53 protein-coding genes and 1 pseudogene are annotated in these 57208 nt (G+C 57.2%); 23 read left to right on the top strand and 31 right to left on the bottom strand.

Annotated features, from left to right (window positions below; translation table 11 throughout):
* Positions 1-104 precede the first annotated feature (104 nt).
* Positions 105-2066 (bottom strand): annotated as a pseudogene (locus tag BIS10_RS00910) (ligand-gated channel protein).
* A 190-nt stretch (positions 2067-2256) separates the two neighbouring features.
* Between BIS10_RS00910 and BIS10_RS00905 the strand changes: the two are divergent.
* The 5 genes from BIS10_RS00905 (at position 2257) to BIS10_RS00885 (ending at position 8275) form a co-directional block, all read left to right on the top strand.
* Entirely contained in the window at positions 2257-3180 is a 924-nt protein-coding gene (locus BIS10_RS00905; protein WP_253501449.1) for a LysR family transcriptional regulator, read from the top strand.
* Positions 3181-3248: 68 nt separating this feature from the next.
* Complete coding sequence (locus BIS10_RS00900) at positions 3249-4124, top strand: AEC family transporter (RefSeq protein ID WP_062362932.1); 876 nt, start codon at positions 3249-3251, stop codon at positions 4122-4124.
* A 104-nt stretch (positions 4125-4228) separates the two neighbouring features.
* A complete protein-coding gene (locus BIS10_RS00895) occupies positions 4229-5389 on the top strand; it encodes a PQQ-dependent sugar dehydrogenase (RefSeq protein ID WP_253501452.1) in 1161 nt (386 codons plus the stop codon).
* Positions 5390-5414: 25 nt separating this feature from the next.
* Entirely contained in the window at positions 5415-6860 is a 1446-nt protein-coding gene (locus BIS10_RS00890) for an ATP-binding protein (RefSeq protein ID WP_058577514.1), read from the top strand.
* Positions 6861-6871: 11 nt separating this feature from the next.
* Positions 6872-8275: a sigma-54 dependent transcriptional regulator gene (locus BIS10_RS00885; RefSeq protein ID WP_253501447.1), complete on the top strand. Its 1404-nt coding sequence runs from the start codon at positions 6872-6874 to the stop codon at positions 8273-8275.
* 44 nt (positions 8276-8319) lie between these two features.
* Here BIS10_RS00885 and BIS10_RS00880 read toward each other — a convergent pair whose 3' ends face one another.
* Both BIS10_RS00880 and BIS10_RS00875 read right to left on the bottom strand, forming a co-directional pair.
* Positions 8320-8535, bottom strand: coding sequence for a hypothetical protein (locus tag BIS10_RS00880; protein ID WP_253501442.1), 216 nt, complete (start codon positions 8533-8535; stop codon positions 8320-8322).
* A 235-nt stretch (positions 8536-8770) separates the two neighbouring features.
* Complete coding sequence (locus BIS10_RS00875) at positions 8771-9190, bottom strand: hypothetical protein (RefSeq protein WP_253501439.1); 420 nt, start codon at positions 9188-9190, stop codon at positions 8771-8773.
* Positions 9191-9563: 373 nt separating this feature from the next.
* Here BIS10_RS00875 and BIS10_RS00870 point away from each other — a divergent pair, with 373 nt between their 5' ends.
* The 4 genes from BIS10_RS00870 to BIS10_RS00855 all read left to right on the top strand — a co-directional run bounded on the left by BIS10_RS00870 (position 9564) and on the right by BIS10_RS00855 (position 14492).
* Positions 9564-10766, top strand: a complete 1203-nt coding sequence (locus BIS10_RS00870; RefSeq protein ID WP_253501436.1) for a glycine betaine/L-proline ABC transporter ATP-binding protein — start codon at positions 9564-9566, stop codon at positions 10764-10766.
* The gene (locus BIS10_RS00865; RefSeq protein WP_253501433.1) at positions 10766-11599 is read left to right on the top strand and encodes a proline/glycine betaine ABC transporter permease; all 834 of its coding nucleotides are present in this window, start codon (positions 10766-10768) and stop codon (positions 11597-11599) included. Before BIS10_RS00870 ends, BIS10_RS00865 begins: the two co-directional genes overlap by 1 nt.
* A 151-nt stretch (positions 11600-11750) precedes the next feature.
* Positions 11751-12623, top strand: coding sequence for a glycine betaine ABC transporter substrate-binding protein (locus BIS10_RS00860; protein ID WP_253501430.1), 873 nt, complete (start codon positions 11751-11753; stop codon positions 12621-12623).
* Positions 12624-12851: 228 nt separating this feature from the next.
* A complete protein-coding gene (locus BIS10_RS00855) occupies positions 12852-14492 on the top strand; it encodes a BCCT family transporter (protein WP_253501427.1) in 1641 nt (546 codons plus the stop codon).
* 85 nt (positions 14493-14577) lie between these two features.
* Here the strand turns inward: BIS10_RS00855 and BIS10_RS00850 are convergent, their stop codons facing one another.
* From BIS10_RS00850 to BIS10_RS00840, 3 genes are all read right to left on the bottom strand, one after another.
* Positions 14578-15303 (bottom strand): 3'-5' exonuclease, encoded by a 726-nt coding sequence (locus BIS10_RS00850; RefSeq protein WP_253501424.1) that lies wholly within the window; start codon positions 15301-15303, stop codon positions 14578-14580.
* Position 15304: 1 nt separating this feature from the next.
* Positions 15305-17215 carry a DUF294 nucleotidyltransferase-like domain-containing protein gene (locus tag BIS10_RS00845; protein ID WP_253501421.1) on the bottom strand — a complete coding sequence of 637 codons (1911 nt, stop codon included), beginning with the start codon at positions 17213-17215 and terminating at the stop codon, positions 15305-15307.
* A 255-nt stretch (positions 17216-17470) separates the two neighbouring features.
* Entirely contained in the window at positions 17471-17860 is a 390-nt protein-coding gene (locus BIS10_RS00840) for a DUF4168 domain-containing protein (protein ID WP_253501418.1), read from the bottom strand.
* A gap of 146 nt (positions 17861-18006) precedes the next feature.
* Between BIS10_RS00840 and BIS10_RS00835 the strand changes: the two genes are divergently transcribed.
* Positions 18007-18930 (top strand): DMT family transporter, encoded by a 924-nt coding sequence (locus tag BIS10_RS00835; RefSeq protein WP_253501415.1) that lies wholly within the window; start codon positions 18007-18009, stop codon positions 18928-18930.
* Positions 18931-19048: 118 nt separating this feature from the next.
* Positions 19049-19738, top strand: a complete 690-nt coding sequence (locus tag BIS10_RS00830; protein ID WP_253501412.1) for an EAL domain-containing protein — start codon at positions 19049-19051, stop codon at positions 19736-19738.
* A gap of 30 nt (positions 19739-19768) precedes the next feature.
* Here the strand turns inward: BIS10_RS00830 and mtgA are convergent, their stop codons facing one another.
* The 4 genes from mtgA to BIS10_RS00810 all read right to left on the bottom strand — a co-directional run bounded on the left by mtgA (position 19769) and on the right by BIS10_RS00810 (position 23595).
* Positions 19769-20485, bottom strand: a complete 717-nt coding sequence (gene mtgA / locus BIS10_RS00825) for a monofunctional biosynthetic peptidoglycan transglycosylase (RefSeq protein ID WP_253501409.1) — start codon at positions 20483-20485, stop codon at positions 19769-19771.
* 10 nt (positions 20486-20495) lie between these two features.
* Entirely contained in the window at positions 20496-21350 is an 855-nt protein-coding gene (fghA, locus tag BIS10_RS00820) for an S-formylglutathione hydrolase (RefSeq protein ID WP_188639165.1), read from the bottom strand.
* Between the two features lie 83 nt (positions 21351-21433).
* The gene (locus tag BIS10_RS00815; protein ID WP_253501406.1) at positions 21434-22543 is read right to left on the bottom strand and encodes an S-(hydroxymethyl)glutathione dehydrogenase/class III alcohol dehydrogenase; all 1110 of its coding nucleotides are present in this window, start codon (positions 22541-22543) and stop codon (positions 21434-21436) included.
* 65 nt (positions 22544-22608) lie between these two features.
* Complete coding sequence (locus tag BIS10_RS00810; protein ID WP_253501403.1) at positions 22609-23595, bottom strand: MBL fold metallo-hydrolase; 987 nt, start codon at positions 23593-23595, stop codon at positions 22609-22611.
* 129 nt (positions 23596-23724) lie between these two features.
* Between BIS10_RS00810 and BIS10_RS00805 the strand changes: the two genes are divergently transcribed.
* Positions 23725-24612, top strand: coding sequence for a LysR family transcriptional regulator (locus BIS10_RS00805; RefSeq protein ID WP_253501400.1), 888 nt, complete (start codon positions 23725-23727; stop codon positions 24610-24612).
* Here the strand turns inward: BIS10_RS00805 and BIS10_RS00800 are convergent.
* Positions 24609-25976 carry an L-serine ammonia-lyase gene (locus tag BIS10_RS00800; RefSeq protein ID WP_253501397.1) on the bottom strand — a complete coding sequence of 456 codons (1368 nt, stop codon included), beginning with the start codon at positions 25974-25976 and terminating at the stop codon, positions 24609-24611. The two genes, BIS10_RS00805 and BIS10_RS00800, sit on opposite strands and share 4 nt — an antisense overlap.
* Before the next feature lie 186 nt (positions 25977-26162).
* On the opposite strand from BIS10_RS00800, the gene BIS10_RS00795 reads away from it, so the two are divergent.
* Positions 26163-26807, top strand: coding sequence for a hypothetical protein (locus BIS10_RS00795; RefSeq protein WP_253501394.1), 645 nt, complete (start codon positions 26163-26165; stop codon positions 26805-26807).
* A gap of 180 nt (positions 26808-26987) precedes the next feature.
* A complete protein-coding gene (locus BIS10_RS00790) occupies positions 26988-28559 on the top strand; it encodes an AbgT family transporter (RefSeq protein ID WP_253501392.1) in 1572 nt (523 codons plus the stop codon).
* 88 nt (positions 28560-28647) lie between these two features.
* On the opposite strand, the gene rpoD is transcribed toward BIS10_RS00790, so the two are convergent.
* From rpoD to rpsU, 3 genes are all read right to left on the bottom strand, one after another.
* A complete protein-coding gene (rpoD, locus tag BIS10_RS00785) occupies positions 28648-30504 on the bottom strand; it encodes an RNA polymerase sigma factor RpoD (RefSeq protein WP_253501389.1) in 1857 nt (618 codons plus the stop codon).
* A 224-nt stretch (positions 30505-30728) separates the two neighbouring features.
* Entirely contained in the window at positions 30729-32606 is a 1878-nt protein-coding gene (dnaG, locus tag BIS10_RS00780) for a DNA primase (RefSeq protein WP_253501386.1), read from the bottom strand.
* A gap of 187 nt (positions 32607-32793) precedes the next feature.
* On the bottom strand, positions 32794-33009 hold the full coding sequence (rpsU, locus tag BIS10_RS00775) for a 30S ribosomal protein S21 (protein WP_016416934.1): 216 nt from the start codon (positions 33007-33009) through the stop codon (positions 32794-32796).
* 200 nt (positions 33010-33209) lie between these two features.
* Between rpsU and tsaD the strand changes: the two genes are divergently transcribed.
* Positions 33210-34253, top strand: coding sequence for a tRNA (adenosine(37)-N6)-threonylcarbamoyltransferase complex transferase subunit TsaD (tsaD, locus tag BIS10_RS00770; RefSeq protein ID WP_253501383.1), 1044 nt, complete (start codon positions 33210-33212; stop codon positions 34251-34253).
* Positions 34254-34286: 33 nt separating this feature from the next.
* On the opposite strand, the gene plsY is transcribed toward tsaD, so the two are convergent.
* A complete protein-coding gene (plsY, locus tag BIS10_RS00765; protein WP_253501380.1) occupies positions 34287-34856 on the bottom strand; it encodes a glycerol-3-phosphate 1-O-acyltransferase PlsY in 570 nt (189 codons plus the stop codon).
* Positions 34857-34958: 102 nt separating this feature from the next.
* Here plsY and folB point away from each other — a divergent pair, with 102 nt between their 5' ends.
* A complete protein-coding gene (gene folB, locus BIS10_RS00760) occupies positions 34959-35339 on the top strand; it encodes a dihydroneopterin aldolase (RefSeq protein WP_253501377.1) in 381 nt (126 codons plus the stop codon).
* A complete protein-coding gene (gene folK / locus BIS10_RS00755) occupies positions 35336-35881 on the top strand; it encodes a 2-amino-4-hydroxy-6-hydroxymethyldihydropteridine diphosphokinase (protein ID WP_253501374.1) in 546 nt (181 codons plus the stop codon). Before folB ends, folK begins: the two co-directional genes overlap by 4 nt.
* 5 nt (positions 35882-35886) lie before the next feature.
* On the opposite strand, the gene BIS10_RS00750 is transcribed toward folK, so the two are convergent.
* Both BIS10_RS00750 and BIS10_RS00745 read right to left on the bottom strand, forming a co-directional pair.
* Positions 35887-37014 (bottom strand): polynucleotide adenylyltransferase, encoded by a 1128-nt coding sequence (locus BIS10_RS00750; protein ID WP_253501371.1) that lies wholly within the window; start codon positions 37012-37014, stop codon positions 35887-35889.
* Positions 37015-37830, bottom strand: coding sequence for a symmetrical bis(5'-nucleosyl)-tetraphosphatase (locus BIS10_RS00745; RefSeq protein ID WP_253501368.1), 816 nt, complete (start codon positions 37828-37830; stop codon positions 37015-37017).
* A gap of 127 nt (positions 37831-37957) precedes the next feature.
* Here BIS10_RS00745 and BIS10_RS00740 point away from each other — a divergent pair, with 127 nt between their 5' ends.
* Positions 37958-38143, top strand: a complete 186-nt coding sequence (locus tag BIS10_RS00740; RefSeq protein WP_253501365.1) for a hypothetical protein — start codon at positions 37958-37960, stop codon at positions 38141-38143.
* Positions 38143-39597: an FAD-dependent oxidoreductase gene (locus BIS10_RS00735; RefSeq protein ID WP_253501362.1), complete on the top strand. Its 1455-nt coding sequence runs from the start codon at positions 38143-38145 to the stop codon at positions 39595-39597. The genes BIS10_RS00740 and BIS10_RS00735 overlap by 1 nt, the downstream gene beginning before the upstream one ends.
* Positions 39598-39603: 6 nt before the next feature.
* On the opposite strand, the gene apaG is transcribed toward BIS10_RS00735, so the two are convergent.
* Genes apaG through BIS10_RS00710 form a run of 5 tightly spaced genes read right to left on the bottom strand, consistent with a single transcriptional unit; the run spans position 39604 to position 45415 of the window.
* Entirely contained in the window at positions 39604-39981 is a 378-nt protein-coding gene (gene apaG, locus BIS10_RS00730; protein ID WP_253501359.1) for a Co2+/Mg2+ efflux protein ApaG, read from the bottom strand.
* The gene (gene rsmA / locus BIS10_RS00725; RefSeq protein ID WP_253501357.1) at positions 39978-40820 is read right to left on the bottom strand and encodes a 16S rRNA (adenine(1518)-N(6)/adenine(1519)-N(6))-dimethyltransferase RsmA; all 843 of its coding nucleotides are present in this window, start codon (positions 40818-40820) and stop codon (positions 39978-39980) included. The genes apaG and rsmA overlap by 4 nt, the downstream gene beginning before the upstream one ends.
* A 26-nt stretch (positions 40821-40846) precedes the next feature.
* Positions 40847-41890, bottom strand: a complete 1044-nt coding sequence (pdxA, locus tag BIS10_RS00720) for a 4-hydroxythreonine-4-phosphate dehydrogenase PdxA (RefSeq protein ID WP_253501354.1) — start codon at positions 41888-41890, stop codon at positions 40847-40849.
* Positions 41890-42930 (bottom strand): peptidylprolyl isomerase, encoded by a 1041-nt coding sequence (locus tag BIS10_RS00715; protein ID WP_054641172.1) that lies wholly within the window; start codon positions 42928-42930, stop codon positions 41890-41892. Before BIS10_RS00715 ends, pdxA begins: the two co-directional genes overlap by 1 nt.
* A 37-nt stretch (positions 42931-42967) precedes the next feature.
* Entirely contained in the window at positions 42968-45415 is a 2448-nt protein-coding gene (locus BIS10_RS00710; protein WP_253501351.1) for an LPS-assembly protein LptD, read from the bottom strand.
* 70 nt (positions 45416-45485) lie between these two features.
* Between BIS10_RS00710 and BIS10_RS00705 the strand changes: the two genes are divergently transcribed.
* The 4 genes from BIS10_RS00705 (at position 45486) to speD (ending at position 48683) form a co-directional block, all read left to right on the top strand.
* Positions 45486-46496 carry an aminoglycoside phosphotransferase family protein gene (locus tag BIS10_RS00705; protein ID WP_253501348.1) on the top strand — a complete coding sequence of 337 codons (1011 nt, stop codon included), beginning with the start codon at positions 45486-45488 and terminating at the stop codon, positions 46494-46496.
* Positions 46493-47155, top strand: a complete 663-nt coding sequence (murU, locus tag BIS10_RS00700; protein WP_253501345.1) for an N-acetylmuramate alpha-1-phosphate uridylyltransferase MurU — start codon at positions 46493-46495, stop codon at positions 47153-47155. Before BIS10_RS00705 ends, murU begins: the two co-directional genes overlap by 4 nt.
* A 94-nt stretch (positions 47156-47249) precedes the next feature.
* Entirely contained in the window at positions 47250-47669 is a 420-nt protein-coding gene (locus BIS10_RS00695) for an OsmC family protein (protein ID WP_253501342.1), read from the top strand.
* 219 nt (positions 47670-47888) lie between these two features.
* The gene (speD, locus tag BIS10_RS00690) at positions 47889-48683 is read left to right on the top strand and encodes an adenosylmethionine decarboxylase (protein WP_044629679.1); all 795 of its coding nucleotides are present in this window, start codon (positions 47889-47891) and stop codon (positions 48681-48683) included.
* Positions 48684-48761: 78 nt separating this feature from the next.
* Here speD and lpxL read toward each other — a convergent pair whose 3' ends face one another.
* From lpxL to ispF, 9 genes are all read right to left on the bottom strand, one after another.
* On the bottom strand, positions 48762-49676 hold the full coding sequence (lpxL, locus tag BIS10_RS00685) for an LpxL/LpxP family Kdo(2)-lipid IV(A) lauroyl/palmitoleoyl acyltransferase (RefSeq protein WP_253501339.1): 915 nt from the start codon (positions 49674-49676) through the stop codon (positions 48762-48764).
* Between the two features lie 12 nt (positions 49677-49688).
* Positions 49689-50789: an alanine racemase gene (gene alr / locus BIS10_RS00680; RefSeq protein ID WP_253501336.1), complete on the bottom strand. Its 1101-nt coding sequence runs from the start codon at positions 50787-50789 to the stop codon at positions 49689-49691.
* A 179-nt stretch (positions 50790-50968) separates the two neighbouring features.
* Entirely contained in the window at positions 50969-51943 is a 975-nt protein-coding gene (gene rpoS, locus BIS10_RS00675; protein WP_253501333.1) for an RNA polymerase sigma factor RpoS, read from the bottom strand.
* A 153-nt stretch (positions 51944-52096) separates the two neighbouring features.
* Positions 52097-53137 carry a peptidoglycan DD-metalloendopeptidase family protein gene (locus tag BIS10_RS00670; RefSeq protein WP_253501330.1) on the bottom strand — a complete coding sequence of 347 codons (1041 nt, stop codon included), beginning with the start codon at positions 53135-53137 and terminating at the stop codon, positions 52097-52099.
* 109 nt (positions 53138-53246) lie between these two features.
* Positions 53247-54176, bottom strand: coding sequence for a DUF368 domain-containing protein (locus tag BIS10_RS00665; protein ID WP_253501327.1), 930 nt, complete (start codon positions 54174-54176; stop codon positions 53247-53249).
* Positions 54173-54850 (bottom strand): protein-L-isoaspartate(D-aspartate) O-methyltransferase, encoded by a 678-nt coding sequence (locus BIS10_RS00660; RefSeq protein ID WP_253501324.1) that lies wholly within the window; start codon positions 54848-54850, stop codon positions 54173-54175. Before BIS10_RS00660 ends, BIS10_RS00665 begins: the two co-directional genes overlap by 4 nt.
* A complete protein-coding gene (gene surE, locus BIS10_RS00655; RefSeq protein ID WP_253501321.1) occupies positions 54837-55583 on the bottom strand; it encodes a 5'/3'-nucleotidase SurE in 747 nt (248 codons plus the stop codon). Before surE ends, BIS10_RS00660 begins: the two co-directional genes overlap by 14 nt.
* A 21-nt stretch (positions 55584-55604) precedes the next feature.
* Positions 55605-56645 carry a tRNA pseudouridine(13) synthase TruD gene (gene truD / locus BIS10_RS00650; RefSeq protein WP_253501318.1) on the bottom strand — a complete coding sequence of 347 codons (1041 nt, stop codon included), beginning with the start codon at positions 56643-56645 and terminating at the stop codon, positions 55605-55607.
* Positions 56638-57126: a 2-C-methyl-D-erythritol 2,4-cyclodiphosphate synthase gene (gene ispF, locus BIS10_RS00645; RefSeq protein WP_062360982.1), complete on the bottom strand. Its 489-nt coding sequence runs from the start codon at positions 57124-57126 to the stop codon at positions 56638-56640. Before ispF ends, truD begins: the two co-directional genes overlap by 8 nt.
* Positions 57127-57208: the final 82 nt, after the last annotated feature.

Below are 57208 nucleotides of genomic sequence, written 5' to 3'. Positions count from 1 at the left end.
GGCATGGCACTGTCTGGGTGAATGGCGATAATGGCTATATTGCCATGCAGGTCAGTGGGTTAGAAGTGCTTCCGGGGGCCGGTCTCACGGATTCAGGAGTATGTTTAGAAAGCGACGTTCAGGCCAAGCCACACCCGGCGGCCGTCATCCACATAGCCGTATTCGTCGTAGGTGATGCGCTCATCAAACAGGTTGTAGATTCCGGCGTTCACCGTGGTGCTATCGTTGAGCTGATAGCCAATACCCGCATCCACAAAGGTGTAAGACGGTGCGACAATCGAGCTTTGCGACGGCCCGGTGGTGGGCTGGCTCTCCTCGCCCCGGTAGCTCACTTTGGTCCACTGGCTGAGCCGTGCGTTCACGTCCCAATCCAACGTGGCCGACACTTGGTGGCGGGGCAGCTGGGTCAGCGGCTCGCCGGCGTACTCACCGCTTTTCTGTTCGGAATCGGTGAAGGTGTAGCTGGCGGTTAGCGCCAGCGTATCGCTCAACGGTGCGCTCAGGCTGGCCTCGACCCCTTGGGTCACCGCGTCATCGATGTTGACCCGGTACGTGGGGTCGCTGCCGAACTGGTTCGGGCCTGCATTGCAAATATCGATGGGGCAGGCGATACGGGTGATTTTGTCTTCGAAATCGTTGTGGAACAGCGTCAGGCTGCCGTTCAGGCCTGCGTCGTTGCCGTACAGCAGGGCAATCTCTTTATTGAGCGAGGTTTCCGGCTCAAGGTCAGGGTTGCCATAAACATTACCGCCACGGCTGATCTGCCCCCAGTCCGGGGTAATTTCCCGCAGGTTGGGGGAACGGTAGCCGGTGGATACGCCGCCTTTCAGCGTCCATTCCGGCGTCATGTTCCATACGCTGTAAAGGCGCGGGCTCAGATGGCTGCCGTAGTTGTCGTCATCGTCCAAGCGCAACCCGCCTGTCAGTGCCCAGGCGTCTGTCTAAAGCATCCACTCATCTTCCATAAACAGCGCCCACTGGCTGTTTTCAACCGCCGTACGGTCGGAGATTTGGTTGGTGGTGCCATCCTCCAGCGACTCCTCTTCCCAGCTCGCGCCGACGGTGAGCATGTGCATACTCAAGGGAATCACTGCGCTGGTTTTCGCGGTGGTGTTGGTAATCTCGATATCCCGCGATTGGTTTTCGCTGCGCTCACGCTGTACGAAGGTTTCGCTGGTGCCCCAGTCGAAGCGGCCGCTATGGGTCAGCGCTACATGGCTATTGGTGTATTCACCGATACTGTCGGTGCAGCCGCCACGGCACCCTTCCGCAGGCGCCGAGCGCCCAACCAGCGAGCGGCGATCCTGCTCGGTAATGCCCGCTTCTGCAGTAAAGTCGTGGTTATCGCTGGCGGCCAGGCTTAGTCGTGCGGTCAGGCTTTGCAAGCTCTTCTCTTCGTAGCCGTTTTCAATATCGTCTTCGTCGCGTTCTGATGTGCGGCCATACAGCTGCAGGCCTAAACGATCCGCCACCAGCGGCCCGCTTAGGTAGAAGTTGGCTTGGCGGCTGTCGCCGGAGGCGCTGTCTTCCTGCAGCACGGTATCGAGCTGGATATTGCCGTGCCAGGTATCCGCTACCTTGCGGGTAATCACGTTGATCACCCCGCCGATGGCATCGGAGCCGTATAGCGTTGACATCGGCCCGCGCACCACCTCGATACGCTCGATGGCTTGCAGCGGCGGCAGCCAATCCTGTTCGAAGCCTGCGCTGCCGTTGGGGCGTGATTCGCGGGAGTTTTGTGGGCGGCCATCCACCAGAATCAGCGTGTATTGGGAAGGCATACCGCGAATGGAGATGTCATTGCCGTTATCGCCTGCCCCGCCTCCAGTCACTACCACGCCGGGGACATCCCGCAGCGCATCGGTGACGTTTTGATAGTGACCACGCTCCAGCTCTTCACGGGAGATGACGCTGATTGAGGCGGGCGCACTGCTAATTTGCTGCTCAAAGCCAGAAGCGGTGACCACGATATCGTTGAGCTGAGGCGTTTCTTGAGCCGCAACTGCCCCGCAGGCGAGAGATGAGATAGCGCTGGCCAGCAGCGTACGGCGCAAACGTAAAGACATAGCGGGTTCCTTTGAATTGAAAGAGCACTTATACTTAAATACGAATTATTAGCATTTGTATTTTTGCATACTCTTTGCACAAAGAGGCGGGACGGTGCGTTCAACCAACCGGAACATAAATGGCAATTATTTTCATTCAAACAATTAAGTGGCACAATGGCGTGACCTCGTTCCCCCAGTGGCCCCGACTATGTACGATTTTGATGAACTCGCCGCTTTTGCCGATGTGATGACCACCGGCAGCCTGACGCGCAGCGCACAGAAGCTCGGGCTTGCTAAATCCACGTTAAGCCGGCGCATTAGTCAGCTAGAGGCGCGCCTGAACCAGCCGCTGCTGCGTCGCCAGGCGAACCGTTTGATTCCCACCGAAGCGGGCCTGCTGTTTCACCAGTACTGCACCGAGCTGCTGGCCATGGTCGCCCATAGCCAAGAGGCGCTAGCAGAACTTCGCGAGGAGATCAGCGGTAAAGTGACGCTGGAGGTACACGGTGCGCTGGCCCGAGGCTGGATGGCGGGCGTCGTGGATGCGTTTCTGACCCGCTACCCCAAGGTCGAGCTGACCCTGCATACTCGGGAAACGCCGCCCACCAAGATGCACAGCAACAGCGTGCATATTTGGCTAGGCGCCACCCATGAGTGTGGGCTGAATCAAGAGCGCTTGGGCCACCTCACCCGCGGCCTCTACGCCAACCCACACTATCTGGCCCACGCGGGAACACCGCAACACCCCCAAGAGCTGGATGCGCATGCCTGGATCGACTTGTTGGATACTGCCTCCAGCGGCCTGCTGCTGCATCACCCCGAACACGCCGACTACCTGTTCAACGCGCCCCGCTCGCGACTCCGGGTAGATCTCACGGCGTTGCACATCGATGCCATTGCCTATGGCCAAGGGATCGGCCTGCTGCCCCACTGGGTGGTCGAGAAACGCGAACGCCACCACCCTGGGGATCTGGTCAACTGCCTGCCTGGCTGGGAGCCCGCCCCCTTACCCGTGACGCTGCTGTATGCCTATGGGCATCACTCACGCCGGGTCAACGCGCTGCTGGACTTTCTGCGTGACCAGGTGCCTAACGAGTGGCAAACCCACGCAAACGCCGTTTACGCCCATTAGCAATTCGCCTTGCCAGTTAGCCGCCTAATTACCCACAATAGGCGGCCGATGATCGTCAAGGAACGTTAATGCTCGCTGAACTCTTCGCCGTCATGGCGCCAGTGCTGGCCGGTGCCGGGCTGGGTTTTTTATGGGTACGCTTAGGGCAACCCTACCCCGTCGATTTTATTACGCGTTTGGTCTTCAACATTGGTACCCCTGCGCTGGTACTGGCGTCGCTCTCTGGTGCCAACATTGATGCCGGCACCTTTGGGCAGATGATGCTGGCCACCGCGCTGGTCATTATCAGCATGGGGGCAGCCAGCTTTGCCGTGGCCAAACTGCTGCGTCGAGATTGGCGGGTACTGATCGCGCCGATGATGTATCCCAACACGGGCAATATGGGGCTGCCTGTCGTGCTTTACGCTTTCGGCAGCGCAGGTTTTGCTTACGGTATTACGGTGATGGTGACGGTATCGCTGTTTCAGTTCACCTTAGGAGCCGTGCTCAGCAGTAGCGGAAGCCCGATTAAAACGCTGATTAAAACCCCCACGGTTTATGCCATCTTAATTTCCATGGCCCTGCTGTTGACCGACACGCCGCTCCCGCTATGGATGGCCAACACCGTTGACTTAATGTCTGGATTCACAGTACCGCTGATGCTCATCACCCTCGGTGTGTCGCTCGCTAGTATTCAGGTGAAAAGCTTACGCTCAGGGGTTGGCTTTAGCTTGATCCGTATCCCTCTGGCCGCCGCTGCCGCTTGGTTTATTTCTGGTTGGCTTGGCTTACCGCCGCTGGCGCAGAGCATTTTGGTGGTGCAAATGTGCATGCCCGTGGCGGTATTCAACTATCTGTTTGCCCAGCGCGCCCGGCGCGAACCCGCTTATGTGGCCAGTTTAGTCTTCTGCTCAACGCTCATGGCGCTGATCTATTTACCGGTACTCTTGGCACTGTTGATGTAGCGCGGGGGAACCCCCGCCCGCTTACGGCAGTCACTGCTAGACTTAGACTCTGATCCAGCGCTAACAGAGGACACTCGATGCCAACTCGATACGCTACGCCGTTGATGACCCCACACCGCTCGCTACGTTTACAGGCTAAACGCTGGGTGGCTCCTTCCCTGGTGGGGCTGATGCTTGCCAGCACTGCCCAGGCAGAGGTGGTTCATGATGCCCTGGAAACCGACCACTTCGCTATTACCATTGAGCGCGTGGCCAATGGCTTTGCGAACCCGTGGGCGGTGGCATTTCTTCCCGATGGTCGCTACTTGGTGAGCGAGCGCAGCGGTGAGTTAAATCTCGTTGACTCTGACGGGCAAACGCAAGTGCTTGAAGGCATGCCCCAGGTGAGTCAGAACGGCCAAGGTGGCCTGCTGGATGTGGCGCTGCACCCTGAGTTTGGCGATGGCGAGCACGATTGGATCTACTTTACCTGGAGCAAGCCTGAGGGCGATAACAGCCGTTCAGCGCTCTCCCGCGTTAAGTGGAAAGGGGATTCGTTAGGCGACGTTGAGCACCTTTTCGTGCAGGATCGCGCCTCCTCTCCCGGCCGACACTACGGCTCCCGTTTGGCATGGCTTAAAGATGGCACGCTGCTGATGAGCATCGGAGACCGCGGCGTAGACCCTTCTCGCGCTCAGGCCAGCGATGACCACGCAGGCTCTACCCTTCGGCTCACCGAGACCGGAGAGGCCCCTGGCGATAATCCCTTTGTGGATGACGACGATACACTGGATGAAATTTACACCATGGGCAATCGCAATATTCAGGGCATAACCGTTCTCAGCAATGGTGAACCTTGGGCCACCGAGCACGGCCCGCGAACGGGTGATGAGCTGAATCAGATTGTGCCTGGCAATAACTACGGCTGGCCGGAGGTGAGTTTAGGCAATGACTATAGTACCAACGAGCCGATAGGCGTTGAATCTAAGCCTGGCATGGTTGACCCGGTGTATCGCTTTGATGGGCGCTTTGCCCCCTCAGGTCTTGCCGAGGTGACTAGCGATGCCTTTGAGCCCTGGCAAGGAAGCCTGCTGGCGGGTGGTCTGGGCAGCCAAAAGCTGCTGCGCCTTACCCTTGAAGAGGGCCAAGTGGCCGGTGAAGAGCTGATTTTAGAAGGTGAGATCGGCCGTATTCGCGATGTGCGCCAAGGGCCAGATGAAGCGATTTATTTGCTAACCGACGGCGGCCAAGGCAGCCTTTACCGCCTAACGCCCAGCGAGCGCTAACGTTAAGCCACCATCAGGAAGCACGATGCGATTACGTAACCTCATCATCTTAACGGTCATCGTGCCGCTTTTCGTTATCCTAGTGGTCTTTAGCCTGGTGGCGATTAAATCGCTGGAAGATAACGTTCGCTCCAAGCTGCAAACCGAAGTCGAGATCATTACTCGCGCGCTGAGCACCTCGCTGAGCTACGCGGTGGCTCGAGACAGCGCCACGCCGCTAGAAGAGGCGCTGCAGTCGGCGTTTTCGTTTCACCGCATCTACGGGGCCTACGTATTCGATACCCAAGGCCGTGAGGTATACGGCCTTGGGCTGGGTAAAGATCTGTTCACACCAGAAGAGATTCAGCAGGTCATCGAGCGCGACGACCTGCACAGCAGCTACCGACAACAGGAAGGTTGGACCTACTACTCTGCTCTCACGCCGCTACGTACCCAAGATGGCACTGTGCAAGGGGTGTTGCAGGTGAACCGACTCAATACCGGCATTGAGAATTACACCGGGTTTATCAGCATTGTGGCCGTGCTGGTCTTCGTGATTGGCGCGGCAGGCATTGTGTTTAGCATTTGGTGGGGGTTTCGCCACTATATCGAGCGGCCGCTAAACCGTCTGTTGCGCGTCATGTTGCTAGTGGAAGATGGCGACCGCAGCCAACGGGCCACAGTAGACGGCCCGACGGAGTATCGCCGTTTAGCGTCGGGCTTGAACGGCATGCTGGACGCTATGGCCGAAAAAGATCGTGATATCGATGCTCGCCAACGGAGAGAAATCGAGCTGGAAAAACGCCTGCGCAAATCCAAAAAGCTGGCAGAGCTTGGCGTGTTGGCCGCCGGGGTGGCCCACGAAATTGGCGCACCGCTGACAGTCATCAACGGCCAGGCCCAGCGGTTGGCCCGCAGGGATACGATTGGCGACGACGAGCGTGCTAGGCTTGGCCGGATTCGCGGCGAGGTAGAGCGAATCGTCGAAATTGTCCGCCAACTGATGGAATTAGGCCGACAACATAACGTGGAGAAAGGACACCAAGCCCTTAACCAGCTTATCATTAGTGCCAGCGAGCTAGTCGAGGAGGAGCTGGAACCACGAAATATCTATCTGGATATTGATCTTCCGTCCCCTCCCCCCCATTTATTAGTTAACGGTCAACAAATTGTGCAGGTGCTGACCAACTTATTACGCAACGCCGCCCAAGCCCCGGACGTTAGCCATATTCGTGTTCGCGCCCAGTCGCACAGCGACGAGCTTACGGTATGGGTCGAAGATAACGGGTCAGGCATACCGACTTCGCATCATCATCAAGTGTTCGACCCCTTTTTCACCACCAAGCCGGTGGGCCAGGGCAGCGGCTTGGGACTATCGATGGTGCACCGCATTATTAACGACCACGGCGGGACGATTGGCGTATTTGACAGCGCGCTTGGCGGTGCTGGCTTTGAAATTACGCTTCCCCTTAGTGAAACCGCATCCGCTTGAGGACGACGTTTGTGACCCATCAGGAACACCTTTTACCGTTATTGGTGGTGGAAGATGACGCCGCTATCCGTGAGTTATTAGAGGAAGAGCTCAACGACGCGGGCTATGACACACTGGGTGTCCCCAGCGCTGAAGAGGCCATTGCCCTGCTTAGCCACACGCCAGTGGCCATGATGATTACCGATGTACGGCTACCCGGCATGACGGGCATTCAACTGCTGCAGCAGCTACGCCAGAGTGGCAGCGAGCTAGGCATTATTGTCATTACCGCGTTTGGCACGATTGACCAGGCGGTAGAAGCCTTAAAGCTTGGCGCAGATGATTTTTTAACTAAGCCACTTGATTTAGATGCTATCCGCGAAGCCGTATTTCGCGTACTGGAGCGACAGCGTTTGTCCCTTCCCCACGATGCGGAACTCAGTCACTTCCACGGTATTGTGGGTAAAAGCCAAGCCATGCAGTCACTGTTCCACGATGCGTCTCGATTAGCCAAAAGCGATGCACCTATTTTGATCCTGGGTGAAAGCGGCACGGGTAAAGAGCTGCTGGCCCGAGCGATTCATCAAGAAAGTAGCCGCCACGAAGCACCTTTCGTTCCCGTTAACTGCGCCAGCATTCCCGCCGACTTGATGGAGAGCGAGTTTTTTGGTCATGTGAAAGGTGCCTTTACCGGTGCTAACGAGGCCAGAAAAGGACTGTTTCATAGCGCCCAGGGCGGCAGCCTGTTTCTCGATGAGATTGGCGAAATGCCGATCAATCTGCAGGCCAAGCTACTACGCGCCCTGCAAGAGAAAACCGTTCGCCCCGTGGGCGGCGAGCGTGAGGAACCAGTAGATGTGCGCATCATTGCCGCAACCCACCGCCACTTGGAAAAAGAGATTGAGCAGGAGAACTTTCGCAGTGACTTGTTCTACCGCTTAGAGACATTCTCACTGCGCATTCCACCGCTACGCGAGCGCGGCACGGATATCGAACACTTGGTGTTCGCACTGATTGATAAGCACGCAGAAGCCCAAGGCAAACAGATCGAACAGATCGAGCCAGAGGCGCTCAATAGCCTGCTGAACTACACCTACCCTGGTAATGTGCGTGAGCTGGAAAACGCAATTATGCGCGCGGTAACGCTCAGCGAAGCGGGCGTACTGCAGCATCAGGATTTACCTGAGCGCCTGCGCGAACAGTCTAGCCAGCAAAAAAGCAGTGCCGACAGCACCCCAACGCTAAGCGGCGAGGTGCTACCCGGCACGCAGATTCCTGCCCCGGCGCCTGCCCGTTGGCCAAGCCTAGAAGAGGTAGAAAAACGCTATATCCGTAAGGTGCTGGAGGCAACGGGAGGTAACAAACGACGCACGGCTGAGGTGCTAGGCATTGCGCGTCGCACACTTTACCGCCGCTTGGAAGATAGTGAAGAGTAACAGCATTGTGCCGGTCGCCGTTGAGCGACCGGCAGCCCTTGCATTTAATCCGTTACGCCATCGCCGGGCGCTTCTCGGGTAGCCTGCCCGTCATTTGACATTGGCCCGGTGTCCATTGGCTCTTGGGGCTCATCGGGTTGTAGCTCCTCAGACTCCGTGGTGGGCGATTCTGCATCACCACAGCCAGACAGTACACCTGCCATCAATAGTGCACTAAACAGCAGTGCCATCCACCGCGTATTGTTTAATCGTGACATCATGTCGTTCTCCTTCCTTGATAATGGGCTATCGCAGCGCGCCATGATGACGCCTGCTTACCTAACCTTAGCGGCTGCCCGCCAACTTGCAAAAACAAGTACCACTACTTTGGTTAGAAAGATTTGGTGAGCAAAAAAAGCCCCCGCGGGCGCGGGGGCGAAAGGATGATAAACCGTGTGGAGCAGCCGCAGGGAACAGACAGCTGGGTCGGCTTACCATCGTAGGGAGCGTCGACGGCTATTGGCCGTTAGTCATCTCGTCATCTTCATTGCCACTGGTGGCGTCCTCTGCGGCGGACTCATCTGCACCGGGCATCGGGTCGGTGCCTTCACCAAACCCAGGATTCTCTTCAGGGTCAGCCTCTGTTTGCGACCCATTTGTCATCGGCTCTTGAGCGGTCGCTGAATCTTCACCCAAACCTGGGTCACTGCTCATTGGCTCATCAGCCATCTCAGGCTCATTCTCAGCCGTCGGAGCTTGACCCGTTGAGTTCGTCGCATCCTGCTCCATAGTTTCAGTTTCAGGCTGCTGTGCTGGGGGCATTTCCTCTTCACCGTTACCGCAGCCCGCAAGAGCCAAGGTACCAACGGTTGCCGCTAACATGCAGAGCGTCAAAATACGTGGACGCTTATTCATCTGGCTAGCTTGCTTATCCATAAGGTTGCCTCCATTTTCATCTGTATTGCTTACCAAGACACCTTCACAGATCATGCCAATGTTGCAAAAAAAGATTTTAATTATTTAAAAACAAAATCTTAATATAAAATCGAAACAGCTCAACAATGTCATGATAGGGTCATGGGCGGGGGTTCAAAATGGCACATGTGGCGTAATATGGCCTGGCTGGCGGGCGCGTTGTGACACATCCCGCCCATTTATGTATAATAATTTTTAATAATTTATTAAACATAACCTAATCTTCTACTTATGAACCGTTTTGTGTCGCTGCTTGCAGGGAGCACGTAAATGCCGCAGGTAAGCGCATTGAGTAACGACACAAGGCTGCTCATTCAATCAAAAGGCACCGCTGATGGACGAGACACGCCCTGTCAAAATTCAGGTACGCGGCTTGAGCAAGGTATTTGGCAAGCAACCCCAAAAAGCCCTTGAGCTACGCGACCAAGGCCTTAAGCGCCCCGAAATTCTTGAGAAAACGGGCCAAACCCTGGGCCTTTCCAATATCTCCTTCGACGTTTACGAAGGCGAGCTACTGGTCATCATGGGCCTATCGGGTTCGGGTAAATCCACGCTGATTCGCTGCTTGAACCGCCTCATCGACACCACCGAAGGTGAGATCGTCATTGATGGCGAAAACATCCCAACGCTGGGCGAAAAGGCCCTGCTGGAGTGCCGCCGCCGCCACTTCTCGATGGTGTTTCAAAACTTCGCGCTCTTTCCTCACCGCACGGTTCAGCAGAACGCCGAGTTCGGCCTGGAAATTCGCGGCGTCGAAAAATCGGAGCGCCAGTCGATTGCTCATAACGCGCTTAAGCAAGTGGGCTTGGAAGGCTGGGAGGACGCCTACCCAAACCAGCTGTCGGGCGGCATGCAGCAGCGCGTTGGGCTTGCCCGCGCCTTGGCGAACGATGCCAGCGTTCTGCTGATGGACGAGGCCTTCTCGGCCCTCGACCCGCTGATCCGGAAAGATATGCAGCAAGAGCTACTGCAGCTGCAAACCAAAATGCAGAAGACCACCGTCTTCATCACCCACGACCTGGATGAAGCGCTCAATATCGGCGACCGCATCGTGCTGCTAAAAGATGGTGAAGTCGTACAAATTGGCACGCCAGAAGAGATTCTGACCAAGCCCGCCGATGACTACGTCCGCCGCTTTATTGAAGGGGTGGACCGCTCGCGCATTCTGACCGCCGAGAGCGCCATGCGCCCGGTACGCACCACCGCACGCGACAGCGACGGCCCACGTACAGCACTGCACCGGATGCGCGATCACAGCATTGACTCTATTTACGTCACTGACCGTGACCGTCAGCTGTTAGGCCTGCTGGAAGCCGATGTCGCCGGCCGTGCTATTGAGGCAAAAGCCGAGACCATTACCGACCATCTGACTCAAGATTTCCGAAAAGTGCCGCCAGACGAGCCGCTGCAAAACCTCTTCGCCATGTTTAGCGAAAAGAGTTACCCGATTGCCGTGGTGGATGAGCAGCAGCGCCTGCTGGGCGTAGTGGTAAAAGGCGCGGTCTTGGATGAACTGGCACGAGCAGGAGAACAGTAATGGAGATAGCACGTATTCCTTTAGGTAGCTGGATCGAAAGCGGCCTGACGTGGCTGACAAGTGAATATTCGGTGGTTACCCGCGGCATTTCCCGCGTGACACAGACAGGGATCAACAGCCTCAACGATGGCCTGATGTGGCTACCCGAGTGGGCACTGCTGGCGATTATTGCACTGCTGTGCTGGAAACTCGCCAGCACTCGCCTGGCCATTGGTGCGGTTGCCGGGCTGGCTTTGATCTGGAACCTAGGGCTTTGGAACCCCATGATCGAGACGCTGACGCTGGTGGTGATTGCCACGCTGGTCGCAGTAGTCATCGCACTGCCTGTGGGGATTGCCGCCGCGCTATCCGAGCGACTCTACCGGGTGATCATGCCGGTGCTGGACTTTATGCAGACCATGCCAGCGTTTGTGTATCTGATCCCTGCCATTCCATTCTTTGGCATTGGATCGGTCTCGGCCATTTTCGCCACGGTCATTTTCTCCATGCCCCCCGCGATTCGCTTTACCACTCTAGGTATTCGTCAGGTGCCGGTGGAGCTCATTGAAGCCGCCGATGCCTATGGTGCCACGCGTGGACAAAAGCTGTTCAAGGTACAGCTGCCGCTCTCGCTACCGACGGTGATGGCTGGTATCAACCAGACTATTATGCTGGCACTCTCGATGGTGGTCATCGCCGCCATGATCGGTGCAGACGGCCTGGGCAGCGAAGTGTGGCGTGCCATTCAGCGCCTGCGCCCTGGCGATGGCTTCGAAGCGGGTATCGCCGTGGTTATCCTAGCCATGCTGCTAGACCGCTTGACCCAGTCGCTGCGCAAATCGCGCCGCTCATAGCCGCTCTCGGCGCTGCGTTGACCATGGCACTTGATCCACCCGTGATGAGTGACCATGCTGAAAGCGCCGACAGGTAATTTACGTTAAATCAAAAAGCGCTATTTTATACCGCAGTGGCGAGCGCCACTGCTCACCAACAGGGAGCAAGTGAATGAAAACTCGTACGTTGAATCACCGCATCCGTCTCGCCTCATTAGCCCTCGTCGCTGGCACAGGTCTCACTGCCGGTAGCATGGCTCACGCTCAAGACCAAGGCACGGTTAATCTGGCCTATGTAGAGTGGTCTTCTGAGGTCGCTTCCACCAACGTTATTGCCGCTGTACTAGAGCAGGCGGGGTTTGAAGTTGAGCTGACCTCGCTGTCTGCTGCGGCGATGTTCCAAGCACTCTCCACTGGCGATGCCGATGCGATCGTCGCCGCTTGGCTGCCCACCACCCACGCTGATTATATGGAACGTGTCGGTGACAACACCGAAGATCTAGGCGTTAACTTGGATGGCACCAAGCTTGGCTTAGTGGTTCCCGAGTACACCAATGTGGACTCAATTGCCGACTTAAACGACAACGCCGACAGCTTTAACGGCGAGATCATCGGTATTGACCCCGGTGCAGGCCTGATGGCACTCACCGAAGAGGTTGTGGATACCTATGACCTCGGGCTGAATCTGCGTAGTGGCAGCGGTGCCACCATGACAGCGGCACTGGCTAGCGCCATCCAAAACGAAGAGGACGTGGTCGTTACCGGCTGGACACCTCACTGGATGTTTGCTCGCTTCGACCTGAAATACCTCGAAGACCCGGAAAACGTCTACGGCGGTGCCGAGCAGATCCATACTGTTGTACGCAGCGGTTTAGAAGATGATATGCCGGAAGCGTACGCTATCCTGGATGCGTTTGAGTGGACACCCGACCAGATGGGTGAGGTCATGCTGATGAACCAGGAAGATGGCAGCGACCCCTACGAAAACGCCAAACAGTGGGTAGAAGAGAACCAAGATGTGGTTGAGCAGTGGCTCAATAGCTAAGCCCTCTACCTAAGCGTTAAACAACAGAGGGCTAAGGCCCTCTGTTGTCGTTGTAAACGTAGTGCTTTTTCGTGGTAATGTTCGCGCGCGTTGAATAAAGATTAAGCAACGTTTGCTATTGTTAGCTGTGTAACGCACGCCTGCTTCCGCACCCTTTGATGTTCAGTGGCCTACCGCTGTTCTAAAACGGTGCGTTTAGCGGTTTCTGTTCGACATAGAGAGGCTCCCGTGGATAACCCTGACTCTAAGCGTCCCGCTGAAGAGCCGGTTTCAGAAGGCATCCCCGCCCCTGATGGTCCGGCTAACCTGATCGATACCGACTACGTGATCGGTCAGGACAATATTACTACCAGTGCGATGGGCTTTAACCTTGATCTACATGGCAAGGTATTTACCATTTCTGCGCTCGTGGTGCTGCTATTTGTAGTGCTAACCCTCGCACTTCAAGAGGCAATTTCACCGGTTTACGACGCCATTTTTGGTTTCTTAACCGGTAATCTGGCTTGGTTCTTTATCCTGGCCGCCAATATCTTCGTCATTCTGTGCCTGGGCTTGATTGTCTCGCCGTTGGGTAAAATCCGCATTGGCGGGGCAGATGCCAAGCCAGACTTTACCTATACCGGCTGGTTCTCCATGCTGTTTGCCGCTGGCATGGGTATTGGCCTGATGTTCTTCGGCGTTAACGAGCCGCTGACCCACTTTGGCACTTCCTTAGATGGTGGCGATTGGGCACCGCTAGCAGGCGCTGAAGGCGATGCCGCAGGTGCTGCTGCGCTAGGTATGGCGGCGACGATCTTCCACTGGGGCCTGCACCCGTGGGCGATTTACGCCGTGGTGGCGCTGTCACTGGCACTGTTCTCGTTCAACAAAGGCTTGCCGCTCTCCATGCGTTCCGTGTTTTACCCGCTGCTGGGTGAGCGCGTATGGGGTTGGCCGGGTCACTTGATCGATATTCTGGCGGTCTTCGCCACGCTGTTTGGTTTGGCCACGTCGCTTGGCCTAGGTGCTACTCAGGCGGCCGCTGGTTTAACTTACCTGTTTGGCGCGCCGGAAAGCGACATCACGATGATTCTGCTGATCATCGGCATCACCATGATCGCTATCTGCTCAATTATTGCCGGGGTCGATAAAGGCGTTCAGCTACTGTCGAAAATCAACATTGCGATGGCTGCCGCGCTGCTGTTCTTCGTGATCGGTGTTGGCCCGACGCTGCTGATTGCCACCGGCTTCTTCGAGAACCTGGTGAACTATGTGGTTCATCTGCCAGCGCTGTCTAATCCGTTTGGCCGTGAAGACGCGAACTTCAGCCAAGGCTGGACGGCCTTCTACTGGGCGTGGTGGATCTCCTGGTCCCCGTACGTCGGTATGTTTATCGCGCGGGTATCTCGTGGCCGTACCGTCCGTGAATTCCTGATTTCCGTCCTCATCGTACCGTCTGTTGTATCGGTACTCTGGATGACCACCTTCGGTGGTACCGCGATTGACCAGTACGTCAGCCAAGGTATTGAGGCCGTTCGCGATGCAGGCGTCGACCTGCAGCTGTTTATCATGCTAGAGCAACTGCCGCTGTCACAGATCACTTCGTTCCTTGCCATTGTGCTGGTCATCGTGTTCTTCGTGACCTCGTCGGACTCCGGCTCGTTGGTAATTGACTCCATCACCGCAGGCGGCAAGGTGGATGCACCGAAACCTCAGCGCGTGTTCTGGGCGATCATCGAAGGCGCGATTGCCATTGCACTGCTGCTGGGTGGCGGTTTGACCGCGCTGCAGACCATGGCCGTGTCGACCGGGTTCCCGTTCACCATCATTCTGCTAGTGGCGTGTTACGCCATTATCAAAGGCTTGATGAGCGAACCCAAAGCTGTGTAAAGCACTCCTTTATCTCGGCAAGACACAAACGGGCAGCCCTTGGGCTGCCCGTTTGCATGTTAGGACGGTGAAATAAATCCAGGCGTTAGCACCACAGCGCTTTTAGCGGCGTCTCGGGCGTATAACGATTGGCAATTTGAGCCTGTAGCAATTCGGCGGTGGCCAACGCATCGACTAGCGCATGATGCCCTTGGTAAGCAGGTAAGCCGTAGCGCTCACGACTGGCGTTAAGACGAATCGACACCGGTGGCCGACCTAGCCAACGGCGAAAGCGCGCCCAGAGGGTTTGCCGGTGTAAGCGCGCTTCCAATGACATCGTATCAATCATCGGAAACAGCACCCCCTCACCCCGACGCGCTTTCACCGCTGCATCAAGAAAGGGCCGCTCAATATTGCGAAAGTGAACCACCACTACCCGCCCTGCCAACTCCGCTAACAGTTCATCCAGCACGCCGTCCAGGTCTGGCGCATCGGCAATTTCAGAGTGCGTGATGTGGTGGTAAGCAATCGACGCTTCATCCAGCGGCCTGGGCGGCTTCACGACCCAGTAACGGCGCTGAGCCATGGGAATACGCCCCAGCGTAAACGGCACGACACCAATGCTGACAATCGCATGGCGGCGCTCGTCGAGCCCAGTGGTTTCCATATCCAGCGCCACCATGGGCACTTCTGACAAGGGCGTATCAGGGTCGGGCATGGGCGTGTTGAAAAAGCGCTTCAACATCTCATCTTGAGCTTGCTCAGCGCGGGCTTCCATATAACTCGCCCAGTCGGCCTGAGTGACTTTTTGGCGCGGTCGTATGCCATGCATATCAGCGCCCCTGCCGTTGGGTGGGAACGGGATAGCGGAACTTCAAAAACTTCTGGGCATTGCTCAGCACCTGAAAAGCGTCTTTCAGGGTATGGCGTTCGCTATCTTCCACGTTTTCGGGCTCGATGTTGTTATCCGGCTCACGCTCCTCCTGCAGGTCGATCATTTGATGGCGTATCCGCGACATGCACAAAAACTCGAACGCATAGTTCAGCTTGTCGCTGACACCGGTCGCCAGCAGCTGGGTTTTGCTGATGTCGTCCAAGCGCTGGAAGGAGTTTTGCGCTTTGGAACCGCAGGCCAATGCATGCACGCGAATCAAATCCACCATCGGTGCCGTTCCGCGCCGCTTCAGGTTGATGGAGTTGTTATGCTTGCCATCTTTCTCCATCACGAAGGTGCGGAAGAACCCCAAAGGCGGGGTGCGATTAAGCGCATTACGCGCCATCGCCGCCAGGAACAGCGGCGACTTGGGAGCGGTTTGGGCAATCAAATCCTGCAACGTTTCAACGAACAGGTCTTCCCCATAGATGCTATCCAGATCAAAAAATATCGAGCTGTGCAGCAACTTCTCGGGCGTTGGGTTCGCCATCCAGTCATGGAAGTAGCGTTTCCATACCGCCAGCGGCTGACGCCACTGGCGATTGGTCGCCATCACATCGCCCTTGCAATAGGTGTAGCCACAGGCGGCCAAGCCGTCGCTGACGAACGCCGCCAGGGCATGGAAGTACTCATCGTGCTCTTCAGGGACGAAGTCGTCAGAGAGAATCAGCGCGTTGTCCTGGTCGGTGACGATGCTCTGCTCGTTACGCGCCATGGAGCCATTGACCATGTAGCAGTACGGCACCGGCGGCGGCCCGAGAGCATCTTCTGCCAGTTCCAGCAGCCGGCGAGTGAAGCTCCGCCCAATCGTAGAGAGCGCACTGCCCACCATTTGCGAGTTAGCACCCTCCTGCACCATGCGTACGAACGCCGCTCGAACGTCCGGCGCCAACTTGGCAAGCCCCTGGGCGCTGGACTGGTTGAAAATATTGCTGACCAGATAAAGTCCGCTGTGGGTTTCATAGCGAATAATATCGGAAAGGTGCACGACCCCCACCGGGCGCTGGCGGTAAAGCACCGGCAGGTGATGCACGTTGCTACGCAGCATGGTCAGCATCGCTTCATACACTGTGGCATCTGATTGAATGGTAATCAGCCGCTCAGAAATCACATCGCCAATGGCCGTGGTGGGCGATAGGCCTTCGGCCACTACCCGCGTGCGGAAATCGCTGTCGGTGAGGATGCCGCACATCTGCCAGGTTTTGCCTTCACTATCCTGGAAGCTGTAGCGGGGGTTATCGCTACCTTCATTAATCACCAGCACCGCAGAGGCCTGGGCATCGCTAATCTGCTTGGCCGCCTGTTGTACGCTGGTGGTGGATTCGACCATCACCGGGTAACGGGTGACCAGCTTACGAATACGGGTCACCATCATGTCGTTAGACTTCTTCTGCTGCTCGGCGGCGGTCTCTAGCCGCGGGCGCTCCAGCTCAACGAAATCAGCGAAGTCGTCATCTTCCTCGCACAGGCGCTGAAACACTGCATCGGGGATAAAATAAATCAGCGTATCTTCAATGGCTTTGGCGGGAAAACGCACCTTGTGGTTACGCAGCAGGCTAAAGTGGCCAAAGATATCCCCCTCGCCTAGGCGGTTATAGAGCTCCCCTTGGCGGCGATAGACTTCAACTGCGCCGCTGCGAATGTAGCAAAGCTCATTCAGCGTATCGTTAAGCGTCAGGATATCGCTATCCGTTTTGAAGTAGCTGACCTCTACCTGCTCGGCAATCGCGTCCAGCAGCTCATCCGACAAACCATCAAACGGGGGAAACTGCCCCATATGCTGACGTATTTCTAATAGCTCAACGTCCATACGCTCTCCTGCTGGGCGCTTTGTCTCTTTAGCTGGCTATCCGGCAGCCAATCCTGGGCTAAGTTTGTCTTGAACAACCAATATCGACAACCCTTGGGGAATGAAAGCGTAGTGATAAATAATGGTGACTAATAAAAAAGCCCAGCGCGGTGGCGCTGGGCTTTGATCGGCTGGCGGCGTGTCGGATACTTCGCACGTTAAGGAAAATCTGTCACTATCCGCATAGCCTTAGATGAATCACTTAAGAAATGGCGCTTATGACTGGTTAGCCATCTCTTGAACGCGCTGCATCATCTCTGGGTCTTGCTGAATTGATTGACCAATTGCATTGAAGGTATCGACATCCAAACCGCTGTCTTCAACAACTTCAATCATGCGGTCGTTAGCTTCAGCGCGAACTTCCTGTTGAGCGGTTTCGTCTTCTGCTTCCTGCAGACGCTGTGTGTACTCTTGTGAGATCACGGCGATTTCTTGAGAAGCATCGGCGAACTGCTGTAGCTGCTGATCAGAAAAGTCCTGAGCCGGGGCTTGCTGAGTAGCCATCGGGTCTTGTGCCGGTTCTTCGGCTTGCTGCGCCTGGGCAGTGCCAGCCAGAAGACCAGTGGCGAGAAGAGCAGCAGAGAACAAAGCAGTCATACGTTGCATAGTAAGAAACCTCATTGGCGCGTTATGAATGTGCCCAGTGTGACGCGCCGTTCGGGCGCAGGTTCAATCTTTTATGTAAAGCCAAGTAACAAAAAGAACAAAACGTAAGTTATTCACGCAGCAACTCATGCTGCTATAGGAGAATTATGTCTAGTATTTTTAATGCTTTAAAAGAAAAAGACGCCGCCTCTCTCGGGCTTGCCGCCATGCCTGGTATCTTCGTTCTTTTATGGAGCACGGGCTTTATCGGCGCAAAATTTGGCCTCCCTTACGCCGAGCCATTCACCTTCTTATTTATCCGTTTTGTACTCACGCTAATGCTACTGATTCCACTGACGTGGCTGATGCGTATTTCCTGGCCTTCATCACCCAGGTTATGGAAACACATTGCGGTATCGGGTTTGCTGGTCCATGGCACCTATTTAGGGGGTGTGTTTTACGGCATTTATTTGGGCATGCCAGCGGGCTTGGCCGCTCTGCTCGTCGGCCTTCAGCCGCTATTAACGGCCGCCTGTGCTGGCCCACTGCTAGGCGAACGGCTCACTAAACAGCAGTGGCTAGGCCTATTATTGGGCTTAATCGGCATTAGCTTGGTATTAGGCAGTAAATTGGAGCTGGGCAGTACCCTGTTTAGCGGTTTTGGTGCAGGGGCACTGATTAGCGTGATGGCAGCGCTGGCAGGTATTTCCCTCGGCACGCTGTATCAAAAGCGCTACTGCACCAGTATGCCCTTGCTGTCCGGCGCGGTGATTCAGTACATGGCAGCTGGTGTGCTCTTAGGGTTTGGCGCACTGCTGTTTGAAAGCCGGGAAGTTGAGTGGAGTATGACGTTTATTCTAACGCTTGGCTGGCTCGTGCTGATTCTATCAATTGCCGCTATCCTGCTATTGATGGCCTTGATAAAGAAGGGGGAGGCTTCCCGCGTGGCGAGTCTCTTTTATCTTGTGCCTCCTGTCACCGCGCTACAGGCGTGGTGGCTTTTTGATGAGCGCTTACCGCTCCTTGGCTTAGCAGGTATGGTAATCGCCATTGCCGGTGTGGTCATGGTGGTGCGCCCTTCAAAGACATAACTCATACGATAATGATGAAAATTCCAGGGCTTGGAAAAAAATGACTGCACAACCTCACTGCGCCAGGGTAAACGGCGTTTGCAATCGCTGTGATACGCCGGTTCCCTTCGCGTTTACGATGGCTTTTCAACCTATAGTAGATGTGACTCAGCGGCAGGTGATTTATTACGAAGCATTAGTGCGTGGCATAAACGGAGAGTCGGCCTTTTCGATCCTCAATCAAGTGACCGATGAGCTAATGTACCGCTTTGATCAAGCTTGTCGGGTAAAGGCAATCGAACTTGCCAGTGAACTAGGCATGACTGAACGGCTTTCGATTAACTTTCTGCCTAATGCTGTGTACGAGCCGGAAGCCTGCATTCAATCGACGCTAGAGACATCACGCCGGGTCGGCTGGCCAACTGAGCGGCTCAATTTTGAAATTACTGAAACCGAGCGCGTAGTGGATCGTGCCCATATGCGCTCAATTATCGACAGCTATCGCCGTATGGGCTTTACCACGTCGCTGGATGATTTCGGCAACGGCTACGCGAACTTGGACCTACTGACGGACCTTCGCCCCGATACGCTAAAAATCGACCGCGAACTGGTGATGGAATGCGATAGCAATAGCCGCCGCCAAGCCATTCTGAAAAGCATGGTGGCACTGGCCCGCACCCTGGGCACCCAGCTAGTGGCGGAGGGTGTCGAGACCCGTGAAGAGTCGCGCTGCCTGTTGGCGCTGGGTATTGCCGTGCAGCAAGGCTATTACTTTGCCCGCCCAGAGGTGGGCAAACTGCCCACCGTGGCGCTGGAAAAGTATGACTAGAAAAACCTATGGTTCGTTAGTTGTGAACGATTAAAGCCGTTCAAGATAGGAAGTGCCGCCTAAATTACGCATTTGCTGGCGAATCCATTGGCTGCGACGCTCTACCTGGGCGTCGGGCCTAGAGGCACTGCGATTACGAGGATTGGGTAAAATGGCGGCTAGCAGGCTTGCCTGCCTCTCGGTCAATGCACTTCCTGAGGCACCGAAATAGTGGTTAGCCGCGGCTTCTAAACCGAAAACGCCGGTATCCCACTCCGCCACGTTGAGATATACCTCTAGTATCCGCTGTTTGCCCCATAGCGTTTCAATCAAGAGGGTAAACCACGCTTCCAGCCCTTTGCGTACCCAGCTACGCCCGCTCCATAAAAACACGTTTTTGGCGGTTTGCTGGCTCAGGGTGCTGGCACCGCGCAGCCGCTCACCGTCTCGGCTCGCTTCCCAGGCGCGACGCATCTCCACGAAATCAAATCCACGGTGCTGAGGAAAGCGCTGATCCTCGGCGGAAATCACCGCCAATTTGGCGTTGCTGGATAAATTCTCCCAACTACGCCACTGGCGCTGAATATCAATCGGTTCGCTGTTTATCCAGCTTTGCACCTTGCGCTCAACCATCACCATAGAGCCCGGCGGCGGCACAAAGCGAAATAGCAGCACCAGGGCAACGGAGAGCACCACGAAGCCAAGCGCACCACGCCAGATAAGACGCCATAACAGACGAAGAAAGCGGCGCAGCGCGCGATTGAGCATCTCGGAATCCTTAGCGTTTCATGAGGTGTTCCGCATGATAGCGCAAATGGTCCTCAATGAACGAGGCGATAAAGAAGTAGCTATGGTCATAACCTGGCTGGCGACGCAGCGTCAGCGGGTGGTCATGCTCTTCACACACGGCTTCCAAACGCTCGGGCATCAGCTGCTCTTCCAAGAACTGGTCCGCTTCGCCTTGGTCGATAAACAGCCGCTGGCGGGAAGCACCGTTGGCCACTAGCTCGCAGGCGTCGTACTGGCGCCAGCGGGACTGGTCATCACCCAGATAGCTGGTGAACGCTTTTTGCCCCCAGGGGCAGTTCATGGGGTTCACAATCGGCGCAAAGGCGGAGACCGAACGGAACCGGCCAGGATGGCGCAGGGCAAGAATCAGCGCCCCATGGCCGCCCATGGAGTGACCGCTGATAGATTCGCGTCCGTTAACGGGGAAGTGCTGGCGCACCACCGACGGTAACTCTTCAATCACGTAATCGTACATGCGGTAGTTGGATTTCCACGGTGCCTGGGTGGCGTTCACATAGAAACCTGCCCCGGAGCCAAGGTCATAGCTATCGTGCTCGCCGGGGAGATCGGTGCCACGCGGGCTGGTATCCGGACAGACAATCGCCACGCCTAATTCGGCGGCAATGCGGTGCGCGCCAGCCTTCTGCATAAAGTTTTCGTCGTTGCAGGTCAGGCCCGATAGCCACCATAACAGCGGAACACGCTCGTTTTCTGCCTGGGGTGGCAGGTACACGGCGAAGACCATGTCGCAATCCAGCGCCCGGGAGTAGTGGCGGTAGCGCTTGTGCCAACCGCCGCAGCTGCGGTTGGCCGACACCAGTTCTAAAGTTTCACTCATGCTCATGGGGCAGGCTCCTTCAGAAGATGAAAACGCGGCGGGTCTCCCCTACCGCGTTCGTTTATCCGGTTTCTTTCGCTAGATGATACTCAGTAATGCAGGACGGTACGAATGCTCTTGCCTTCATGGAGCAAATCGAAAGCTTCGTTGATCTTCTCAAACGGCATATCGTGGGTGATAAAGTCGTCGATGTTGAGCTCGCCATTCATATAGCGATCCACGTAGCCCGGCAGCTCGCTACGGCCTTTCACACCACCGAACGCCGAGCCTTTCCAAACGCGGCCTGTCACCAGCTGGAAGGGACGGGTTGAGATCTCTTCGCCTGCGCCTGCCACGCCGATAATGATTGATTCACCCCAGCCTTTGTGGCAGCACTCAAGCGCTGAACGCATCACGTTGACATTGCCGATACACTCAAACGAGTAGTCGACGCCGCCATCGGTCATATCAACGATGACCTGCTGGATCGGGTCACTGTAATCTTTGGGGTTGACGAAATCAGTCGCGCCGAACTGCTTGGCCAGCGCAAATTTGTCTGGATTGACATCAATCGCGATGATTTTAGAAGCTTTCGCCATCACCGCCCCCTGAATCACCGCCAAGCCAATGGCACCCAAGCCGAACACGGCAACGGTAGAGCCGGGCTCTACTTTCGCGGTATTCATAACGGCACCAATACCCGTGGTAACACCGCAGCCCAGCAGGCAGATTTTATCCATCGGCGCTTCTTTGGAGACCACCGCCAGCGATACTTCCGGCAACACGGTGTACTCACTAAACGTGGAGGTGCCCATGTAGTGGTGCAGCATTTTGCCGTCTAGCGAGAAGCGTGATGTGCCGTCTGGCATGACACCTTTACCTTGGGTCGCACGTACGCTACCACAGAGGTTGGTTTTACCTGAGAGGCAGAATTTACACTTACCGCACTCGGCGGTGTAGAGCGGAATAACGTGGTCGCCAGGTTTCACGCTGGTAACACCTTCGCCCACTTCTTGAACAACGCCCGCGCCCTCGTGGCCCAGTACGGCGGGGAAGTTGCCCTCAGGGTCGGCACCGGACAGCGTATAGGCGTCTGTGTGACACACGCTGGTGGCGGCCATTTTCACCAGCACTTCTCCCGCCTTCGGGCCTTCAACATCAATCTCCACCAGCTCGAGTGGCTTACCCGCTTCGAGCGCAACTGCCGCACGTGATTTCATGGTCACTCCTATGGATTCGCAGTGGGCGAGCACGCCGCGACGTGCTCGTCTAAAAAGGGGGTGAGTTACTCGCTATCGCCAGAGACCGGCCCAAACTCGATGGGCAGCCAGCGGTAGCCTTCCTCGTCTTCGACGATATGACCAATGCCCGGGAACGGCATGTGAGCACCGGCCACCCAGTGCTTCTCATCGACCGCACTCTCTAGCACGGCTTCACGGGTGCGCACCGCCTGCTCAGGGTCGGAATCGAACTCGATGGCAACGCTAGGGTCGGCAAACTGCACGCCGTAGCTGTGGACGACATCGCCCCAGACCAACATCGAGTCGTCATCGCTATTGAGCATGAAGCTGGCATGACCCGGCGTATGGCCATGGGTGTCTTGCGCCACGATGCCCATTAATAGCTCATCGCCCTGCTCAAAGGGGCTGAAACGATCTGATTCTTGATAGGGTGCCACGGCGTCTTGCGCCATAGTGAAGAAGGCGCGCTGCTCTTCCGGCAGCGCCTGAGAGCGCTCTTTGTCCAGCCAGAAGTCAGCATCGTCTTGGCTCGCCCGAAGTTCCGCATTAGGGTAGATCGCATCGCCATTTTCGTCTGCAAGGCCACATACGTGATCTGGATGCAGGTGGGTCATCAAAATCGTATCGACATCTTCAGGCGCGTAGCCGGAAGCGCGTAAATTCTTCTCCACTTGGCCCAAGGTCGGGCCGAAACAAGCCGATGAACCTGCATCCACCAGCACTAAGTTCTCGCCGGTGTGCACCAGAAAAGCGTTCACGGCAGTTTGCACACCGCTTTCGGCATCGATGAACAGCGCGTTGAGATGGCGCAGGATCTCGTCTTGCTCCATGCCGGATAACAGCGATGTGTCCAGGGTCGTATAGCCGTCATACAGTGCCGTTACTTCGTACTCACCTACCATCATCCTGAACCAGCCGGACGCCTGTTCCTGCTGCTGGGCAGGCAGTTCTGCCTGTGCAGAGGCTACCCAACCGGCGCTGACGGCCGCCACTAAGGCACGACGAGACCAGCGTGCAGAGATCATCGACATAAGCAAGACACTCCATTGATGCGCTAAAGAGACTTCCAGTGTAGGTCAGCTGGGCGAAGGTGATAAAGCGGGATACACTCACAAGATTATTGCCATTGGGCAACAATCTAACGTTTTATAAGGAAATATATGCAGCGTTGGGACCGTATTGAAGCCTTCGTCGAGGTCGTCAGGCTGGGTACTTTTTCCGCCGCCGCTCGGCATCTGAAAGTTTCTACCTCTCACATCAGCCGCTTGGTCAGCCAGTTGGAGAATCAACTAGGCGTACAACTGCTCTATCGCACCACGCGGCAGATTCGATTAACCGATGCTGGGGCGCTCTATGTGGAGCACTGCCGCCATCTATTTGACGGGCTACGGGACGCCGAGCAGGCGATTAGCGAATTACAGGCAAGTCCTCACGGGCTTTTGAAACTTACCTCGGCCACCACCTTCGGCGAGCGCTATATTGCGCCGCTGGTGAATGACTTCCAGCGCCTGCATCCGCAGTTGGAGGTACATATGCACTTCACCAACCGCCCAGTAGAGCTGATTGAAGAGGGTTACGATATTGCTATTCGGATGGGGGTTCTAAAGGATTCCAGCCTGATTGCCAGAAGGCTCTGCGAACGGCGGGAGTATGTGGTGGGGTCGCAAGCCTATTTTCGCCAAGCTCCCAGACCCCACACCCTTTCAGAACTGAGCCAGCATCGCTGCTTGATCGGCTCTCGCCCCAACTGGCTTTTTGAAGTCAACGGCCAGCGCCGCGAGGTAAAGGTAGAAGGGTGCTGGAGCGGCAACTCCGGACCCGCCCTGCTGGATGCGGCGCTAAAGGGGCTTGGGCTAGCCCAACTGCCGGATTACTACGTGGCTCCTTATCTTGCCAGCGGCGAATTGGTGTCGGTACTAGAGCCTTTTCAACACAACGATACAGCGGTCTGGGCGGTGTATCCCCGCCATCGACACCTATCGCCGAAAATTCGCCAGCTGGTGGATTATTTGGTGGCGAACATTGCCACCACCCTACCCGTCACTTAACACTCAATCGCGTTGACCGCGAGGCCGCCTTTTGAAGTCTCTTTGTATTTATCCTGCATATCGCGACCGGTATCCCGCATGGTGCGAATCACTTTATCCAACGAGACAAAGTGGTCGCCGTCGCCGTGCAGTGCCATGCGGGCGGCATTGATCGCCTTCACCGAGGCAATGGCGTTGCGCTCAATACAGGGCACCTGCACCAACCCTGCCACCGGGTCGCAGGTGAGCCCTAAGTTGTGTTCCAGGCCAATTTCCGCGGCGTTTTCCACCTGCTTTGGCGTACCGCCCAACACTTCGGCAAGCCCAGCGGCTGCCATGGCACAGGCCGACCCCACCTCCCCTTGGCACCCCACTTCAGCACCGGAAATTGAAGCGTTCTTTTTACAGAGAATGCCCATGGCACCGGCGGTCAGCACAAAATTCACTACATCGGCATCGCAGGCATCAGGCTCAAATTTCAAATAATAAGCCAGCACGGCGGGCACAATGCCCGCGGCGCCGTTGGTAGGCGCGGTCACCATCCGCTTACCGGCGGCATTTTCTTCGTTCACCGCTAGCGCAAACAGGTTGACCCAGTCCATCACGGTAAAACTGGTCACAATCAGGCGCTGATTGTCGGGCGGCGAGAGCAGTTGCTGATGCAGTGAGTGGGCGCGGCGGCGGACATTTAAGCCGCCCGGTAGGCGCCCGGTGGCCTCCAGGCCATTATCAATACTCTGGCGCATGGCGTGCCAGATGGTGAGTAATTCGTCACGTATCGCGGCTTCGTTACGCCAAGCTTTCTCGTTTTCTAACATCAGCTCGCTAATGCTCAGGCCGTGCTGCTGACAAAGTGCCAGTAGCTCATTTGCCGACTCAAAGGGATAAGGCAGCGCTGTTTTGTCTTCATCCAGCCCACCCCGGTCAGCGCAGGCCTGGTCCACATAAAATCCACCGCCCAGGGAGTAATAGGTGTTCGTACTGATCACCGTATCGTCTTCATACGCAGTGAGGACCATGGCGTTAGGATGAAACGGCAGGCAGGTCTCATCCCATTCGATATCACGTGCGCGCTGAAACGCTAGCGCTTGGCCGTTGGGAAGCCTCAATGGCTCGCTGTTATCCAATGCGGCTAAGCGTTCAGCCATGGTATCAAGGTCAACCGCCTCTGGCGTCTCGCCCATCAACCCCATCACCACGGCGTTATCAGTGCCGTGACCGACACCGGTCGCTGCCAGCGAGCCGTGTAGCCTTACCACCACACGGCTGATATTGGGCGCTGTCAACGCAATGACGAAATCCCGCGCTGCCCGCATGGGCCCAACGGTATGTGAGCTGGATGGGCCAATACCAATCCGAAACAGATCAAAGACGCTAATTGCCATAAAAGTGCCTGCCCCTAGAGGTAATTATTACGCTTGTAGCGCTACTTTGTAGCCTAACCGGCTAGCCGTCGAGAAATTCTCAGTAAGTTAGACGTGCGAGCATAGAAAGGTGACGATATAATGAACATTCATTCCTGCATGTTTGTTTGCCTCCCGTAACATTTTATCTCCGATAAGGACATTGGTATGTCACCATCTCCCCCCTCGGCGATTAGCTTTCGCACCGCCCTACTTCGTGCCACGCTCTACACGCTAGCGATTGGCGGCATTGCTCAAGGTGGCTTCCTAGAGGTGTTGTATCTACCTGAGGTGCGCTATACCGAGCTTGGGTTCACAGAGTTTACCCAAACGTTGATATTGGCTAGCTGCTGCGCGCTGCTTATTTATATTCGACAAGTGCTGAAGATCTGGCCAACGGTAACACTGCTGCTCTTGGCGTTTGTGTCCGCTTCGCTCGTACGCGAGCAAGATTACTTTCTGGACTATTACGTAGCGGATAACACCTGGAAGTTTGTAGTGGCGCTGATTGTGCTACCGAGCCTTGCCTGGGTCATTATTCATCGTCAGCGTTTCCTGGATGAGTTCCGCTACTACAGCAATACGTTTTCATTTGGGCTGTTCGCGGCAGGTGTCCTGGTCACTTATATCTTTTCTCGTCTATATGGACGTCAGGATTTTTGGCGCGCCGTGCTTGAAGAGAACTACATTCGCGACTTTAAAGATATCGCCGAAGAGGCCATTGAACTGCTGGGCTACAGCTTAATTCTGTTCGCCCTAATTGAACTATTTTTCCTCGCTCGCCGCCTGCATCGCGCACGGCTGACGCTTTAATACCTCCTGACGTTCGCCCCTTCTCAAGCGCCGCTGACTGGCTCAGTCAGCGGCGTTTCATTTTTTAAATTCCGCTATGCGTAAAGCCATTTGCGCCGCTTGCATCATCAACGTAGTGTCAGCCACCAAACCTAAATGGGCATTTTTGCTGAAAAATAACCTATCAACGATATAAATCTTATGACAAACCCACAAAATCGTGAAGAAAACCTAAAACGCGGAGCATTTACCCGCTTTCTCGATAGCGTCGAGTGGCTAGGTAATCTGCTGCCGCACCCGGTCACACTGTTTGCCATTCTCTGCGTACTGGTCGTGCTCGCCAGCGGCATCGCTGCCGCACTGGGCGTTTCAGTCGCCGACCCACGCCCCGCCAATGAGGGCGAGTGGATAGCGGTGAACTCGCTCTTAAATGCGGAAGGGCTACGTCGCTTAGTGACCGAAATGGTGACTAACTTCACCAGCTTTGCGCCCCTGGGCACGGTACTGGTGGCCATGCTGGGGGTTGGCGTTGCCGAGCACTCTGGCCTGCTGTCCGCCAGCATGCGCGCGCTAGTGCTTAACCGCTCACCGCGCATCGTCACCTATGCAGTGGTGTTTGCCGGGATTATGTCGAACATGGCTGCCGAGCTTGGCTATGTCGTTTTGATTCCGCTGGCAGCGATGATCTTCCACTCCTTAGGGCGGCACCCGTTGGCGGGCCTGGCGGCGGCGTTTTGTGGCGTCTCCGGCGGCTACAGCGCCAATTTATTGATTGGCACCGTCGACCCGCTGCTCTCTGGCATTACTCAGGAAGCCGCCCGACTGCTCGATCCCGCTTACGTGGTGGGTGCTGAAGCCAACTGGTTCTTTATGTTTGCCAGCACCTTCTTTGTGACTCTCATTGGCGGCTTGGTCACCGAACGCATTGTGGAACCTAAGCTTGGCAAATTCGACTCCGCCTACGCGGACAGCGATATTGACCAAAACCGTATGGAGGGCCTGACAACCACCGAAAAACGGGCGCTGAAAGGCACCGGCCTAGCCACCCTGGCGCTCATTGCGCTGGTCGCTGTGATGGTAGTACCAGAAAGTGGCATTCTGCGGAACCCGGAGACGGGCCTTGTGAGCGGCTCGCCCTTCCTGCGCGGTATTGTGGTTATCGTCGCCATTGCCTTCACCGTGCTGGGCTTTGTCTATGGCCGACTCGCGGGCACCATGCAAAACGATCGCGATATCGTCGATGCCATGGCCAAAAGCATGAGCAGCCTGGGGCTCTATATTGTGCTGGTGTTCTTTGCCGCTCAGTTCGTGGCACTATTCAACTGGAGCAACTTTGGCACCGTGACCGCCGTGGCGGGCGCTGACCTGCTGGACTCCCTAGGCCTGCGCGGCCCTGGCCTGTTTGCGCTGTTCATCCTCATGTGCGCCTTCGTGAACCTGTCGCTGGGTAGCGCGTCGGCGCAGTGGGCGGTCACTGCGCCGATTTTCGTGCCGATGCTGATGCTAATGGGCTATGCACCCGAGGTCATTCAGGCGGCGTATAGGATTGGCGACTCTGTTACCAACCTAATCACGCCAATGATGAGTTACTTCGGCCTGATTCTGGCGGTGGCTACCCGTTACCGTAACGATATGGGTATTGGTACGCTGGTCGCCCTCATGCTGCCCTACACGCTGTTTATGCTGGTTGGCTGGAGCCTGCTGTTCTTTATCTGGGTATTTGTCTTTGGCTTGCCGGTGGGCCCTGGCTCCGCTACCCACTACTCTATGTAAGCACCTTCTGTGGAAACGCCCTGCTATTACCTGCGGGGCTTTTTAGTCTCAGCGGCTATATTTCATTTCACCGCTAATAGCTGACGGCTTACTCGTCCAAGAACGAACGCAGCGGCTCTGAGCGGCTGGGGTGGCGCAGCTTGCGCAGCGCTTTGGCTTCAATCTGACGAATCCGCTCACGGGTGACGTCAAACTGTTTGCCCACCTCTTCCAGCGTGTGGTCAGTATTCATATCGATACCGAAACGCATACGCAGGACTTTCGCTTCGCGGGCTGTCAAACCGCCCAGCACATTGCGGGTTGCTTCGATCAAGCCTTCGCCGGTGGCCATATCGATCGGCAGCAACATGGTGCCGTCTTCGATGAAGTCACCCAGGTGCGAATCGTCGTCATCACCAATCGGCGTCTCCATGGAGATCGGCTCTTTGGCGATTTTGAGCACCTTGCGCACCTTGTCTTCCGGCATTTCCAGGCGTTCGCCCAGCTCTTCCGGCGTCGGCTCACGGCCCATCTCTTGCAGCATCTGGCGGGAAACACGGTTGAGCTTGTTGATCGTCTCAATCATGTGTACCGGGATACGAATGGTACGCGCCTGATCCGCAATAGAACGGGTAATCGCCTGACGAATCCACCACGTCGCGTAGGTCGAGAACTTGTAGCCACGACGGTATTCGAACTTGTCTACCGCCTTCATCAAGCCGATATTGCCTTCCTGGATCAGGTCCAGGAACTGCAGGCCACGGTTGGTGTACTTCTTGGCAATCGAGATTACCAAGCGCAAGTTCGCCTCAACCATCTCTTTCTTGGCGCGACGAGCTTTTGCTTCACCAATCGACAGCTTGCGATTGACTTCCTTCAAATCAGCCACGGTGAGCTGCACCATGTCTTCTTCAAAGGCAATCTTACGCTGTGAACGCGCGATATCGGCACGCAGCGGCTCTAGGCGGTCAGCGTACTTGGGCTGCGCTTCCTGGAAAGCGTCGAGCCATTTCGGATCAGACTCGTGGCCCGGGAACGACTTGATAAACGTCTTACGCGGCACCTTGGCTTTCTTAACACACAGCTGCATGACCGCTTTTTCTTGGGCACGCACCTGTTCAACACTGATCCGCACCTGGCCGACCAGACGCTCGAAGTGCTTCGGTACTAGCTTGATCGGCGAGAACAGCTCAGCAAGGCGCTCCTGCTCGAACTTAAGCTCAGCGCTGCCGCGGCCGTGCTTAGCCAACGCCGCTTCAACCGATACGTTCTGTTCACGAATCTGCTCGAAACGCGCCTTGGCCTCTTCAGGATCCGGGCCGCCTTCGCTAGCAGTGGTGTCGTCCTCTTCATCGTCTGCATCGCTGTCGATATCGTCATCATCGCTCAGCTCAGTCTCGACTTCAGGTTCCGGCACTTCCGCTTCAGCAACGCCCGGAATACCTTCGTCGGGGTCGATAAAGCCAGAGAACAGGTCAGATAGGCGCCCAGGAGCTTCTTCATCCTGGGTGGCGTCGTAGGCGTCAAGAATCGAGGCAACCGCGCCTGGCAGGTACGCCAGTGCGGACATCACTTCCCGCGTGCCCTCTTCGATCCGTTTGGCGATTTCAATTTCGCCCTCACGGGTCAAAAGCTCAACCGTACCCATTTCACGCATATACATACGCACTGGGTCGGTGGTGCGACCGACGTCGCTTTCCACGGCGGCGAGTGCCGCAACGGCCTCTTCCGCAGCGGACTCGTCCGTGGAGTGATCCGACATCATCAAAGTGTCTTCATCTGGCGCTTCCTCAACGACACTAATACCCATGTCGTTAATCATGCCAATGATGTCTTCCACTTGATCCGGGTCGGCGATATCCTCGGGTAGATGGTCGTTGACCTCGGCATAGGTCAGGTAGCCCTGTTCCTTGCCGCGCGCGATCAACTCCTTCAGACGTGACTGCTGCTGCGCATTTCCAGCCATAGAAACCCTATCTCGACGAAGAAGAATGAAACACCTGGGGCGCTGAATCGATTAAACTCAACAAGCCGAACAGTATAGCGTAAATAGCTGGAATTTTTCCAGCGAAACGTATTTGCGCGGTCATTCAGGTGTGTTAGGTTGTTCGGTTAGGCCAGCGCCTGGCGACTAACCCTGTATGTGGTGCTGAAGCCTGGTAATTCAACCCTTAGGTGAAATTTAGAAGCTTACATCCGCTTATTCGACGCAAGCATCTGCATAAACTTTTGCCTCTCTTGGGCAGTAAGCTTTTGACCAGACTCTTTTTTCTTTACCAATGCAGAAAACTGCTCAGTTAACGCATCAATTTCAGCGTGAGGCTGAGACTTTTCTTTCATAGCCTTTAGATAATTTACGTTATCTATTAACTCTGTCTCTCGATGCTCCCTACCAAGCAAAGGCTCTCTTGCTGCAATTTCACTAAGCCACCTTCCCTCCTCAGTGCCCTGAAAATGCGCTAACACCACCTGCGGACTGCGATAGCGCCCAGCGCGCAGCAGCTCTATTAAAGCGCGGCACAGCGGCGCCTCTTCACTATTTTCTGGCAGCCAATCCAGCGATTCGGGCAACGATGTCACCAAGCGCGGCTCATGAAGCAACAGTTGCACAATACGACTCACCGTAGAGAGCGTTTGCAGCTTTGCCCCTTGGCGGCGGCCACGTGCCGCCGAGCGAGGCGGCGCCTGCTCTGGCACCATGTCAGCGGCTGGCTCCTCAACAGGCCCCCACTGCGGCAACGCTTTTGCAGCGGCATCTGCCGTGCGCTTATCTAACAGCGCCTGCAACTGCGACTGTGCCAGCCCGCTACGCTTTGCCAGTGATTCAAGCAGTAGCGATTTGAGCATGCCTTCAGGCACTTTGTTCAATGCCTCTAGCACCTGGGTGGCAAAACGCTCGCGCCCTTCCACCGTGTTCAAGTCACGCCCCTGGGCGGCCTGCTCAAAGAGAAACTCCGAGAGTGGCATCGCACAGGTCACACGATCCTGAAATGCTTCGCTGCCCTCGCGACGCACCAGTGAATCAGGGTCATCGCCATCGGGCAGAAATAGGAAACGCGCCTCACGTCCATCAATCATTTGCGGCAGGGCCGTTTCCAAGGCGCGGCTTGCCGCCTGACGGCCTGCCCGGTCACCGTCAAAGCAGAACACCACTCGGCTCACCAAACGAAACAGGCGACTTAAGTGATCTTCCGTGGTGGCAGTTCCCAAGGTGGCGACGGCGTTATGGATGCCGTACTGGGCCAGCGCCACCACATCCATATAGCCCTCTACCATCACCAGCTGCTCTAGCTTGCTGGATGCTTGGCGCGCCTCATACAAACCGTATAGCTCGCGCCCCTTATGAAAGACAGGCGTTTCTGGTGAATTGAGGTATTTAGGCTGCTCATCGCCCATTACTCGGCCACCAAAGGCGATGGTTCGGCCACGCAAATCGCGGATGGGAAACATTACCCGATCGCGAAATCGGTCATAGGTGCGGCCGGTATCTTCCCGGTGAATCAGCAGCCCGTACTCTACCTGTACCGGCTCGCCGATACCTTTTGCAGACAGGTGCTGTTTGAGCGCCTCCCAACCGCCCGGCGCATAGCCAATGCCGTAGGTGGCAATCACCTCAGGCGACAGTCCGCGCCCCTGTAAGTAGCGTTGGGCACTTTGGCCCTCCTGCATCTTTAGCCGCTCGCGATAGAAGCTGGCGGCCACTTCCAGCAGGTTAACGCCCTCTTTACGCTTCTTCTCACGCTGTTGAGCACGAGGGTCATCCGCCCCCTCACGAGGTACTTCGAGCCCTAAACGCCCGGCCAACTGTTCCACCGCCTCGGGGAACGGCAGCTTGTCGTACTCCATTAAAAAACGCAGCGCGTTGCCATGAGCACCACAGCCAAAACAGTGGTAGAACTGTTTATCGGCACTCACCGTAAACGACGGCGTCTTTTCCTGGTGAAACGGGCACAGGCCAGAGAAGTTGCGGCCCGCTTTTTTGAGCTGCACGCGCTCGCCAACCACTTCCACCACGTCAACGCGGCCAAGCAGGTCGTCAATGAAACGCTGTGGAATTTGGCCTGCCATGAACTGCGGGCATCCTCGCGCGAAGCGCTAATGGGCGGGCCTAACGTCATCAGGCAACGCGCCTGATCACCTTAAACCGCGCAAAACACACATCACAGAACGAAAAACAAACGGCCACCTAGTGGCGGCCGCTTGGCATCCCTCTTGAGATAACCGGCTAACTGCGCAGGCTACCCCCAGGTACGGATCAATAGAGCCGTTCGAAACGCTTACGCTCACGCTGCAACTTCTTAGCGTGACGTTTTACGGCAGCTGCCGCTTTGCGTTTACGCTCAGCAGTCGGCTTCTCGTAGTGCTCGCGACGACGTACTTCAGAGAGAACGCCAGCTTTTTCGCAAGAACGCTTGAAGCGACGCAGGGCGACGTCAAACGGCTCGTTATCACGTACTTTTACAGAAGGCATTAAGCACTCACCTACCTTAAGGAGTCTTGAGTTCGGATAGTACGCACACCGAACAAGACGGTGTACGACCCAGTTTTACAGCGCACAGTAGTCTAGTCGTGGTTGGCGATCTTTGCAAATCCTTACGCCCCTTCACTGCCACAATGCTAGACTAGCCGGTTTTAAACCTCTGCCTTACCACTTACACGAGTTCTTTTGCTATGCGCGTACTGGGCATTGAAACGTCTTGCGATGAAACTGGCGTCGCTATTTACGATACCGCGTTCACCGGTGGACAGGGTCTGCTGTCCGATGCGCTGTATAGCCAAATCGCCATGCATGCGGAGTATGGCGGCGTTGTGCCTGAGCTGGCCTCTCGGGATCACACCCGCAAGCTATTGCCGCTAATTGAGCAAGTATTGAAGGATGCCAACCTCACCCGTCAAGACCTGGACGGTATCGCCTACACCGCCGGGCCAGGCTTAGTTGGTGCCTTGATGGTGGGCGCTAGCACCGCTCACGGCATGGCCAAAGCTCTGAATATTCCGGTGCTGGGCGTTCACCATATGGAAGGCCACCTGCTGGCCCCGATGCTGGAAGATGACGCGCCGGAGTTCCCGTTTGTGGCACTTCTGGTCTCGGGGGGGCACACCCAATTGGTGGAGGTGCAAGGGCTGGGGCACTATCAGCTATTGGGTGAATCAGTAGATGACGCCGCCGGGGAAGCTTTCGATAAAGCCGCGAAAATGCTCGGACTTGCTTATCCTGGCGGCCCGCTGGTGGCCAAGCTTGCCGAACAGGGCGACCCGAAACGGTTTCGTTTTCCACGCCCAATGACCGACCGCCCCGGCCTGGATTTTAGTTTCTCCGGTTTAAAAACCCATACCCTGACGGCGATTCGCCAGCTAGAGGCAGCGGGCGAGCTGGATGAACAGGCCAAAGCAGATGTGGCCCGGGCCTTTGAAGAGGCCGTGGTGGATACGCTGGTGATCAAATGCCGCCGAGCGCTCGACCAAACCGGGCTAAAGCGCATTGTGATGGCGGGTGGCGTGAGCGCCAATACCCGTCTGCGTAAACGGCTAGCGCTGGAAACACAAAAGCGTCAGGCGCACGCCTACTACCCCCGGGGGCGCTTTTGCACCGACAACGGCGCCATGATTGCCTATGTCGGTGCGCAGCGTTTGGCAGCGGGCGAGCGTGATGACAACGGCGTGATGCAGGCCACTCCACGCTGGCCGCTTGATACGCTAACAGCGCCGGTTTAACTCAAGCGGCGATTCAAGCGCCTATTCCAACGCCTAGCCGCGCAGGTGGGGCTCTTCCCCACGGCGTAAGCGGCGAATATTGAGGCCGTGTCGAGCCAGCACCAATAGGCTAAAGCCCCCTACCACGCTCACGTAACTCGGAGCTAGCCAGAGGCACAGCAGCGGGGCCAGTAGCGCACTAATAAGCGAGGCTGCCGCTGCGGTACGTAAACGCCATGCCAATACCGCCCAGCAGAGCGCCGTCAGCAGCGCCACGCTGGGCACCAATACCAACAGCACGCCAAACGCACTGGAGACCGACTTTCCACCACGGAAGCTAAACCAAATCGGGTAGCTGTGACCCAGCAGCACGGCTAGGCCGACTAGCCCTTGCAGCCATACCGGCAGCGCTAGCAGCTTCGCAGCCAGCACTGCAGGCACCCCTTTCAGCGCATCCAGCAGCAGCGTGGCGGCGGCGAGCCGCGGGCCATACAGCCGTAGTACGTTAGAAAAACCTGGATTATAGGAGCCACAAAACCGAGGATCGGCAACGCCTGCCCAGCGGCACACGCTCACTGCCGCCAGCCAACTGCCGCTTAAATAGCCGATCACTATCCATATCATGGCCTGCCCACCCTGGCATTGGCGGCCAACGCCGCTGCCTTACTGTCGTTTCTGGTCATCCTCAAGTACAATCGCCCGCTTGTTGACCCTGGGGGAAGGCCTGTGGACCGCATTTTGATCGAAGCACTCACCGTAGACACCGTCATCGGTGTGTACGACTGGGAACGCACGATAACGCAATCGCTGAGCCTGGATCTATCGCTGACAACGGATATTCGGCCAGCGGCCGCCACGGATGATTTACGCTTAACGCTTGATTATGCCGCTATCTGCCAACGAATCCAGCAGTTCGCCGACGAGCATCAGTTCGCCTTGGTAGAAACCTTCGCTGAACGTCTCGCCGCCTGCTTGCAACATGAATTCCCGATTAGCTGGCTGCGCATGACCGTCCGCAAGCCGGGCGCGGTGCCTCAGGCGGCAAGCGTTGGTCTTGAAATCACTCGCGGTACGCTGCCGGAGGCTACCAAGGACCCGAACTTATGAGCCTGGTGACCCTCAGTCTAGGCAGTAACATTGATCCCGACACGCATATTCGCCTCTGCCTGGATGCTCTGGAAGCTACGTTTGGCCGCCTACAGATATCACGCATTTTTGAAAGCGAGCCGGTGGGTTTCAAGGACAGCCGCAACTTTTACAACTTAGTGGTGGCGTTTAATAGCGACTGGTCGGTGGGCGAGCTCCAGGCGTGGTCTAAGCAGCTTGAGATTAATCATGGCCGTACCCCCAACATGACCAAATACAGCCCCCGCGCCCTGGATATCGACCTGCTGACCGTCGGCAGTTTCTGCGATACGATTGACGGCGTCGCCCTGCCCCGCGCGGAAATCACCCGCAACGCCTTTGTGCTCCAGCCACTCGCTGAACTTTTACCAAACGAGCGCCACCCCGCCTGCCAAACGTCCTACGCCATGCTCTGGAAGCGCTTCACATTAGGTGACCAGCGCCTGTGGGCGATTGATTTTCACTGGCGGGGCCGTTGGATTTCCCAAGCAGATCCGCAGCCTCGTGCGGCGATGGCGCGCTAGCGCGACTACCCCTCGTCTAACGCGCCTGCAACCGCCTTCTGCCGATGCTGGCGCAGCGCTTCTCCTAATGCCGCTCCCCGATACCCCTCGCTCAGCAGCGTTTGCGGGCTTACCGCTTGCGCTGCCTGCCACGCAGCGCGCAGCACAGCTTGGCGCTCAGGTGCAAGACGACTAACAAGCGCTAGCTGCGCCGCTACCTGGGCAGGTTTGCGCCAGCCATCCAGCCGCTCCAGCCAGTGCAACACTCGCTCGTCGTTTAACGGTTCATTGAGCAGCGCTTTAGTCAGCGCGGTATGGCGAGCCAACTGCGCTACTGAGTTGGGCAGCCGCAGCCTGCTCGCTAGCGCATCCCGCTGCTCATCACTCAGCAGCGAGACCAGCAGCGCGTAGCGCCAGTGGGCCAGCGGCAATGCAGGCTCCTCAGGCGCACTTGGTATTTCAGCGAGCGCGGCAGTCAACGTCTCATCCTCGGCAAGCTCAGGCCACCAAGTGGCAAGCGCCTGGCACTCGTTTAGCGTGGTGAAATATTGTTCAGGGTTGGGTTCGCCCAATGCTTTCTCGGTTTCTACCCATACCCGCTCTGCGGCTAAGTGGCCAAGCTCACCGCTTTGGCTCACTTCACGCATCAGCGTGTGGGTATCTGGGGCAATGGTAAAACCCAGGTGAGCATAGCGGGCTAGAAAACGTGCGGTACGCAGCACCCGCAGCGGGTCTTCGCTAAACGCAGGCGATACATGGCGCAGCAGGCGCTGCTCTATATCCTGCTGGCCGTGAAAGGGGTCTGTCAGTTGGCCGTCTGGCCCTTGGGCGATGGCATTGATCGTCAGGTCACGCCGTGAGAGATCCTCTTCCAGTGTTACATCGGGGCTGGCATACACCTCAAAACCACTGTAGCCATGACCGGATTTACGCTCGGTGCGCGCCAGCGCATACTCTTCCGCGGTGTGCGGGTGCAAAAACACCGGAAAATCACGGCCAACGGGTTTAAAGCCTCTCTGACGCATCGCTTCCGGCGTGGCGCCTACCACTACCCAGTCGTGGTCCACTACTGGCCAGCCAAGCAGCGCATCCCGCACCGCGCCGCCTACCCGGTAAACGTCAAGCCCTTGGGTCAATGCATCCTGTTGAAACACTTAACGGCCTCCTTGCAGGCTCGGCACGCTAGTGCGTTCACCGGTGTCCAGGTTCATCGCGGTGAGTGAGCCACCCCACACGCAGCCGGTATCCAGGCCTTGAACGTTGATCTTCGCATTCGGCGTGCGCCCTTCCAGCGCCGCCCAGTGGCCAAACAGAATATGTAGATCATCCTGACGAGCAAATTGAAACCAAGGAGCAAACCCTTTTGGGGCGCTGCCGAGACCCTCTTTGGCGGCAAAATCGAGGCGCTCCTGCGCATCAATGAAGCGCATGCGGGTAAACACGTTAACGATGCAGCGCAGCCGATCCACGCCTTCCAAATCATTCCGGAAACGGTCAGGCTGATTACCAAACAGCTGGGTCAGAAACGCGCCAGCGCTTTCGCCCTGCAGCGCTTCCTGAACTTCACCGCTCAGCGCCAGCGCCTGCTCAGCGCTCCAGCTCGGCAGCACTCCGGCGTGAGTCATTAACGTATTGCCTTCTTGAACGGCTAACGGCTGGCTCTGTAGCCAATCCAGCAACGCTTCCCGCTGGGGCGAGGCGAGAATATCGTCCAGCGTATCGTTTTTCTTCAATCTGCCGCCCCCGCGGGCGACCACCAGCAGGTGAAAATCGTGGTTACCGAGCACGCAGCGCACGACACTGCCCAGCGCTTTGGCTTCCTGCAGACAGGCAAGCGACCCTGGGCCACGGTTAATCAAATCTCCAACCAGCCATAGCGTATCGTGGGCCGGGTTAAAGTTTATTGTTTCCAACAGGCTAATAAATTCGACATGGCAGCCGTGCAGGTCACCAATAACATAGGTACTCATAGGCTAATGCCTTGTGATGAATGCAATAAAAAGTGGACGTCACATAAACCCCTGGAGCAATTCCCAAAGTTACACCACTATGTAATCAGACCATTCGCAACTTAATGTTAAGGATAACGATACGCTAATGAGCCTCTACTTTCCCCGTCCTTCACCTACCCACCCTGACCGTCGGGTCGTTTTAAAACAGCTACTGGTGTCGACTGGGGCAGCGCTGACGCTCAGCTATTTTCCAATAGCCGCCGCCCAGTCCACTCAACCAGCAGCCCCTGTGCTGGTGAACGGCTGGCTGCTACGCGCTGAAGACCGCTGATGTATCTCTCTTTCGAAACACTGGCGGCCCAGGATACTGTTTATGATATCTGCATTGTGGGCGCTGGTGCTGCCGGGATCGCCATAGCCGTCACGCTGGTCCAGCAGGGCCACCGTACGCTGCTATGTGAAGGTGGCGAAGCCTCTTATAGCGAGCGCTCCCAGGCGATTTACCGTGGCGATATCGTTGGCGACCCTTATATTCCCCTTGATGATGCGCGCCTACGCTACTTAGGCGGCTCTACCAACCACTGGGGCGGCATTTGTAGACCGCTGGACGCTCACGATTTTACCGCGAAGGTGGCAACTCCTGAAACCGCGTGGCCAATCACCCAAGAAGCGCTCGCGCCTTACTACGCAAGCGCCGCTACGCTGCTGAACTTAACGCCACCCCACGCCGACTACCCCGTCACCGGCTCAGGGTTTGAACGTATCTACTTCTCTTTAGGGGATCCCGTTCGGCTTAAAGATAAATATGCCCCTGCGCTGCATGCCTCCTCCAATGTTGATTACTGTTTAACCGCCAATCTTGTCGGGCTTGAAAGCCATGATGGCCGCGTTAAGCGCGCGAAATTGCGCAGCTTTCAGAGTGGAGAGTGCCACGTGCGCGCACGTTTTTTTGTGCTGGCCTGCGGCGGTATCGAAAACTCACGCCTGTTGCTGTGGTTGAACCAGCAATCCAACGGGCAACTGATCCGCAATGCCACGACTCTGGGCCGCTACTGGATGGAGCATCCCCATGCTTCCGTAGGCCAGGCGCTGCTGTTTGAGCCGCAGGCATTGGGGCTTGATCAGGAGTACAACGTATTTTTATCGCCTACTCCTGAGATACTCACTAAGCGTCAATTGCTCAACTGCGGATTACGCCTACACCGCATGAACGCAGAGGCAACTCAGCAACTGATCAAAGCGCTATCGCGAGATGCTCCATCACTCGGTGAGCAGCTGGCCACCTGGCAAGCCCAAGGCCGTGTGATGCATGGGGTGATTCTGCGCGCTGCCTGGGAGCAGGAGCCGCGTTTTGAGAATCGCGTAGAGCTTGGCACTGAAGTGGATGAGTTTGGCATTCCCCACAGTCGGCTGGTGTGGCGTCAGTCGGCGCTGGATCGCCATACGATCCGCGAAAGCATGATATTGCTGGGCGAACACCTGCTGAACCAAGATATTGGACGCCTACAATTAGCCGACTGGCTAGCCGTCCAGCCCGTCACCATGCCCAGCGAGGGCGAGCTAGCGGGAAGGCATCATATGGGCGGCACGCGGATGAGCCACAGCGCAGAACAAGGCATCGTCAATAGCGACTGTCGGCTGTTCGACCAAGAGAATATGTTTGTGGCAGGGTCGAGCGTCTTCCCAAGCGTTGGGCACGCCAACCCCACGCTGACCATCGTGCAACTGGCGTTACGACTGTGCGACCATCTAGATCGTCAACTGACGCTGCAACCCCGCGCTTAATCAACGTTAATGCAGTTGGCGGGGCACCGCTAGACGAAAAGGCGAAACGGGCACATCAAAAGCCCGCTGGGTATACGTATTGAGCAGGGTGTAAGCACCTTCCATCACGCCGACTGGCGTTTGCAAAATCGCCCGGCTGGTATAACGAAAACGTTGGCCAGGGCCGATTAACGGCTGCTGGCCCACCACGCCTTTGCCGCGCACCTCTTGGCTATCGCCGCTGCCCTGGGTGATCTTCCAGTAACGTGCCATCAGCTGCACGCTGTGCGGGCTTTGGTTGTGCACCGTCACGGTGTAGCTAAACACGTAGCGGGATTCGCTGTCGCTAGACTCTGCGTCACGAAACTCGGGCGTAACGCTGACCTCGATCTCCAAACCACTCACCCCTCGTCGCCTCCCTGGCGGTCGTTGTCTGCACTGGCCGCCTCGTTGGCCGCGACCTGATTGGCGATGGTGACGTACTCCGCCACCGTCAGGGTTTGCGGGCGTCGCGCCGGGTCGATGCCCAACGCTTCCAACGTCTCGGCGCTGACCCGCCCTTTCAGGTTATTGCGCAGCGTTTTACGCCGCTGCCCAAAGGCCAGCTTGACCAGTTCGAACAGCAGGGCCGGATCGTCGGCGATGTGAGGCAGGTGCTCAAAGGGAGTGAGACGCACGATCGCGGAGTCCACCTTCGGGCGCGGCACGAAGGCCTCCGGTGGCACGATGAACAGCTGATCGACCTGACAATAGTACTGCGCCATCACCGACAGGCGACCCCAGTCGGTGCTGCCCGGCTCGGCGGCCAAGCGCTCCACCACCTCTTTCTGCAGCATGAAGTGCATATCGGCGATGGCGCTGCCCATACTCAGCAAATGCACGATCAAAGGCGTGGAAATGTTGTAAGGCAGGTTACCCACTACCCTCAGCGCCGGGCCCTCGCCCTTGAGCTCGGCAAAATCGAACTTCAGCGCGTCGCCTTCATGAATCACGAATTCAGGGTAGTTAAAAAACTGCACCCGCAGGCCTGGAATCAGATCGCGGTCCAGCTCGATCACCTCCAGCTTCCCCGCCGCTTCCAGCAGCGGCGCCGTCAGTGCACCTTGCCCGGGGCCAATTTCGACGAGTCGGTCGCCTTCGCGTGGCCCAATGGCGCGGACGATACGCGAAATGATGCCGAGGTCACGCAGAAAGTTCTGACCGAAGCGTTTACGAGCACGGTGCTGCTGAGGCACTTGAGACATCTAACAGTGTTCCTTGGAGGGTTGATTCATGAAGCGGCCAGGGAGCTGGCACGCTGAGCGGCAAGCCGCTGCGCGAGGGCAAGCGCGACGCCCAGGCTATTGGGGTCGGCAGTACCGTGGCCCGCCAAATCCAGCGCGGTGCCGTGGTCCACCGAGGTGCGCACCAGCGGCAGCCCCAGGGTAATGTTCGCGGCCTGACCAAAGCCGGCGTATTTTAGCACTGCCAAGCCCTGGTCGTGATACATCGCGAGGACGGCATCGACCCCGGCCAAATGACGCGGCGTGAATAGCGTATCGGCGGGCAGCGGCCCTTGGATTTCCAACCCGGCGGCACGCAGCGCGTCGAGGGCCGGAATGATCGTGTCCAGCTCTTCGCGCCCCAAATGCCCCTCTTCCCCGGCATGGGGGTTGAGGCCGCACACCGCAATGCGCGGATTCGAGATGCCGAATTGGCGCTTCAAGTCAGCGGCCAGCAGGCGAGTAATCTGGGTGACCCGCTCGAATGTGATGGCATCGGCCACGTCACGCAGCGGCAGGTGAGTCGTCACCAGCGCCACGCGCAAATCGCCGCTGCCTTGCCAAAGCGGGTTCTTGGCATGCAGCGCGGCATCGGTCGCCAACAGCATCACCACCTCATCGACGCCACAGGCGTCGCGCAACCACTCGGTATGGCCGGTGAAATGGGGAAAGCCCCCTTCGATGATGACCCCTTTATGCAGCGGCGCGGTGACCATTGCCGCAGCCTGCCCTGCTTGGCAGGCGTCTACGGCGATTTGCAGTGTCTCCAACACGTAGCGGGCATTGGCGGGATCGAGCACCCCAGGCGTGGCAGACGCTCGCAGTGTGGCGGGCCACACCACCAAACGCCCTGGAGAGGATATATCCAAGCCACCCGGCGCGGCCTCGACGACCTCTACGGCCAGCCCGAGCAGCGCGGCGCGCTGGCGCAGCATCTGCGGGTCACCCACCGCCACCGTGTTGGCTAATTGCCCACGAGCGGCCAGCATCAGCGCAAGCTCTGGCCCGATGCCCGCAGGCTCACCGGTGGTCAACAGCAGCGGCCGCGTCATTAGAGACGAATATCCACGAAGGCCTGTTCACGGATTTCACGCTGCCAGGTTTGCAGCTCTTCGTTGGCACGACGCTGGAAAATCGCTTGGCGCACCTGCTCACGACGGCTCTCTTCGGTCACGTCCTGACGGCGACGCTCCAGCACTTCGATGACGTGATAGCCGAACTGCGAGCGCACAGGCTCGGAGAGCTGGTTCGGGCTGAGAGACGTCATGGCTTCTTCGAACGCAGGGACCGTTTGGCCAGGGCGCACCCAGCCCAGGTCGCCGCCGTTCATGGCGCTACCACGATCGTCGCTGTACTCACGGGCCACCGACGCGAAGTCTGCGCCCTGCTGTAAACGCTGGCGAGCCTCTTCTGCGCGGGCGCGGGCTTGGTTCTCGTTACGCGTAGGCGTCAGTTCCACCAGGATATGGCGGGCACGGGTCTCTTCGATAAAGGCTTGCCCCTGCTGCTGGCTTGGCTGCTGGCTCAAGAAACGCTCCACATCGCGATCGGAGACCGTGACGCGCTGACTGATCTGGCGCTGCTGTACTTGACGCATCAACATTTCACGGCGTACGTCTTCGCGCACGTCGGCCAGAGTAATGCCGTCGGCTTCTACCGCATCGGCAAACTGATCCAGCGTCATGTTGTTGGATTCGGCAATGCTGCGTAGCTGGCGGTTGAGTTCGGTGTCATCCACACTCAGATTGGCTCGGCGGGCCATTTGCAGCTGGATTTCATCCATGACCATACGCTCCAACACTTGCTGGGCCAGCTGGTTACGCGGCGGCAAATTGCCGCCCTGAGCCGCTGCTTGCTGCTCCACCTGGGCAATGCGGTCATCCAACTCGCTGCGCATGATGACGCCATCATTGACGACTGCGACGACGCTATCCAACTGCTGACGCTGGGCCGACTCGAAATTTTGCGCATGCACGGTCAGCGGAACCAGCGCCGCACCCGTGCTCAGGCAGAGCACCATCAGGCTGCCTGCGGACAGCTGGGTGGCTCGTTTCTTCAGCGCGCAGCTCAGCAAGGTCTTTCTGATCATCATAAAAAGTCTCTTTCAGTCGCTATTTTAAAGTGGTCGTTCATAAGGGCGTGGGACGGTAGCCAGGAATCGCCTGCTCAAAGTAGCCGTCGGCCTCTTGACCCACGCCACCTAGACCACGAAACACAAAGCGCAAAAATAGCCCGCGGTCGTTGAAGTCATCGCCAACCCGCGCCGTATCGTTATCGTCGATCCATTCACGCCATACCAGCTGTACGCCATAGCAGCAGTCGTTCCACTGCAGGCCCGCGAGCTGTTCCAGGGGACGGTTGTTGGTTTGATCGTGCAGGTAGCGGCCAATCAAATCAATCCTTGGGTTCGCTTTCCACGCCAGCGAAAGATCCCACTCTTCGCGACTGTAGTCACGGAAGCCATAGTCGCCGGGTATCACGCTCGGATCGAACCCTTCGATCTCCCAACGGTAGCCAAGGTTCACTACGTGCCCTTCCGGGTGGCGATAGCGTACATCCACACTGGAGCGCTCGGTCTGTTCACGCTCGTCATCGTAGAGCCATTCGTAGCCGGTACTCCAGCGATCCGATATTTGCCAATCCAGGCGAGTGACCAGCGGAGAGCGGTCACGGGTGGCCTGATAGCGGCTTTCCGGATTCACGGAAGGGTCTTCGCTGGGGCGCGGCGGCAGCGTGTCCGGGTCGCCTTCGCTATCGATGCGCCGCTCGGAGAAGTAGTAGCTTTGACCGACGCCGAAGGTGAGTCGGTCCCGACCAGCGCTATCTTCGATCAAGCGTGACTGTACGCCCAACGAGACGCGATTCAGATCACCGACCCGGTCAGCCCCCGAGAAGCGGTGCGGGGACCAGAGCTGATCCCAGGAGAATACCCGTTCACGGCTATCGAAGTACGGCAGCTGGGTCTGGTCGGTACGCGGCACGTAGGCATAGTTAACGCGGGGTTCAAGCGTCTGGCGATAACCGCGCCCGCCTAGCTCAAGCTCACGCTCAAATACCAGGCCGCTGTCGATGGAAGTGATCGCCACGCTGCGCGTCGGTGAGGTCGTGCGATCGGTCACGCGGTCGCCATAATCCAATTCGTACGCGGTGTGCCAAAGCTCGGTGCGTGGCTCGATATAGCCCCAGGGCTGCTCATAGCGCCAGCCCACCGCAGGCGTCAGGTGAAGGCGCGAACCGATGGCCGCCTCGCGCTCCGGAACTCGCCGCTCATCCACGTCGCGCCAGAAGTAGGTCGCGTTCGAGCGCCACTGGGTATACAGGCCGTTGTCTAGCTGCCAGTTGGCATTGGCGGTCAAACTCGGCAGGCGGTAGAACGGACGGTCGGTATCGCTGAGCGGGTCTTCCAAACGTTGGAAGCCCTGGGCGCGGGCGTCTAACTGCCAGCGCTCGCCGCGATAATCGACCTGGGCAAGGCGCTCCATACTGACGCGGTCGCTGTTGCCGAACTCGCCGCCAAAGTCGTCGAAATAGCGCCCGTCGCTGGCGGCGCCGTAACGGAGCCGGTAATCACTGCGGGGCGTTAACGTGCCCGCGTGCTGGGCATCAATGTACCAGCGGTCGTCGCCTTCAAAGCGGTTGTCACCTCTATTGGTGCCGCCGTCGCTATCGAGATAACCGCCCTCGACCAAGCCTTGGCTCTCTTCCAGCAGGTAGCGGTACTCGCCGTTGAGCAGCAGTCCTCGGTCAGACATCCAGCGCGGGGTAATGGTGGCATCCTGGTTCGGTGCAATGTTCCAGTAGAAAGGCTGGGTATAATCAAAGCCATCGCTTGAGAAGCTCACTGACGGCGAGAGCAGCCCGGTATGGCGGCGGTCATCAATGGGGAAGCGCAGCCACGGCCAGTAAAATACCGGCACATCTTTAACTTCCAGGCGCGCATGGCGGGCAGTGCCAAACCCCGAGGCTTGATCGAGGCGAATATCACTACCTACCAACTGCCAGCTATTGGCGCCGGGGTCACAGGTGGTAAACGTGGCCTCCTGAAGGCGGTACTGATTTTCGCCGGTCTGCTCTAGCTGGCTGGCCTGGCCGCGCAGGTGCTGGTCGTAGAGCACATAGTGGCTGTTACGCAGCGAGGCGCGGTCTTCGTTCAGCATGAGGGTGGCTTGCTCGCCACGCACCAGGGCTTGTCCATCGCGGATAGCCAGGTTGCCCTCAGCATCCACCTGCTGACGGTCTGCGGGTAGAAAGACGCGCTCTGCCTGCAGTTCGGTATCGCCTCGGCGTAGTACCACGTCGCCACGCAGCAGGGCTTCACCGTCTGCGGCGTAATCCACTTCCCGGGTTTCTACCGAGAGCGTTTCCGGGTTCTCTTCCGCTGGCAAGCGGTAGGCGGGCATCACATAGCGCCCCCGGCATAGCTGTTGCGGCGCTTCGTCTTGGCTCCAGGCCTGCCAGTCCAGCGCCTCTGCGGGCAGGGTTTGCCCCTGCGCCACCGCTGAAAACGAGGCGCCAGCGAGCAAACTGCCCAGCAGCGTATGCGCAACCGGTACGGTGCGCGAGATTCGCTTGCCCATGTTCGTTATCCTTGGCATCCAGAATCGGTATTATACAGCCCGCATGATGCCCGACCAGCAAGGAGCTTGCATGTCCTCTTCTCGGATTGACGCCCTCACTCAGTGGGCAGCGCAACACCACGGCCTTGATAGCGCCACCATTCGCCTCTCTGCTGCGGGCGGTGACGCCAGTTTTAGGCGCTATTTTCGACTAACGCTACCGGATGGCAACACCCAAATCGTGATGGATGCACCCCCGGCCCAGGAGGACTCGGCGCCGTTTGTGGCTATCGGCCAGCGCTGGCACTCCGCCGGGCTGCCTGTGCCTTACATTCACGCCAGCGACTTAGACGCTGGTTTTTTGCTGCTTGATGACTTGGGTGACACACCGCTGCAGGCCACCTTTACCGACCCGGCCCGCACAGTGCAGAGTCATTTAGACGCACTTGCTTTGATTGCCCAGTTGCAAAACCGCACTAACCCGGCCGCCCTGCCTGACTACGATGCCGCCCTGCTTGGCCGGGAGCTGGACCTGTTTCCCGAGTGGTGCCTGGGGCGCTGGCTGTCGCTATCAGTTCCCGATAGCTGGGAGGCAGTACGCGATAAATTGATAGGGCATGCATTAGCGCAGCCGGTGGTGAGCGTTCACCGTGATTTCGATGCCATGAACCTGATGCTGCACGATCAAACGCTTTACATGATCGACTTCCAGGACGCTGTGGCAGGCCCGCTCAGCTATGACGTTATTTCCCTGCTGCGGGGCCGCTACTGCCGCTTTAGCGCTGACCAGTTTGCCTCCTTCGTCGGCGCTTTCTATCAGCAGGCGCGGCAAGAAGGTCGCCTGACCCGCTCGGTCAGCGAGGAAACTTTTTTAGCGCAGTGCCACGCCATGGCCGCACAGCGCTCGCTGAAAGTGCTGGGCATCTTTTGTCGGTTGACGCTGCGCGACAGCAAAGAAGGCTATTTAGCCCGCCTGCCCCACTTTTTGGCGCACCTGGAAGATAGCCTAGCGGCCCTACCCCAACACCGCGAGTTTGCCGACTGGGTAACGGGCGTGCTGCGCCCGGCGATCATGCAGCGCCTGGAAGAGGACGCTCCATGAAGGCGATGATTTTGGCGGCTGGCCTGGGCAAGCGGATGCGCCCACTCACCGACCACTGCCCTAAACCATTGCTGCCCGTGGCGGGCAAACCGCTGATCGTGCACCACTTGGACCGCTTAAAGCGTGCTGGCATTAATGAAGTGGTCATTAACGTGAGCTACCGTGCTGAGCAAATTATCTCTGCACTGGGCGATGGCTCGGCCTACCAAATGTCCATTCACTGGAGCCAGGAAGCTAGCCCGCTTGAGACCGGCGGCGGCATTCAACAGGCACTACCGCTGCTGGGCGATGCGCCGTTCTTACTGGTCAATGGCGATGTCTGGTGTGACTACCTGCCCAACGCTTCCGCACTGACAGCAGGTGATTTGGCGCATCTGGTATTGGTGGATAACCCCTCCCACCATCCCGAAGGCGATTTTGCGCTACACCAGGGGCGCGTTTCACCACAAGGGGAGGCTCGCTACACTTTTGCAGGCATCAGTTTGATACGCCCGGAGCTGGTCGCCGGTGAGCCCCCCGGCGCCTTCGCCCTGGCCCCACTACTGAAACGGGCCATGGCAGAGCACCGCGTTAGCGGCGAGCACTTTGCGGGCCACTGGGTCGATGTGGGCACGCCTGAACGACTGGCCGAGCTTGATAGGCACCTTCAATCAGCCTGATACCAGCTGGCAGCGCACGATGAAGCCGCGCGTTGCCTTCTAGAAATGTTATGCTGCGCGACTTACCTTTCGTCGCCAAGATGAGGAGAGCAACGTGAAAGCACGGGTAAAATGGACCGATGGCCGCCAGTTTGTGGCGGAATCCGGTAGCGGACACAGCGTTGTGATTGATGGCCCACCCGACCACGGCGGTCGCAACACCGGCCCTCGGCCGATGGAAATGCTGTTGATGGGCATGGGCAGTTGCACCGCCTTTGATATCTTGAACATTCTTGATAAGGCCCGCGCAGATGTCACCGACTGCGTTGCCGAGCTGGACGCCGAGCGCGCCGATGAAGTGCCGTCCGTGTTCACCAAGATTCACGTCCACTTTGTGGTCACTGGTCGTGGCTTAAAAGAGAAGCAGGTTCAGCGAGCCGTGGAGCTGTCGGCAGAGAAATACTGCAGCGCTTCTATTATGCTGGTCAACGGCGGCGTTGAGATCACTCACTCCTTCGAGATTGTCGAGGCTTGAACCCCACGCCGCGACACCTTCACTCAGGTTCAAAAAAAATGGCGTGGCCGGATGCAACCCTCGCCTCGGGCGGGCATAATACGCCCGCTTGTTTTTCCCCATACTGCGTAGTGCGGGGCCGCTCGATGAATAGCGGCTGCGTCAGCACGGTAACAAGTGTTTATCGGTTCCGGCGCTGGATCGTCGGGGTGTCTTCATCTGCCATAGGGAGGTTCGGACGTGTCAGATAATCTCCGACTCCACGGGTTCAACAACCTGACAAGCTCGTTGAGCTTCAATATTTACGACATCTGTTACGCCAAAACCGAAGAGCAGCGTGCGGCTTATATCGACTATATCGATGAGCTTTACAACGCCGAACGTTTGACGCAGATTCTCAAGGACGTGACCAATATTATCGGCGCCCATGTGCTGAATATTTCGCGTCAAGATTACGAGCCCCACGGCGCAAGCGTGACCATCCTGATCGCCGAACACGAGCTGGATGAGCCGACGCCTGGGCAAACCGAACCAGGCCCAGGCCCGCTACCGGAAACCGTGGTGGCCCACCTGGATAAGAGCCACGTGACGGTACACAGCTACCCGGAGTCGCACCCTGACAACGGCATTAGCACCTTCCGTCTGGATATCGATGTCTCGACCTGTGGGCATATCAGCCCGCTGAAAGCGCTGAACTACCTGATCCATAGTTTTGATTCCGATATCGTGACCATGGATTACCGCGTGCGCGGCTTTACGCGGGATGTGGACGGCAAAAAGCTGTTTATTGACCACGACATCACCTCGATCCAGGACTACTTGGCGGAAGACACCAAGCAGGCCTATCAGATGATCGACGTGAACGTGTATCAAGAGAACATGTTCCACACCAAGATGCTGCTGAAAGACTTCGAACTGGATAACTACCTGTTCGGCACCTCTCGCCGCGACATCACCTTTGAAGAAGCGCGGGATATCGAAAGCCGCCTACGTAAAGAGATGCTGGAGATCTTCTACTCCCGCAATCTCGATTAAGGCGTTGCCTTAAGCAAGCTATGAAGCCAACGAAAAGCTGCCCGCGGGCAGCTTTTTTTATGCGCTTTGTTGATACGGCTAGTAAAAACCTACCTCGCCCTCAGGACGGGTTTTAAAGCGTCGATGCAGCCATAGGTACTGCTCGGGGTGCTTGCGAATCGCCCGCTCAATAAACGCATTTACCCGCGTAGCATCGGCCAGTTCATCGCCGCTAGGGAAATCTTCAAAGGCGGGCAAACACTCAATGGTGTAGGTGCGATTATCTGGATTACGGTGGAACATTAGCGGCACCACAGGGGCGCCCGTCATGCGGGTAATTTTGGCCGTAAGACGAATCGTCGCCGCTTGCTGACCAAATAGCGGCGCAAAGACGCTCACATCGCGGCCAAAATCCTGATCAGGTGAGTACCAGACAATGTGCCCGGCTTTGATACGGCGCACCACCCCACGCAGGTCGTGGCGGTCGATGGCTTGGCCGAAAATACGCGAACGGGCGCGGGTCATAAAGCGCTCGAACAGCGGGTTGTTATGGGGGCGATAGACCACGTCTGCTGGGATAAATAGCGAGTGTAGCGCTCCACCTAAATCCAGCGTTGAGAAGTGAATACCGACCACCAGCACGCCTTTGCCCTGCGCTTTGGCGCGGGCAAGATGCTCCTGCCCGTGATAGGCGACCCGATGACGCATCCCTTCTACATCGCGGCACCAGCCTGTGGCGGTTTCCACCAAGCCAATGCCGTTGGCAATAAAGGTTTCTTTGACCAGTTGGCGCTGCTCATCTGCGCTTTTCTCCGGAAAGCAGAGCGCAATGTTGGTGGTGGTGATGTGCCGACGGCGCTTCACAAAACGCCACGCTAACAGGCCAATCGCTTTACCTACCCATAGCTTCAACCGCCAGGGGAGCCACGCGGCCACATACATTAGGCCAATCGCCAGCCATGTCAGCCAGTAGCGAGGGTGCGCAAAGGAGCGCGGATAAGACGCTTTTGACATACAGATAACCGTTTAAACGTGAGCCCCATGATAACGCCGCGGTGCCCTGGGAAGCACACCGGTCAGCAGCGTATAGCTGATGGTATCGCAGTAGCGGGCCACCTCGTCCACCGGCAGCACACTGCCATTGCTAGCAGTTCCCCATAGCACCACTTCACTGCCAATCGCGGCATCAGGCACGTCGGTAACGTCCACCGTCAGCATATCCATAGAGACCTTACCGGCAATGGGACAGCGCTGGCCGTTGACCAGTACCGGTGTACCATCGACCGCGTGGCGGTCATAGCCATCGCCATAACCTGCGGCGACCACGGCAATTTTAGAGGGTCGCTTGGCCTTCCAGCGGCCGCTATAGCCCACCTGTTCCCCCTCCGCCAACTCGCGCAACGCAATAATCTCTGAGCGTAATGTCATCACCGGGCGTAGCTGCTGGGTGATCTCGTTAGCCACTTCCAGCGGGTCGCTGCCATAGAGCATCACGCCAGGGCGATTCCAGTCGCCATGTGCGGCAGGCCATGCCAGCGTCGCCGGGGAATTGGCCAGACACAGCGGTGCCTTCAGCTTGGCAGCCAGCGCTTTCAGCGTATTCATCTGGCGGTTGAAGTAGCTAGGATCTTTCGCATCGGCGGTGGCAAAGTGGCTCATCAGATGCAGCGCCGTTACCTGCGGAGCATCCACCAAACGCTGCCAAACACTGGTCGCCTCCTCCGGCGAGAACCCCAAACGGTGCATCCCCGAATCCACCTTTAACCAAACAGGAATAGGCTGCCGTGGCGAATACGCCAGCAGCGCTTCGACCTGCCACGCACTGTGCACACTGATCCATAAACGGTGCTGATCGACCAGCGCCAGCTCATCGGCACTGAAAATACCCTCTAGCAGCACAATGGGCGCTTTGATGCCCCCTTCGCGCAGGCTCAGCGCCTCTTCGATGCAGGCCACTGCAAATGCCGGAACGTCAGTTTCTAAGGCACGGGCACAAGCCAGTGCACCGTGGCCGTAGGCATCGGCTTTAATGACGGCAACTGAGCGACTTTGCGGGGCGCAGCGGCACGCCAGTTGATAGTTGTGACGCAGCGCGTCCAAATCAATATGGGCCACTAACGGGCGCATGGCTCTCTCACTTACTAGGTCACTGACCGGCGTACTTGCCGGACTGAGCGGAGTCACTCAGTAATGTATGAATGAAAATGGTTCGCCCTAAAAACAGCGCACCGAGCAGATAACTCGGTGCGCTATTAATACTTCCGTTGGGCTTGTCGGAAGCAGCTGGTTTAACTCTCGACCCGGAATTAACTCTCGAAAATCGCGTCGAGGGAAAGCCCCTGTTTTTCCAGGGAGCGGCGCAGCTTCTTTAACGCTTCTACCTGAATTTGTCGAACGCGTTCCCGCGTTAGGCCAATCTCGGCACCCACTTCTTCCAGCGTTGCTGCCTCATGACCGCGTAAACCGAAGCGGCGTACCACGACTTCGCGCTGTTTTTCGCTTAGCTCATCCAGCCAGTGGTCTACGTGTTCGCGCACGTCGCCATCCACCAAGCACGCTTCTGGCCCCAGTACCTCATCGTCGGTGAGCGTATCAATCAGCGGCTTATCGCTGTCGCCGCCCATGGGATAGTCCACCGACGACACCCGCTCGTTAAGCCCCAGCATTTTCTTAACTGTCTCGACCGGTTTATCAAGATGCTCGGCGATCTCTTCGGCGGTAGCTTCGTGATCCAGCTTTTGAGTCAGCTCACGGGCAGCGCGCAGATAAATGTTGAGCTCTTTCACCACGTGAATCGGCAGACGAATAGTACGCGTCTGGTTCATCAGCGCACGCTCAATCGTTTGGCGAATCCACCACGTGGCGTAAGTAGAGAAGCGGAAGCCCCGCTCGGGGTCAAACTTCTCCACCGCCCGAATCAAACCAAGATTACCTTCCTCGATTAAATCGAGCAGCGTTAAGCCTCGGTTCAGGTAGCGTCTGGCAATCTTGACCACTAGACGCAGGTTAGACTCAATCATCCTTGAGCGGCCAAGCGCATCGCCTTTACGCGCTAGGCGGCCATAGTAAACTTCTTCTTCCGGCGTCAGCAGCGGAGAAAAGCCAATTTCGTTAAGGTAGATCTGTGTCGCATCCAAGCTTTGAGTCGATTGACGGTCTTCACGGCCCAGCGCTTTTTCAAACGCTTCCTCCTCTGCCGTGGCGTCGTCGTCGGCGTCATCTAACGCCTCTTCAACCTCATCCAGGTCAATCTCCTGTAGGTCCTTTTCCAGCATACTCATGGTCATACCCCCGTTGTCTCGCCTAACCGCCATTTAGAAAAGTAAGGGTGGTCGCACTCCCTGTGCGCATACACCTTATTGTTATATGACGCTCTAATTCAGCTATGCGGGTTGCCCTAGCAGGCTTGACACGTTACACCTGCTAGGTAATGACTAGCGCGATGGCAGATAGTCCAACGGATTTTGCGGCTGACCATCGCGGCGCACCTCAAAATGCAGTTTGATGGCATCTGCATCGCTATTGCCCATCGTGGCAATCACTTCACCTGCCTCGACGACATCATTCTCTTTGACGCTTAAACTATCATTATGTGCATAGGCGCTGAGAAACTGATCGTTATGTTTCAGTAGTATTAGGTTACCGTAGCCACGTACACCGCTACCGGCATAGACCACAATACCAGGGCCTGCTGCACGAACAGGTTGCCCCTTTTGCCCGGCGATATCAATCCCGGCTGTAATGCTGCCTCCCTGCCCAAACTCACCGGTGACCTGACCATCGGTTGGCCATTGCCAATCGATGTTTTCGGCAGGCGTAAAGGTACGCGACGAGCGATCGGTGCGGGCGGTCTGAGTGGGCTGAGCGGCAGGCTCTGGCTCAGCGGCAGGTTCCGGCTCTGGCTCTGGGGTCGGTTCAGGCGTGGGCGCTGGCTCCTGCGCTGGCTGGGCTGGCGGCTGTTGATTAGTGGATTCAACCGGGGCATTAGCAGCGGCAGCCACCTGCTGGGATGCTTCCACCGCCGTGCGCTCAGCCCGCTCGGCGGTTAGGCGCTGGTTACGTTCAATGGCGCTCTCATCAGGCAGCAGCCAATCCAGTTCCTGGTCGTTGCTTGCCACGGCAGTCGCCTGGGGCTGCAGGCCCGTTGCCACCGCGCCACTTGCAACAGCAGGCGCAGGGTTGGCACTGGGCTGGTTAGTAACGCCACCCGCTCCTTCACGCAGCGCAATGGTTTGTCCGGGGTAAATTTGATAAGGCGCTTCAATATTGTTAATAGCTGCCAACTGGCGATAATCCAGGTTGTGCTGCCAAGCAATACCGTAGAGCGTATCACCTGCCTTAACGCTATATTGGGGCGAATTCTCGACCGCGCTGCGGGCTTCGCTCAAATCGCGCACCTGCGGCGTATTGTGCTGCTGGTTAGCACAGCCGCTAACTGCCAGCGCCAATACCGTCATGATGAAAACCTTACGCATCAAACCCTACTCCTTTTCAACGCCGCGCGCTAACTAACAATTGAACGACACTCAATTGAACGACTGTTCTGTGAGTGGCTGCCTAATAGATGACGGCCTATGAACGATGTTAGGCATGATAGGCTGCACGGCGGTTCAATAATATGACCAGCAGCGCGCCGATTGCCATCAACGTTATCACGCCTGTTACTTGTGCCGACGCTCCTGTCAACACGGCGTAATCGCTGGGTAATAGATAGCGATAATCCAGCGGAATCATTTGCCCATCGGGGCCTAGCTGGTAGCGTAACAGCTCACGCCAGGGCCAGAGAACCGGTAGCGAGCCAACAATAAAGCCCAACAATAGCTGTAGTGTCGCGCCATGGTAGCGCCGCAATAGCCACGAAAGCAGTCGTGAAGAGAGCGCCAACCCGATGATGCACCCCATTCCAAACAGCATGATAATGCCAAGATCGAAGCTGCGAATAGCCCCCATGATGGTGCCGTAGAGCCCCATCGTGAGCAATAAAAAGCTGCCGGATACACCAGGCAGCAGCATCGCACTAATCGCGATAGCGCCAGCCACTATGACTACCAGCGCTTCATTGCCAATCATCAGCACCAGCGGCATCATGCCGGGAAGCAATTTGGCTAACATTAACCCAATCGCCAGCGGCAGCAAGTACCAAATTTTCCATCGTTCTCCAGCCTGCCCGACCACCAGTGCCGAGGCCGCTACAAGCCCGAAAAAGAACCCCTCCAACAGCAGCGGTTGCGCCTCCATTAGCCACAGCGCTAAGTGAGCCACGCTCACCAAACTGACCGCAACACCCAGCAGTAGCGGTATTAGAAACGCCAAGTTCAGGTGCCGACTTAAGCCCACCCAGCCCCCGCGACGCCAAGCGCCAAAGGCGCTAGGCCCAAACTGTTTAATAGTGTTGATCAATTCTTCATAAATACCGGTAATAAAGGCAATCGTGCCTCCCGATACGCCAGGTACTGCATCGGCAGCGCCCATCCCGGCGCCTTTTAAAAACAGTCCTATGGGTCGACGCTTCAATCCACCACTCCTTGCAATAGGGGTACAAAACGCACGGGTTCAAGCCTGCGTTTTTCAAAGGCAGAGCCAATACGCTTAATTTGGGTAAGCCACTGACTGCCATCTGACTCTTCCAGCGGTGCAATAAGCACACCGTCATAACTCAGCTGTTCAAGTAATACTTCTGGCAGCGTTTGCGCGCAGGCCGTGAGCAAAATAACGTCAAAGGGCGCAGCTTCCGGCCAGCCTTCGCTGCCGTCGGCCACAGCTAATGTCGCTGGGGCACCTAGCCGCCATAGCCGCTCTGCTGCTCGCTCGTGCAGCGTATAGATTCGCTCCACGGAGTAAAGCGTTTCTACTAGGCGCGACAAAATCAGCGTTTGATAACCTGAACCAGTCCCCACTTCCAGCACGCGCTGGGGCGACGCGCGAAGTACCAGCTCGGTCATGCGCGCGACGGTTAGCGGCTGGGAAAGAGTTTGACCAAAACCAATGGGTAGAGCGGTATCTTCATAGGCGCGATGAGCGAGCGCTTCATCTACAAACAGATGACGCGGCTCGCTGGCCATCACTTCTAACACGCACTGGTTACGCACGCCTTGTTGAATCAGGCGCTTGATCATACGGTCACGGGTGCGCTGGGAAGTCATTCCACGGCCGCGCAGCTCACCAGGAGATAGCTCAGGCAAAGGCATCCAACCAGTCCTGCACATCACGACGCGCGGGGTGGCGCGTTAAATCAGTTTGCAGTGGCGTAATCGATACATAACCTGCTTCGATGGCCGCAAAGTCGGTATCTTCACCGTCGTCAGCGTTAGCCGCCACCGGGGCAATCCAGTAGCGGGTACGGCCCCGGGGGTCTTGCACCGGTACAGGCTTTTCGGCTGGGCCGCGGTAGCCCAAGCGGGTAACTTTCACACCTTTGATTTTTTCCCAGGGCAGGTCGGGTACATTCACATTCAGCAGCGTACGAGGCGGCAGTGAGAGTTGATCAGCGGCACCGATGAGGCTCGCGGCAAACTTGGCTGCCGTCGCAAAATGGTGGGCGCCGCACAGCGACATGGCAATCGCCGTCATACCTAGATTACGCCCCTCCATCGCGGCGGCGACCGTGCCTGAATAAAGCACGTCATCACCGAGGTTACTGCCATGGTTAATCCCTGAAATGACCAAATCAGGACGCTCGTCCCACACCCCATTCACGCCTAAATAGACGCAGTCGGCCGGAGTGCCGTCCACACTATAAAAGCCGTTGTCTAACGCCGTCAGCGCAAGCGGACGCGATAGCGTCAGCGAATTACTGGCCCCGCTGCGGTCACGGTCAGGGGCAACCACACGTAGGTTAGCGTGGGGTGTTAGTGCCTCGTAAAGTGCTCTAAGGCCGGGGGCGTGAACACCGTCATCGTTGGAAAGCAGCAGTCGCCGCATCAGAATCTCCTCACCTCAGCGTTAAGCCGTGTCGGGATGATGAATTAACTCGCCAATGACCGCCGTGGCAAAGCTGCCTCGCGGCAGGGCAAACGAGAGTAGCACGGCGTCTGCTTCGAAGGTTATTTGCGGCGCAATAAGCCGGGCACGTAGCGCACGCTGCCCGCGCTTGACGCCGCTCTTTTCAAGCCCTTCACACAGCGCAGGGTGCTGAGCGGCGAGCTGCGCTTCATAAGCCCCAGCATCTCCTTCAGCCGAGCGACCAACGCCCCACAGCACACCGGTTGGGTGAACGTCTAGCGCAGCGGCGCGCTCTACCAAACTCTCCTCCACCGCCTCAATGCCAAACACACTTTGGGTGCCATCAAGCATAAGAGCATCCCCAGCGATGGGCTCGCACCAGTTACCATCCTGCAGCCGCGCGCTAAGCAGTTCATTGAATAAAAAGCTGCGAGCGGTGGAGAGCATCATGCCCTGCCGGTCGTCGCGCTTGCGCCAGCCTTTCGCCAGCACGGCGGCGGCACGCTGTAAGTTGCGCGCCCCTGCGCCAAAGCGCTGATGGCCGAAATAGTTGGGCACGCCCTGGGCGCAGAGCGTTTCCCAGCGTGGCAAAAAATCGGCCGACTGAACGGCCTCACCGCTCAGGCGTAGCGTAAAGTGGTTAGTGCGATGCACGCCCCGCTTTAGCTTACGTGGGTGGCGCGCCTGCTCAAGTACCGTAACCCCCAGCGCTGCCAAAGAAGCCGACAAATCCGCCGGGGCATCGCGCCCTGGCAAATGGACGCTTAACCATTGGCGAGCCACCGCGACCCGATCTTTCATGCCGGAATAGCCAATATCTCTAGGCGTGACGCCACACAGTCGGCTTAGCTGTTTCACCATATCTAACGTGGTTTGGTTACGCTTTTCAAGCCGCAGCCACAGGTGTTCACCATGAGCTTCCGGGGTAAAATCAAGCTGCTCATCGACGATAAAGTCTTCCGGCTGAGCACGGTACTGCCCTGGCGCGGGCACGCCGAAAGCGGGCGTTAGGCTACGCTGCCATGGGGGTAGGTTAAGCATTCAGCGCCTCTGGAGCCGTCAGCAGTACCACCGCCTCTGCGGCAATGCCTTCACCGCGCCCGGTGAAGCCAAGGCGCTCAGTAGTGGTGGCTTTGACGTTTACCTGGCCAAGACTAATTCCTAAATCTTCAGCGATGACGGCGCGCATAGCGTCAATATGGGGAGCCATTTTGGGCGCCTGGGCCATTAACGTTGCATCCAGATTCACCACGCGATACCCCTCGCTACGCACCAGGGTTACCACATGGCGCAGCAGGCCACGGCTGTCAGCACCGGCCCAGGCAGGGTCGGTATCCGGAAAGTGACGGCCGATATCCCCCAGCGCACAGGCACCCAGTAGCGCATCGCTGATCGCGTGGAGCAGTACGTCGCCATCAGAGTGGGCCACAAAACCGTGGTCAAACGGCAGCTTAACGCCGCCAATCATTAAATGGTCACCCGGCCCAAAGCGGTGTACGTCAAAACCGTGGCCAATTCGCATTAGGTACTCCTGTTGCTGGCGGTTGCCGACTGGGCGGCCAGAATGGCAGCCGCCAGGGCTAAGTCGTCAGGGTGGGTCACTT

Origin of the sequence: Halomonas sp. 707B3 (genome assembly GCF_024158645.1) — a bacterium.
In the GTDB taxonomy this organism is placed as follows: Bacteria; Pseudomonadota; Gammaproteobacteria; order Pseudomonadales; family Halomonadaceae; genus Vreelandella; species Vreelandella lionensis.
Note: the sequence above shows the minus strand (reverse complement) of the source record. Positions and strands in the feature narration are given on the sequence as shown.

What these genes read in the sequence shown, in the direction of transcription:
- BIS10_RS00905 (WP_253501449.1), top strand. Translation starts at nt 2,257, where the DNA reads ATGTACGATTTTGATGAACTCGCCGCTTTTGCCGATGTGATGACCACC.
- BIS10_RS00900 (WP_062362932.1), top strand. Translation starts at nt 3,249, where the DNA reads ATGCTCGCTGAACTCTTCGCCGTCATGGCGCCAGTGCTGGCCGGTGCC.
- BIS10_RS00895 (WP_253501452.1), top strand. Translation starts at nt 4,229, where the DNA reads ATGACCCCACACCGCTCGCTACGTTTACAGGCTAAACGCTGGGTGGCT.
- BIS10_RS00890 (WP_058577514.1), top strand. Translation starts at nt 5,415, where the DNA reads ATGCGATTACGTAACCTCATCATCTTAACGGTCATCGTGCCGCTTTTC.
- BIS10_RS00880 (WP_253501442.1), bottom strand. Translation starts at nt 8,535, where the DNA reads ATGATGTCACGATTAAACAATACGCGGTGGATGGCACTGCTGTTTAGT.
- BIS10_RS00875 (WP_253501439.1), bottom strand. Translation starts at nt 9,190, where the DNA reads ATGGATAAGCAAGCTAGCCAGATGAATAAGCGTCCACGTATTTTGACG.
- BIS10_RS00870 (WP_253501436.1), top strand. Translation starts at nt 9,564, where the DNA reads ATGGACGAGACACGCCCTGTCAAAATTCAGGTACGCGGCTTGAGCAAG.
- BIS10_RS00865 (WP_253501433.1), top strand. Translation starts at nt 10,766, where the DNA reads ATGGAGATAGCACGTATTCCTTTAGGTAGCTGGATCGAAAGCGGCCTG.
- BIS10_RS00860 (WP_253501430.1), top strand. Translation starts at nt 11,751, where the DNA reads ATGAAAACTCGTACGTTGAATCACCGCATCCGTCTCGCCTCATTAGCC.
- BIS10_RS00850 (WP_253501424.1), bottom strand. Translation starts at nt 15,303, where the DNA reads ATGCATGGCATACGACCGCGCCAAAAAGTCACTCAGGCCGACTGGGCG.
- BIS10_RS00845 (WP_253501421.1), bottom strand. Translation starts at nt 17,215, where the DNA reads ATGGACGTTGAGCTATTAGAAATACGTCAGCATATGGGGCAGTTTCCC.
- BIS10_RS00840 (WP_253501418.1), bottom strand. Translation starts at nt 17,860, where the DNA reads ATGCAACGTATGACTGCTTTGTTCTCTGCTGCTCTTCTCGCCACTGGT.
- BIS10_RS00835 (WP_253501415.1), top strand. Translation starts at nt 18,007, where the DNA reads ATGTCTAGTATTTTTAATGCTTTAAAAGAAAAAGACGCCGCCTCTCTC.
- BIS10_RS00830 (WP_253501412.1), top strand. Translation starts at nt 19,049, where the DNA reads ATGGCTTTTCAACCTATAGTAGATGTGACTCAGCGGCAGGTGATTTAT.
- mtgA (WP_253501409.1), bottom strand. Translation starts at nt 20,485, where the DNA reads ATGCTCAATCGCGCGCTGCGCCGCTTTCTTCGTCTGTTATGGCGTCTT.
- fghA (WP_188639165.1), bottom strand. Translation starts at nt 21,350, where the DNA reads ATGAGCATGAGTGAAACTTTAGAACTGGTGTCGGCCAACCGCAGCTGC.
- BIS10_RS00815 (WP_253501406.1), bottom strand. Translation starts at nt 22,543, where the DNA reads ATGAAATCACGTGCGGCAGTTGCGCTCGAAGCGGGTAAGCCACTCGAG.
- BIS10_RS00810 (WP_253501403.1), bottom strand. Translation starts at nt 23,595, where the DNA reads ATGTCGATGATCTCTGCACGCTGGTCTCGTCGTGCCTTAGTGGCGGCC.
- BIS10_RS00805 (WP_253501400.1), top strand. Translation starts at nt 23,725, where the DNA reads ATGCAGCGTTGGGACCGTATTGAAGCCTTCGTCGAGGTCGTCAGGCTG.
- BIS10_RS00800 (WP_253501397.1), bottom strand. Translation starts at nt 25,976, where the DNA reads ATGGCAATTAGCGTCTTTGATCTGTTTCGGATTGGTATTGGCCCATCC.
- BIS10_RS00795 (WP_253501394.1), top strand. Translation starts at nt 26,163, where the DNA reads ATGTCACCATCTCCCCCCTCGGCGATTAGCTTTCGCACCGCCCTACTT.
- BIS10_RS00790 (WP_253501392.1), top strand. Translation starts at nt 26,988, where the DNA reads ATGACAAACCCACAAAATCGTGAAGAAAACCTAAAACGCGGAGCATTT.
- rpoD (WP_253501389.1), bottom strand. Translation starts at nt 30,504, where the DNA reads ATGGCTGGAAATGCGCAGCAGCAGTCACGTCTGAAGGAGTTGATCGCG.
- dnaG (WP_253501386.1), bottom strand. Translation starts at nt 32,606, where the DNA reads ATGGCAGGCCAAATTCCACAGCGTTTCATTGACGACCTGCTTGGCCGC.
- rpsU (WP_016416934.1), bottom strand. Translation starts at nt 33,009, where the DNA reads ATGCCTTCTGTAAAAGTACGTGATAACGAGCCGTTTGACGTCGCCCTG.
- tsaD (WP_253501383.1), top strand. Translation starts at nt 33,210, where the DNA reads ATGCGCGTACTGGGCATTGAAACGTCTTGCGATGAAACTGGCGTCGCT.
- plsY (WP_253501380.1), bottom strand. Translation starts at nt 34,856, where the DNA reads ATGATATGGATAGTGATCGGCTATTTAAGCGGCAGTTGGCTGGCGGCA.
- folK (WP_253501374.1), top strand. Translation starts at nt 35,336, where the DNA reads ATGAGCCTGGTGACCCTCAGTCTAGGCAGTAACATTGATCCCGACACG.
- BIS10_RS00745 (WP_253501368.1), bottom strand. Translation starts at nt 37,830, where the DNA reads ATGAGTACCTATGTTATTGGTGACCTGCACGGCTGCCATGTCGAATTT.
- BIS10_RS00740 (WP_253501365.1), top strand. Translation starts at nt 37,958, where the DNA reads ATGAGCCTCTACTTTCCCCGTCCTTCACCTACCCACCCTGACCGTCGG.
- BIS10_RS00735 (WP_253501362.1), top strand. Translation starts at nt 38,143, where the DNA reads ATGTATCTCTCTTTCGAAACACTGGCGGCCCAGGATACTGTTTATGAT.
- rsmA (WP_253501357.1), bottom strand. Translation starts at nt 40,820, where the DNA reads ATGTCTCAAGTGCCTCAGCAGCACCGTGCTCGTAAACGCTTCGGTCAG.
- pdxA (WP_253501354.1), bottom strand. Translation starts at nt 41,890, where the DNA reads ATGACGCGGCCGCTGCTGTTGACCACCGGTGAGCCTGCGGGCATCGGG.
- BIS10_RS00715 (WP_054641172.1), bottom strand. Translation starts at nt 42,930, where the DNA reads ATGATGATCAGAAAGACCTTGCTGAGCTGCGCGCTGAAGAAACGAGCC.
- BIS10_RS00710 (WP_253501351.1), bottom strand. Translation starts at nt 45,415, where the DNA reads ATGGGCAAGCGAATCTCGCGCACCGTACCGGTTGCGCATACGCTGCTG.
- BIS10_RS00705 (WP_253501348.1), top strand. Translation starts at nt 45,486, where the DNA reads ATGTCCTCTTCTCGGATTGACGCCCTCACTCAGTGGGCAGCGCAACAC.
- murU (WP_253501345.1), top strand. Translation starts at nt 46,493, where the DNA reads ATGAAGGCGATGATTTTGGCGGCTGGCCTGGGCAAGCGGATGCGCCCA.
- lpxL (WP_253501339.1), bottom strand. Translation starts at nt 49,676, where the DNA reads ATGTCAAAAGCGTCTTATCCGCGCTCCTTTGCGCACCCTCGCTACTGG.
- alr (WP_253501336.1), bottom strand. Translation starts at nt 50,789, where the DNA reads ATGCGCCCGTTAGTGGCCCATATTGATTTGGACGCGCTGCGTCACAAC.
- rpoS (WP_253501333.1), bottom strand. Translation starts at nt 51,943, where the DNA reads ATGAGTATGCTGGAAAAGGACCTACAGGAGATTGACCTGGATGAGGTT.
- BIS10_RS00670 (WP_253501330.1), bottom strand. Translation starts at nt 53,137, where the DNA reads ATGCGTAAGGTTTTCATCATGACGGTATTGGCGCTGGCAGTTAGCGGC.
- BIS10_RS00660 (WP_253501324.1), bottom strand. Translation starts at nt 54,850, where the DNA reads ATGCCTTTGCCTGAGCTATCTCCTGGTGAGCTGCGCGGCCGTGGAATG.
- surE (WP_253501321.1), bottom strand. Translation starts at nt 55,583, where the DNA reads ATGCGGCGACTGCTGCTTTCCAACGATGACGGTGTTCACGCCCCCGGC.
- truD (WP_253501318.1), bottom strand. Translation starts at nt 56,645, where the DNA reads ATGCTTAACCTACCCCCATGGCAGCGTAGCCTAACGCCCGCTTTCGGC.
- ispF (WP_062360982.1), bottom strand. Translation starts at nt 57,126, where the DNA reads ATGCGAATTGGCCACGGTTTTGACGTACACCGCTTTGGGCCGGGTGAC.